The organism is Bradyrhizobium sp. BR 10261 (assembly GCF_019455395.1).
In the GTDB taxonomy this organism is placed as follows: domain Bacteria; phylum Pseudomonadota; class Alphaproteobacteria; order Rhizobiales; family Xanthobacteraceae; genus Bradyrhizobium; species Bradyrhizobium manausense.
In genome coordinates, this window is record NZ_JACOFQ010000006.1 from 56,635 (window position 1) to 112,416 (window position 55,782).

The following is a 55,782-nucleotide window of genomic DNA, read 5'->3' on the forward strand; positions in this document are numbered from 1 at the left end:
TCCGTATGCTCGGCGATCGGCCGCAGCATCATCTTTCCGGCGAAGGCGGCATCGTCGGCGGCCGTGTGCGCGGCGAGGCGCGTTGCGGTGCGCGAGCACAGGCGCTGGATGGCGGCGCGAACCACGAGATCCGGCAGCGGCACGCGTTCGGCAGTCCCGATGATCGTGGACATGACGCTCATGCGGCCATTCCCTCTCGCGGTGGCAACGGAAAGAACATGCTGGTTTGGGATTGATAGGCGCGGTAGTGCTCGCCGCGCGATCGCAGCATCTGCGCTTCCAGAGGCGGGATGCCGGTGACGTGGACCAGGATCCAGTACATGAACACAGGCGCGAGCAGGCTGGCCCAGCCCCAGGGGTAGCCGGCCGCAAGGCCGATCACGGGATAGGCGAGCCAGCCGAACCATTCGAAGAAATAGTTGGGGTGACGCGACCAGCGCCACAGCCCTGTCGCGCAGACCTTGCCCTTGTTGGCAGGGTCGTGCCGGAAGCGGCGCAGCTGCGCATCCGCCAGCGCCTCACCGGCGATGGCGATCAGCAGGATCGCAGCTCCCAGGACGTCCTGACTGCGCAGGGCTGGCGCGGGGACATGCGCGGCAACGAAAATCGAAAATACCAGGGGCACCGAGCCCAGCGCCTGGTTTTGCAGGAAGATGAACATCCGCCGGGGGGCATTGAGGCCCCACTCCGCGGCAAAGGCGGCGTAGCGGGGATCGTCGGTGATGCCGGCGGTGCGGATCGCGATATGGGTGCCGAGCCGGAGCGACCAGATTGCGACGAGGCCGGCGACCAGCCATTGCCTGATATTGGACCCGTCGCCCGCGAGCGGCCACAGCGCGCTGACGGCGCCGACCAACCCGACCGCAAAGGTCCAGATCGTGTCGACCCAGCCGGAATTGCCGCTGCGCTGCTGCACAACCCAGGCGAATGCCATCAGGACCGCGAGCGAGAGCGCGATGGAAGCCAATCCCCCAAGAAAAATCGCCATGCAAAAAATCCGACCTAAGCCTGTGGAATGCCGAAGTTTTGCAAAATACGTGGATATCAAAGCCCGGTTTCAGCGTTGGGTTCCGCGCGCCTTCCCGAAATCCGCACATCCGGCGCTTTTTTTGCACCCCGCCTGTGCCATAGTGCGGAGGCAAGCAAGCTTCGTAATGGATGATCCCGGCCATGCCGTCAGGCGCCTCGCCCCGCTCCACCATCGACATCGAATACACAAAACTGTCCTCGCCCAGCGTCTTCCTGGTGCGGATGCTGGTCTTCCTGGTGCTGTGCACGCTGGTCGGCGTGGTGCTCTACAAGCAGATCATCCTGGCCTTCTTCGCCAATCCCGGGCTGAACGCGCTGATCGGGGCCGTGCTGTTCATCGGCATCGTGCTGGCCTTCCGCCAGGTGATCCGGCTCTATCCTGAGGTGTCCTGGGTCAATAATTTCCGCATCGCCGACCCGGGCCTCGCGCCGGCCCGGCACCCGAAACTGCTGGCGCCGATGGCGGCGATCCTCGGCGGAGAGCGCTCCGGGCGGATGTCGATCACGCAGACCACGATGCGGCATCTGCTCGATTCGATCGCAACGCGCCTCGATGAAGCCCGCGACATCTCCCGCTACATGACGGGCCTGCTGGTCTTCCTCGGCCTGCTCGGCACCTTCTGGGGCCTGATCGAAACGGTCGGCTCGGTCGGCAAGGTGATCGACGGGCTCAAGGTCGGCGGTGATGCCGGCGCCCTGTTCGACACGCTGAAGGAGGGCCTCGCCGCCCCGCTCGGCGGCATGGGCATCTCCTTTTCCTCATCGCTGTTCGGCCTCGCCGGCTCGCTGATCCTCGGCTTCCTCGATCTGCAATCGAGCCAGGCGCAGAACCGCTTCTACACCGACCTCGAGGACTGGCTCGCCACCACCGTGCGGGAATACGGCAACGGAGAGGTCGCCGCCGTCGCGAGCACTGGCGGCGGGGTCGCGAGCGGCGAGCTCCAGGCCGCCGTCGAACGCCTGCGCTCCGTGCTCGAGGAAGGCAGCGCCAGCCGCGGCACCACCGCGGCGATGGCGAGCCTTGCCGAAGCGATCCAGGCGCTGGTCTCGCATATGCGGACCGAGCAGCAGATGATCCGCGAATGGGCCGACGGCCAGGGCGAGCAGAACCGCGAGATCCGCCGCCTGCTGGAGCGCATCGCGCGCCAGCCCGAGAAGAGTTAGGCAATCAGGATTTGAGAGGCGAGCATGGCTCTAGCCCGCGGCCGCCGCAGCGAAGGCGCCTTCAACTACTGGCCCGGATTCGTCGACGCGCTGTCGACGCTGGTGCTGTCGATCGTGTTCCTGCTGTCGGTGTTCCTGGTCGTGCAGTTCTTCCTGTCGCAGGAGGTCACCGGCAAGGATAAGGCGCTGGAGCAGCTCAACGCCAGGATCGCCCAGCTCACCGAGCTGTTGTCACTGGAGAAGCTCGGCAAGCTCTCGCTCGATGATCAGGTCTCGCAGCTCAGGGCCGGCCTCGCCTCGGCCGAGAGCGAGCGCGACCGCATGAAGGGCCTCTATGAAGGCCTCGCCAATGCCGGCAACGATGCTCAAGGCAAGACCACCGAGCTCGGCAAGGCGCTCGAGTCGGAAAAGGCCGTCTCGGCGCGGGCGCTGGCGCAGATCGAGGTGCTGAACCAGCAGATCAGCGCGCTGCGCCGGCAATTGGCCGCCCTCGAAGAGGCGCTCGATGCATCCGAGAAGCGCGACAAGGAATCGCAAAACCGCATCGCCGATCTCGGCTCACGCCTCAACGTCGCGTTGGCGCAGCGCGTGCAGGAATTGTCGCGCTACCGCTCCGAGTTCTTCGGGCGCCTGCGCGCCATTCTCGGCAACCGTCCTGACATCCGCGTGGTCGGCGACCGCTTCGTGTTCCAATCCGAAGTGTTCTTCGACACCGGACAGGCGACCCTGCTGCCCGAGGGCAAGGCCGAGCTCGACACCGTGGCGAACGCGCTGATCGAGCTCGACAAGAAGATCCCGGCCGAGATCGCCTGGGTGCTGCGCGTCGACGGCCACACCGACGTGCGGCCGGTCAACGGTCCGAACTTCAAGTCGAACTGGGATCTGTCCGCGGCGCGTGCGATCTCGGTGGTGCAATATCTGATTTCGCTCGGCGTGCCGGCCCAGCGCCTGGTCGCCGCCGGCTTCGGCGAATTTCAGCCCCTCGACACCGCCAACACCGAAGAGGCCTACAAGCGCAACCGCCGCATCGAGCTGAAGCTGACGGAGCGGTAGTGAGCGCGCTCCACCTTCGTCCCTACGCGGACGCCGACGAAGCGGCGGCGATCGACCTGTGGCACCGCACCTGGCAGCAGGCCTATCCGCAGATCGACTTCGCCGCGCGGCTGGCCTGGTGGCGCGAGCGCTGGCGCAAGGATCTGGTGCCGAAGGCCCAGATCATCGTCTCGGAACAAGATGGCACGCTGACCGGTTTCGTCACCATCGACGGCGATGGTTATCTCGACCAGCTCGTGGTCGACCCCGATCATTGGGGCTCGGACGCGGCGAGGCTGTTGGTGGACGAAGCAAAACGCCTGTCACCATCAGGCGTCACGCTGCTGGTGAACAAGGACAATGCCCGCGCCATCCGCTTCTACGAGCGCAACGGCTTCGCCCATGCCGGCGAGGACGTGAACCCGACATCGGGACGGCCGGTGCTGAAGATGGCGTGGCGGCCGTGACCGATGTCACGCAAAGGCGCAGCGTGGGTTGCTAATGTCGCAATCAGCAAACTGATGGAGAGGATCAATGCGGCTGAGCGATCTGGCCAAAGGGTCTTCGGTCTTTCTCGGCGTCATCGTCGCGGGCTATGTGTCGACTGTGTATGTCGACCAGCGCCTGGCTTCGCCGCCCAAGGCAGCAACCGAGACGACAGGTTCGCCAGCGCCAACGAACAGCCCTGCTCCGACCGACAACCCGACGCCGGCCAACGGCGGATCGGCCTGTATCGGCGAGGGCGGCAGCTGGAAGAACTGGCCGTGGCCGAACGTGCCGATGGGCTCGCCGAAGTGCCCGTGAGAATCGGTCGGGTGCGAAGCTGCTTCAACACGCTCCACTGTCATTCCCCCCGCACAGGCGGGGAATCCAGTAGGCCGCGGCTTGTCGGCTGATCACTGCTGTCACAGAGTACTGGATCACCCGCTTTCGCGGGTGATGACACTGTGGGTGGCAAAAGAGCCGGGTCTCACGCGCCCTCGAACTGCAACCTCGCGAGCCGCGCATAGAGCCCGTTCGCGGCGACGAGCTCGGCATGCGTGCCCTGCTCGACGATCTTGCCCTGGTCCATCACCAGGATGCGGTCGCACGACAGGACGGTGGCGAGGCGGTGCGCGATGACGAGCGTGGTGCGATGGGCCATCAGCTCTTCGAGCGCGGTCTGCACCAGCGTCTCGCTTTCGGCGTCGAGCGCGGAGGTGGCTTCATCGAGCAGCAACAGTGGCGCGTCGCGCAGGATGGCGCGGGCGATGGCGATGCGCTGGCGCTGGCCGCCGGACAGCGTCACGCCGCGTTCGCCGAGCGGGGTATCAAAACCTTCAGGCAGGCGGCGGATGAACTCAGAGGCATGCGCGAGGTCGGCGGCACGCTCGACCTCGGCGTCATCAGCATCGGGCCGGCCGAAGCGGATGTTTTCGCGGGCGCTGGCAGCAAACACATTGGACTCCTGCGGCACCAAAGCGATGCGGGAGCGGAAGTCGCGCGGATCGGCTGATTTCACCGGCACGCCATCGAGCGAGATCGAACCGCCCTTGGGATCGTAGAAGCGCAGCAGCAGATGGAAGATCGTGCTCTTGCCGGCACCGGACGGGCCGACGATCGCAACCTTCTCGCCGGGCCGCACCGCAAACGACACGGCATCGAGCACGTTGACGTCGGGCCGCGCCGGATAGGCGAAGCTGACACGATCGAAGCCGACCTCGCCGCGCCCCGGCACGGGCAGTGCGCGCGGCGATGCGGGCGCGGCGATCTCGGGCTTCACGTGCAGGATCTCGAACAGACGTTCGGCCGCGCCTGAAGCCGCCGACACCTCGCCCCAGACCTCGCTGAGCTGGCCGAGGCCCGCGGCCGCGAAGGCCGCATAGAGCACGAACTGGCCGAGCCGGCCCGGCGTGATCGCGCCCGTCAGCACGTCATGCGAGCCGATCCAGAGGATGCCGACCACGCTTGCGAACACGATGAAGATGACGATGGCGGTGAGAACCGCGCGGGCTTGCGTGGAGGTGCGCGCTGCCTCATAGGCCTGCTCCACCTCGCCGCCAAAACGTTTCGCGGCGAGCCCCTCGCTGGTATAGGCCTGCACGGTGCGGATCGCGCCGACCAGCTCACCGGCATAGGCTGAGGCTTCGGCCAGCGTATCCTGCGCGTTGCGCGACAGCCGCCGCACCCAGCGCCCGAACGCGACCAGCGGCAGCACGATCAAGGGGATCGCCAGCAGCACGAAGCCCGAGAGCCGCGGGCTGGTGATCACCATCATCGCGGCAGCGCCGAGGAACATCATGAGATTGCGCAGTGCGATCGACACGGAGGCGCCGACCGCGGATTTGATCTGCGTCGTGTCGGCGGTGAGCCGCGACACCAATTCGCCGCTGCGCGCGGAATCGAAGAAAGAGGGCGACAGCGAGAGCAGATGCGCAAACACGTCGCGCCGGAGATCGGCGACGATGCGCTCGCCGATCGTCATCACGAGGTAATAGCGCGATGCACTCGCCAGCGCGAGCACGGCGACGACGGCGATCATCACCGAGAAGTAGCTGTTGATCATCGCGATGCCTTCGGGCGTCAGCCCGAAATCGATCATCCGGCGCACCGCGACCGGCACCAGCAGCGTGGTCAGCGCCGCGATCGTCAACGCAACGAAGGCCAGCACCGCCCGGCCGCGATAGCGGGCGACGTAGGGCGCAAGCGCCAGCAGCGGCCGCAGCCTGGCCCGGCCCTTGGCCGGCTGTTCGATCAGCTCGGCTTCGATCGACGGGGCCTCGGTATGCCCGGTTTCAAGCCGTTCAACTGCGCTCATTAGAATCCGACCAAAAGAGAGACGTAGGCTCCACATAGGCCCCGGCACGGGGCGAGGCAAATCCGGGATGTACCGTAAGGGACGGCCCGGTTCTCAAGTCCCCACAATGGCTTGTTTTCAGGGGGCCAGCTTGTCTTTAGGGGGTCTCTGGGGTATAGACCCCGCCAAATCCGTCATTCGATAGTCACTCAAGCCGGGCGCCGGGCGCCCTAGGAATTGCCATGAAAGCCGAAATTCATCCGGATTATCATACGATTAAGGTCGTCATGACCGACGGAACCGAGTACCTGACCCGCTCCACCTGGGGCAAGGAAGGCGACACGCTGAACCTCGACATCGACCCGAAGTCGCATCCGGCCTGGACCGGTGGCTCTACGCAGATCATGGACCGCGGCGGCCGCGTCTCGCGCTTCCAGAAGAAGTTTTCGGGCTTCCTCAAAAAGGATTGATCCCGGCCGGCGAAGGCTGGAGACGAAAGCGCCCCCGGCAGACCGGGGGCGTTTTTGTTTGTGGGGGCAGTCGTCAATCAAGACCGAGATTTCGAAGGGTGGGCAAAGCGAAGCGTGCCCACGAAACGGTTATCGTGATCCTCAATCAGAGATCGTGGGCACGGCGCTTTGCGCCTTTGCCCACCCTACAAGAGTGGGGCTTGCCTCTGAGACCTTACCGCTCGAACGCGGCCTTCAATGCGTTGAGGTGCGGCACCAGCGGGTTGCCGATCGCGATGTGGTCGGCCGGCGGAGTGTGAATAGAGGTGTCGAGCCGGCGCACGCGGGCCTGCAAGCTCATCGAGCGGTGGATCAGATCCTGCAGCTGCGTCGGCAGTTTCTCGATGGTGTCGGCGGGGCCGGGATCGGCGGCAGTGAGCTTGACCTTGGTCTTCTCGCGGTTGGCCTGAACCAGCGTCATCTCGCCTTCCTTCACGGCGCGATGCAGCAGCAGCCATGAGGCGAGTTGCATCAGGCGCGTGGTGAGGCGCATGCTCTCGGTCGCGTAAGTGAGGCTGACGGCACGGTCGAGCGCCTTGGCCTCGGTACGGCCGGCACCGTCGAGATAGGCGGCAGTCTCTTCGACGAGATCCATGCCCTCGCGGAACAGGGCGCCGAACGCCGCAGAATTGGTGAACCGCTCGCTGAGTTGAACGAGAGCGCCGTCGGCCTGCAAACGTTCCATGGTTAACGCCCCTTACGCAACTGTTTACCTGTCCGGCTTTGGCGCCGGCTTATGATGAACAAATCATTGCGCGGGGGGATCGCGGAGTCCAGCGGCAAGCACGGATATGGTTTCCGCGCGTCATTCCGAGGAATTCAACCGGGAATGGAGGCAAAAAAAGAGCCGCCGGAGACCGGCGGCTTTGAAAGTTGATAACAGGGAGGCGTCAAACAGAGTGGACAGGAGCCACTCGGTGTCCAAACGAGGACGGTTCCAGTCATAAACTCGAAAGCTTAATTGGGAGTAAACGAACGAATTTTTTGAGGGTTCGTTAGGCATGTCGGCCAGTGGCCGAGCGAGGAAGGGTCGCGGCTCTCTCCGCCGTCATGGCCGGGCTTGTCCCGGGCATCCACGTTCTTCGTCGCTATTGGAAACGTGGATGGCCGGGACAAGCCCGGCCATGACGCGTCGAAGCAGGTGGCTCTCCTGACTACGTCTTGAAAAAACTGTTCGCCGCATCGCGCGAGGCGCGCTTCTTGGTGGCGGCTTCCTCCAGCCTTGCGATCTCGGTCTTGAGCAGGGCAACGCGCTCGGTCAGTTCCTCCACTGACAAGAGTGAGAGATCCTGTCCGATCTCGTGGGTGACCTTCTTGCGCGGGCGGTCGTCGTCTTCCATCGGCATCGTCGTTCCTCCTCTCGTCCGCGGACCGGACCACACCGCTTGATACCGGCTTGGGCGGTTGCCAGCCAAGACCGCGCTGGCTAATCAAAGGCCTCGTTTCCCTCGCACCTTTGCTCAAGGACACATCATGGACAAGCTGCCAGCGCAAATGACCGTGGTCGCCATCTCCAAGCCTGGTGGACCGGAGGTACTGGTGCCGGAACAACGTCCCGTTCCGCAACCCGGTCCTGACGAGATCCTGGTCAGGGTGATGGCCGCCGGCGTCAACCGGCCCGATGTGGCGCAGCGCTCCGGCGCCTATCCGCCGCCGCCCGGCGCCAGCGACCTGCCCGGCCTCGAAATCGCAGGTGAAGTGGTCGCGGTCGGCAGCAACGCCAAGCGGCACAAGATCGGCGATTTCGTGATGTCGCTCGTCGCCGGTGGTGGCTATGCGCAGTACTGCATCGCACAGGACGCCCAGGCCATGAGCGTGCCGCCGGCGCTTTCGATCCAGGAAGCCGGCGCGCTGCCGGAAACCCTGATGACGGTCTGGCACAACGTGTTCGAGCGCGGCGGCTTGAAGGCCGGCGAGACGCTGCTGATCCATGGCGGCTCCTCCGGCATCGGCACCATGGCGATCCAGCTCGCGAAGGCGTTCGGCGCAAAGGTGTTCGTCACCGTCGGCTCGCAGGACAAGATCGACGCCTGCCTCAAGCTCGGGGCGGATCGTGCGATCAATTACAAGACCGAAGATTTCGTCGCTGTCGTCAAGGAAGAGACCGACAAGGTCGGCGTCAACCTGATCCTCGACATGGTCGCCGGCGACTATGTCGACCGCAACTACGACGCCGCTGCCGTCGACGGCCGCATCGTCCAGATCGCGACCCTCAACGGCCCGAAGGTCAGCGTCAACATCGCCAAGGTGATGGTGAAGCGGCTGACCCATACCGGCTCGACCTTGCGTCCCCGTAGTAATGCGGACAAGGCGGCGATGGTGGCTGCCATTGAGGCGAAAGTGATGCCGCTGCTGCGCGAAGGACGGGTCAAACCACTGATGGACAGCGCCTTCCCGCTGGAAAAGGCCGCCGACGCCCATCGGCGCATGGAGACCTCAGCACATATTGGCAAAATTGTGTTGGAGGTCTAGGCCGCAGGCCCAGCAAACCGGGCGGAAACCCTTTGATTTTCCTCGCTTTCGTGGCATCTATCGCGAATGCCGAACCACTTCCGTCCGGCCTGAAATCGTCCTTACGTACCAGCCTTGCGTGCCGTTCTTGCACTCAGAGTTTGCGTCCAACGCGGAGAACTGACCTTGCGTCTGATCAGGTGCCTCGCGCCCATCGCGCTGGGCCTCATGATTCTTGTCGCCGCGTATCCCGCGCGCGCGCTTGACGCCGTCAGCGTCCGCGGCGACGCGCCCGCGATCGATCTCACCGGTGTGCTCGAGCATCAGCGCAGCGACGCCGATCGCATCCAGGTCTCCACTGCGCCCGGCACCGACGGCATCGTCCGCCGCATCGAGGTGCGCGCGCGCGAGGGCGGCCAGAACTGGGTGGTGTTCGCGCTCGCCAACAACACCGACGACCAGCTCGACCGCCTGATCGTCGCCCCGCATTACCGCATCGTCTCATCGGGACTGCTGTGGCCAGACCTCGGCCTGTCGCGCATCGCAACCATCACGCCGTCGATCGGCGACCGGCCGGAACGGCAGGAAAGTGCGACGGCCGACGTATTCCGCATCACGCTCGATCCCGGCGCCGTCGTCACCTTCGTCGCGGAACTACGCACCGACAAGCTGCCGCAGCTCTATCTTTGGGAGCCGGAAGCCTACAAGGACAAGGTCAACTCCTTCACGCTGTACCAGGGCATCGTGATCGGCATCTCCGGCCTGCTGGCGCTGGTGCTGACCATCCTCTTCGTGGTGAAGGGCAGCATCATGTTCCCGGCCGCGGCGGCGCTGGCCTGGGCGGTGCTGGTCTATATCGGCGTCGATTTCGGCTTCTGGGGCAAGGTGCTCGACATGTCGAACAACGCCGAGCGCATCTGGCGCGCGGCGGGTGAAGCGATCCTGGCGGCGACGCTGCTGGTGTTCCTGTTCGCCTACCTCAATCTCAGTCGATGGCATGTGCGCTACTCGCACATCACGGTGGGCTGGCTCGCCTTCCTCGGCTCGCTGGTGGCGCTGGCGCTGTTCGATCCGGCCGTCGCCTCCGGCATCGCGCGCATCTCGCTGGTGTTGATCGCCTTCGCCGGCTTCGCGCTGATCGTCTATCTCTCCACCCACGGCTTCGATCGCGCGGTGCTGCTGATCCCGACCTGGTTCCTGCTGGTGGTCTGGGTGGTCGCAGCCGGCATGACGGTCGCCGGCTCCGTCACCAATGACATCGTCGGCCCTGCCCTGCTCGGCGGCCTCGTGCTGATCGTGATGCTGATCGGCTTCACCGTCATGCAGCACGCCTTCGCCGGCGGCGGCGCCAGCACCGGCGTCGTCTCCGACATCGAACGGCGAGCGCTGGCGCTGGCCGGCTCCGGCGACCTGATCTGGGACTGGGACGTTTCCGCCGACAAAGTTTTTACCAGCCCCGAGACGGAAGCCCTGCTCGGACTGAAGCGCGGCACGCTGGAAGGCCCAGCGGCCTCCTGGCTCGAGGTGCTGCATCCGCTCGACCAGGACCGCTTCCGCGCCGCGCTCGACAGCGTGCTCGACCAGCGCCGCGGCCGCCTGGTGCAGGATTTCCGCCTGCGTACCCCCGACGGTCACTTCATGTGGTTCGCGCTGAAGGCGCGCCCGGTGGTCGGCTCGGACGGTGAGGTCTCGCGTGTGGTCGGCACGCTCACCGACGTCACCGAGCTGCGCAACGCCGAGGAACGCCTGCTGCACGATTCCGTGCACGACAACCTCACCGGCCTGCCGAACCGCAAGCTGTTCATGGACCGCTTGGGTGCCGTCGCGCATTTCGCCAAGTCGATGCCGACGCTGCGCCCGACGCTGATGGTGATCGACCTCGACCGCTTCAAGCAGGTCAACGATTCCGTCGGCATCGCGGTCGGCGATTCCATCCTGCTGACGCTGGCCCGCCGCCTCACCCGCATCCTGAAGCCGCAGGACACGCTGGCGCGGCTCGCCGGCGACCAGTTCGGCCTGATCCTCTTGTCGGAGCAGGACCCGGCCCGGATCACCAATTTCGCCGAGACCATCCGCAAGACCATCCGCGCGCCGATCGCCTTCAACGACCGCGAGATCTTCCTGACCGCCTCGATCGGCATGGCGCTGTCCGATCCGCAGACCCAGCTGACGGACGAGATCATCAAGGACGCCGAGCTTGCGATGTATCATTCCAAGCGCATCGGCGGCGACCGTATCGACGTCTACAAGCCCGCGATGCGGGCGCGGAAGACGGACCGCCTGACGCTGGAAAGCGAGCTGCGCCGCGCCATCGAACGGCAGGAGCTCACGATCCTGTATCAGCCGATCGTGCGGCTGGAGGACCGTTCGGTCGCGGGTTTCGAGGCCTTGGCGCGCTGGGATCATCCCAAGCTCGGCCGCATGGCGCCGTCGGAATTCATCGCCATCGCGGAAGAGACCGGCCTGATCGTCGATCTCGGCATGTTCGTGCTCGACCAGACCGCCAAGCAGCTCTCGGTCTGGCAGCGCGCGATGCGGTCGCGCGAGCCGATCTTCGCATCCGTCAACGTCTCCTCGCGGCAGCTGCTGCGCCACGATCTGATCCACGATATCCGCACCGTGCTGTCGCGCTCCTCGGTGGCACGCGGCACGCTGAAGCTGGAGCTGACGGAATCGCTGGTGATGGAGAATCCGGAGCACGCCGCGCAAATGCTGACGCGCATCCGCGAGCTCGGCACCGGCCTGTCGCTCGACGATTTCGGCACCGGCCATTCCTCGCTCGCCTATCTGCAGCGTTTCCCGTTCGACACCATCAAGATCGACCAGTCCTTCGTCCGCACCACCAATCGCGGCACGCGGCCGGTGATCCTGAAGTCGATCATCGCGCTCGCGCATGATCTCGGCATGGACGTGGTGGCGGAAGGCGCCGAGACCGATTCCGACGCGGTCGAGCTGTATCAATTGGGCTGCGAATACGCGCAGGGCTTTGCCTTCGGCGAGCCGATGGACGCGGATGCCGCGATGCGCCTGCTGACGGAAGTGCGGCTGGAAGCGGCGAGCTGAACGTTCAACACGCGAGGTGCCGTAGGGTGGGCAAAGGCGCACTTGCGCCGTGCCCACCATCCAGGAGACGTGGGCACGCTTCGCTTTGCCCACGCTACGATACTTAGGATACGCGCGGCCTCTCGTTGTCGGCGCGCGCGAACGCATTCCGAGAACATTGACCTGGATCAATGCCGTCTCCGATCCGGGTGCACCGAATGTTGCGCCAGTCGGAGGAAGGTCCAATGCGCCCATTGGCTTTGACGATTTTGACCACAGGCATGGTCTTAACAGCAGGGCATGCTCGGGCTCAGACATATGATCCGGCTTTTCCCGTTTGTCTGTACGTCGTCGCTTTCGGCGCTACCCCCTACTATCGATGCAGCTACCATACGATGGACGAATGCAGGGCATCGGCCAATGGTCAGATGTGCGTCCTCAACCCATACTATGCTGGTGCGACGGCGACGATCAAAGGAAGATCGGCCGCACACGCCAAGACCAGATCGTACGTGCCACCCAAGTCACCGATCCGCTCCCGGTCCGCACCGTACAATCAATCCAGTGAACCGTATTACGGAGCTTCCCAAGGTTACGCTCCTGGCGAAAAGCAACAATTTCTCGAGAGCGTGAGACGAAGCCTGTAGAGCAGGATGTCTTAGTGCGCGGTGCCGTAGGGTGGGCAAGGGCGCACTTGCGCCGTGCCCACCATCCAGAGGACGTGGGCACGCTTGCGCTTTGCCCACCCTACCAGACCGTTGGATGTGGAGAGACAGTCAGCCCCTCACCTCCGCCCGTCCTTCTTCCGCTTCGTGAACCGCACGCTGGCGCCATCCGGCATCCGTGTCGCGACAAATCCCGCGGCGAGGCAGGCTTCGCGTTGCGGCATCTTGATATCGGGACTGCGCAGGCTGTCCCACCATGACGCACGGTTGGCCGCGCGCGGCAGGGCTGCGCCGATGATCTCCTCGATCTGCTCAAAGCTCAGCACGAATTCCGTCTGCTTCTGCCGCAGCAGATAGTCACGTAGCGCGTCGTAGTCGTTCACATCAGTCCTCTCGTCCGAAGCCCGGATCCAGCCGATCAGGCCTGCCGAAAATCGTCAGCCGGATAAACCAATCCTTAACTCATCGCGGCAGTGCCGTCGCGGCTTAAACACTACGCAAGATTTCAGGCGCATCCACTAGTATCGGGAGCAAAGGATGCTGTCTGGATGGCGCGAAGCCACGGCCCGCCGGCCCTGGCGCATGTCGGCAAAGCTGTTGATCATCACGTCGGTCGTGACGGTGATCGGCTTTTCCGCCATTTGCGTCAACGTCGTGCTGGACATGCGCCGCGGCGAAGAGGCGCTGGCCCGCCAGACGCTGGAAAACCTGGCCACCTCGATCGACGCCGACATCAGCCGCAACATCGATATCTACGACCTGTCCCTGAAGGCGGTCGTCAACAACATGCTGCTGCCGGAAATAGCCACGGTGTCGAGGCCGATCCGGCAGCTCATCCTGTTCGATCATGCGACCACGGCACGGCATTTCGGCGCCATCCAAGTGCTCGATGTCGACGGCGGACTGAGCATCGATGCCTCGACACTGGATCCGCAACCAGAGAACCGCGCCGACGAAGAGTATTTCAGGGTTCATCGCGACAACCCGGGCGTCGGACTGTTCATCAGCCGTCCGATGCTGTTCCGCGGCGCCTTCTCGATCGTGCTGAGCCGGCGCATCAGCGATAGCGACGGCGGCTTCATGGGGGTCGTCGCCGGCTCGATCCGCTACACCTATTTCCACGAACTGTTCGAGCGGCTGAGCCTCGACTCCGACGACACCATCACCGTGCTCAAGCGCGACCGCACCATCATGATGCGGCGACCGTTCGATCTCGACATCATCGGCAAGAATCTGGGAACGCAACGGGACTGGAAGCCCGAAAATCTCAAGGCCGGCGGATCCTACGCCGGAAAAGGGCCGGTGGATGTGACGCCGCGCCTCTACGTGCGCAGCAGCGGCTCCGGTCCGTTGTTTGTCGTGGCAGGCAAGCCGCTGAGCACCGTGTTCTCATTGTGGCAGCGGGAAGCGCTGCGCATCGGCGCCGTCGTGCTGATGCTTTCGCTGTTCGTGCTGGGCTCGGCCATCGTGCTCGCCCGCGAGATCGGCCGGCGCGCGGATGCCGAAAGCAAGCTCGAGGAGATGGCGACGACCGACGCGCTCACGGGCCTGCGCAACCGCCGCAAGTTCGACCAGGTCATCGACATGGAATGGCGGCGCGCCATGCGCCAGAAGACGCAGCTCGCGCTGCTGATGATCGATGCCGACCATTTCAAGGCCTACAACGACACGTTCGGCCACCAGGCCGGCGACCAGGTGCTGGTCGGCATCGCCATCTGCATTTCGGACTCGGTGCGTCGCGCCAGCGACTGCGCCGCGCGCTATGGCGGCGAGGAGTTCGCCGTGCTGCTGCCGAACACGTCGGCCGCCGACGCGTTCAAGATCGCCGAGACCATTCGCGCCAAGGTGCTGGGCTGGTCCGATGGCGGCGCGGGATCGACCGTCTCCTGCGGCGTCGCCAGCCTCGCGCCCACGGCCGGCATGGATTGGGCCGTGCTGGTTGCGGCCGCCGACAAGGCGCTCTATGCCGCGAAAGCCGGCGGGCGGAATCAGTCGGTGGTGGCGAGCTTGCCGCAGCTGTCGCTGGTGGCGTGAGGCCCGGCTCTCTCCTCGTCATTGCGAGCGAAGCGAAGCAATCCAGACTTTCTCCTCGGATGCAGTCTGGATTGCTTCGTCGCCAGCGCAAAATTGCTTCGCAATTTTGTCGCGGGCTCCTCGCAACGACGAGAGGCTGCCTACTGCCCCAGATACTTCTTCATCTCAGCGATCAGCCCCTCGCGCAGCTCGGGGCGCTTGAGCGCATAGGCGATGTTGGCGCGGAGGAAGCCCGGCTTGGAGCCGCAATCATGGCGCTCGCCCTCGAACTCGACGCCGTAGAACTTCTGCGATTTGGAAAGGCCGATCATCGCGTCGGTGAGCTGGATCTCGCCGCCGGCGCCGCGCTCCTGGGTCTCCAGAATCTTGAAGATCTCGGGCTGGAGAATGTAGCGGCCGGTGATGGAAAGGTTTGAGGGCGCGGTGCCCTTGGCCGGCTTCTCGACCATGCCATCGACCTCGAACATCTTGCCGCTGCGTTTTCCGACGCCGCAGATGCCGTATTGATGGGTGAGATGGTCGGGCACCGCCTCGACCGCGATCAGGTTGGACTTCTCGCCGAGCGTCGCAGCCGTCTCGATCATCTGCTTCAGGCAACCCGGCGTGTTGAGCACGAGCTCGTCGGGCAGCACCACCGCGAACGGCTCGTTGCCGACGATGTCGCGCGCGCACCAGACCGCGTGGCCGAGACCGAGCGGCGCCTGCTGGCGGGTGAAGCTGACGGCGCCGGCTTCCGGCTGGTTCTGCGCCAGGATTTCCTGCTCGGTCTTCTTGCCGCGTGCGGCAAGCGTAGAGTCGAGCTCGAACATCCTGTCGAAATGATCCTCGATGACGTTCTTGTTGCGGCCGGTGACGAAGACGAAGTGCTCGATGCCGGCTTCCCGCGCCTCGTCATAGACGTACTGGATCAGGGGCTTGTCGACGATGGTGAGCATTTCTTTCGGCATCGCCTTGGTGGCGGGCAGGACGCGGGTGCCGAGGCCGGCGACGGGAAATACGGCTTTGCGGATTTTCATGTGATCGATCGAATACCTTGGCACGCGCGTGAAAGAAGCAATGGGATCTTGCTAGCCGTTTTGCAGCCGGTAACAAAGGCGGATGTTGGGCTCCGTCTCCGAGAATTTGCGAAAAAGGTGACCAGCAAAAATTCACCTTTGTTAAGATATTGGCAACCGTAACGAGGCCTCCTGATGGCGGATTTTCGGCCGACGAGTGGGATATGAGACGATTGGTGACAACGGTAACATCAACATTGGCCGGCGCAACAATGCTTGCGGCCAGTCTGCTGTTCCCTGCGCAGGCCCAAGCACAACAGGGGCAAAATGGCCTGTCCAACCTGTTTGGCGGTATTTTCTCCGGCTCGAACCCGCAGCCGTCGCAAGCCCCGCCCGGCCCTGGCGGTGTCCAACCGTGGTCTGGCGAGGACGGCGCCTCCGGCCATCCGCTGATGACGGCGGCTGCGATCCGCGAGGCGGCCGGCAATTTCGACAATTGCGTTGCGGGGATGTGGCCGGATGCCGCACGGCGCGGCATCACGCAGGAGAATTTTCAGCGCTTCACAGCCGGGCTTACGCCCGATCTGCGCATCATGGACCTGATGGATTCGCAGCCGGAATTCTCGAAGTCGATCTGGGACTATCTCGACATCCTCGTGAACGACAACCGCCTCGCCAAAGGCAGGGAGATCCTCGTCCAATACAAGGCGCAGTTCGACGCGACCGAAAAGGCCTATGGCGTCGATCGCTATATCATCGCCGCGATCTGGGGCATCGAGTCCAACTATTCGACGCAGATGGGCGACCGCAGCGTGCTGCAATCGACCGCGACGCTCGCCTGCATCGGCCGCCGCCAGGCCTATTTCAAGGACGAGTTCCTCTCGGCACTGGAAATCCTCAACCGCGGCGATCTCAGGCCGGAGCAGATGCGCGGCTCCTGGGCCGGCGCGTTCGGCCCGACCCAGTTCATGCCGACCGCGTTCAAGCGCTTTGCCGTGGACGGCGACGGCGACGGACGGCGCGACGTCGTCGACAACCCGACCGACCTGATCGCCTCGACCGCCAACAATCTGAAGAAGGACGGCTGGCAGAGCGGCCAGAGCTGGGGCTTTGAGGTCGTGGTGCCTCAAGGCTTCAACTACATGCTGGCCGACCGCGCCAAGATGATGACGCTGGCGCAATGGGAGAAGCTCGGGCTGAAGCGGGCGACGGGCCAGCCCTTCCCGCATCCGGCGGAGAAAGCCTATCTGCTCGCGCCCGCAGGCGCGCAAGGGCCGGGCTTCCTGATGCTGCAGAACTTCCGGGTCATCATGAAATACAATCCCGCCGAGGCCTATGCGCTGGCGATCGGCCATTTTGCCGACCGCCTGCGCGGCGGGCAGCCCTTCGTGCAGCCCTGGCCACGGCAGGAACGGGAGCTATCGCGGACCGAGCGGCTGGAACTGCAGCAGTTGCTGGCCCAGCGCGGCTTCTACAAGGGCACCCCGGACGGTCAGTTCGGCGGCCAGACCCGGGATGCGCTGCGCAATTTCCAGGTCTCGATCGGGCTCCCTGCCGACGGATTTGCCACCTCCGACGTGCTGGACCGGCTGCGCGGGCGGTAAAAACGGCCCGAAAGTAACCCTGAGCGGCGATTTCGTCGATCCGCGGTGCATTGCCCCAAGAATCTGCAAGAGAATCTGCAAGAGAATTTGCCCGTTTGGCGCCCGATTCCGTTATTATAACGACCTATCTCCAGACCCCGTTGCGCGCGCCCGAGATCGCATGTCGAAGCCAAAATCCTTTTTCAAGGCGCTGACCGAGACCGGCCCGCTGATCGCGCTGGGGACGGCGCTTGCGATCCTGGTCTCGGTCGCTGGACCGGCCTCGGCACAGTTCTTCAGCTTCCCCGGCTTCGGCGGCCCGCCGCAGCGCCAGGCGCCGCCGCCGCAGCGTGGCGGCGGCTGGTTCGGCGGCGATTTCTTCGCGCCCTTCCAGCAACAGCAGCCGCAGGCTCCGCGCCAGGATTTTTCGCGCGCACCGGCCCCCGCCAAGCGCGACACCATTGCCGACAAGAACGTGCTGGTGATCGGCGATGCCATGGCCGACTGGCTCGCCTACGGGCTGGAAGACGCCTATACCGAGCAGCCCGACATGGGCGTGATCCGCAAGCACAAGACCACGTCAGGGCTGATCAAATACCAGCCGAAGGGCGAGCCCTCGGACTGGGCCGCTGCCGCAAAGGGCATTCTGGAGACCGAGAAGCCTGACGTCATCGTCGTCATGCTCGGCCTCAACGACCGCACTTCGATCCGCGAGCCCGTCACCGACAAGCCGGCGGACAAGGACAAAGACAAGAAGAACGACAAGGGCGCGCGCGCCAAGCCGCAAGGAAAAGGTGACGCCAAACCCGGTGACGCCAAGCCCGGCGATTCCAAGCCCGACTCTGCTGCGAAACCGGACGACAAACCTGTCGATACCGACCTGCCGCAGGACGACGCCGATAACGCTGATGCGCCGGCGAGCGCGCCCGAGAAGACCGCACGCAATCCAAATGGCGTCTATGAATTCCGCGACGACCATTGGGTCGAGCTCTACAGCAAGAAGATCGAGGAGCTCGCGAACGTCCTGAAGGCCAAGGGCGTGCCGGTGCTCTGGGTCGGCCTGCCTGCGATCCGCGGACCCAAGGGCACCGCAGACATGCTGTTCCTGGATTCGCTCTATCGCGAAGGCGCGGCGAAGGCCGGCATCACCTATGTCGACGTCTGGGACGGCTTCGTCGACGAGGCCGGCCGCTTCCTGCAGAAGGGCCCTGACTTCGAAGGTCAGATCCGTCAGCTGCGCAGCGCCGACGGCGTCTATTTCACCAAGCCCGGCGCGCGCAAGCTCGCGCACTATGTCGAGCGCGAGATCACGCGTGTCCTGGCGGGCCGCTCCGGTCCCATCGCCCTGCCGAGCGAACCGGCGACGCCGGACACCAATGCCGAGCCGGGCAAGCCGCCGCCGCGGCCGCTCGCCGGCCCGATCGTGCCGCTGGTTGCGGCCACGATCTCGACCGATCAATTGCTGGGTGGCCCAGGCACGCGTCCAGCCGCTGTCGATGCGCTCGCCGCCAAAACGCTGGTGAAGGGCGAGCCGCTGGCCGCGCCCGCGGGCCGCGCGGATGATTATTCCTGGCCGCGCCGAGAGGTCGGCCGCGAGCAGGCCAAGGGCGATACGCCGGTTGCGGCGACGACGCCAGACGGAGGTGCTGCGGCTCCCGGAGCGCCCGGCACGCCTGGTGCAGCTTCTGCGGTCGCGCCTCCCAAGCCGCCGGCACCGAAGAAGCCGCCGCAGCAACCGGCACAGGCAACCCCGTCACTGCGTGATTTCTTCGGCTTCGGCTCGCCGCAGCCCGCGCCGCGTCAACTGGCGCCGCCGCCGCGCAACCCGAATCCGAATCCTGCGATCCCGCGTCCGCCCGGCAATGTCGGGCGTGCGGCGGAAGTTCGGTAGGCGCAGTCATTCTGGGGCGCGCCTCTTGGCGCGAACCCGGAATCCCTTCAACAGCATTGATGGTGGCACGATGGATTCCGGGCTCGCGCTACGCGCGCCCCGGAATGACGTGCGGCTCAGCCGTAATAGCGCCAGCGCGGCGGCGGGCGACGGGCGGGGCGCGACATCAGAAGCGCGAGCGCAAAGCCGATGCCGCCGGCAACCAGCAGCGCGCCGAGCGGATTGTCCTGCACCTTCTTCGACAGCGCCTGCGATCCATCGCGAAGTGTCTCGCCGCTGTTCTCATAGGCGTCCTTGGCATAGCTCGTGGCGGTGTCCGCAGCGTCGCGCACGGCGTCCTTGGCCTGGCCGTAGAGATTCTGCACGGTGCCGGCGGCTTCGCGCGCCTTGGCCGACGCCTGTGTCTGCGCATCGCCTGCGAGATCGCCGACGGCGCCTTCCGCGCGTCCAGCGAATTCCTTGGCCGATCCGACGATCCTGTCCTTGTCCATGATGCTCCTCCTCGGGGGTCTGCCCAAGTAACCGATCAGGAGCAGCGCAGTTCCACGGCTGTGTGGAGTTTGGACTAGAGAATAAGCCCGCCATCGACCACGAGCGTCTGTCCAATCATGTACGACGACAGCGGCGAGGCCAGGAACAGCGCGGCACCCGCCATGTCGGCCGGCGTGCCCAATCGCCGCAGCGGAATCCGTGCCAATGCGCCTTCGAGCCGCTTCGGATTGTCCGTCGTCACCTTCGTCATTTTGGTGTCGACGAGGCCGGGCGCGATGCCGTTGACGCGGATGCCGTCCTCGGCCCACGCCTCGCCCAAGGTCCGCGTCAAGCCGACCGCGCCGGTCTTCGAGGCGTTGTAGGCGGGATTGCCCATGGTGGAATGATAGGCCGCGGTCGAGGACACCATGATCAGCGCGCCCCTGGAATCCCGCAACATGGAATGAAATCGCATCGCGCACGCCATCAGGCTCGTGAGATTGACCTCGACAACCTTGCGGAAGCCCGCCATCTCGAACTCGCCACGGCGATAGATCACCGCGCCCTGCGCGAGCACGAGAATGTCGAGCCTGTCGAACGATGGCTTGAACGCTTCGATGGCGCCGGCATTGCTGACGTCGAGCTGCGCGTAGGCAAGACCGGTGAGATCGGAGCCCTCCTCCGCCTGATATTCCGTTGCACGCGCGCGTGTGCCGCATACCGCTACGCCAGCCCCCCTCGCGCGAAAGGCTTGCGCGATGCCATTGCCGATGCCGCTGGAACCACCGACCACCAGCACCTGCCTGCCTGAGAAATCGAGTTCGTTCGCCATCGCGGCCTCCCCTTTTGTCTTGCTTGTTTGACCTGTCTGCGGATCGATGCCAGCCTTGTCCATCTCATAACAAGAAACAAGAGACCGCGAGGAAACAGCATGTCCGAATTCAAAGAGCTCAGCCGCTCCGTGAAGGGTCTGACCGTTCTCGTCACCGGCGCGGCCAGCGGCATGGGCCGCGCCACAGCGCGCGTGTTCGCCGGCGAGGGCGCCAACGTCGCGGTCACCGATTATGACGAGCAAGGTGCCCACGCAGTCGCGAAAGATATTACGGCGAGCGGCGGAACGGCGAAGGCGTGGAAGCTCGACGTCGCCGACGGCGGCGAGATCAAGCGCGTGGTTGGCGATGTCGCCGCGCATTTCGGCGGGCTCGACATCGTCATCAACAATGCCGGCATCTCCGTGCGCGTCGCGATCGACGACGAGGCCTACGACGACGCCTGGGCCAAGGGCATCGCGGTGATGCTGACGGCGCATCCGCGCATCATCCGCGCCGCGTTGCCTCACTTGCGCAAATCGAAGTCGGCGCGCATCGTCAACATCGCCTCGACCGAGGCGCTTGGCGCCACCGCATTGCACAGCCCCTATTCGGCGGCGAAGGGCGGCGTCGCGAGCCTGACGCGATCGCTCGCCGTCGAGCTCGGCCGCGAGGGCATCACCGTCAATTGCATCTGCCCGGGCCCGATCCGCACCGCCATCACCGACCGCATCTCCGAGGAGCACAAAACCATCTACGCCAAGCGCCGCACCGCACTCGGCCGCTACGGCGACCCTGAAGAGGTCGCGCATATGACGTTGAGCCTGTGCCTGCCGGCGGCGTCGTTCCTGACCGGTGCCGTGATCCCCGTCGACGGCGGCCTGATGGCGCGGAACGCGTGACGGACGCTGGCTACAGGGGAGCCATGCGTGCCGCGCGTTGACAACTGCGAGTGCCAGAGTAGCTTTTCACCGACAGAGCGGGACCAACCGCTCGCAGACGCGGGAGAAACACCATGACGATCGCCATCCGGCAGCTTCAGAAGCATTTTGTCGGCGAGGTTTCGGGCCTCGACCTGCGAAAAGCTCTCACACCGGATGAGGCCCGCGAGATCGAGTCTGCCATGGACAAGTACGCGGTGCTTGTGTTCCACGACCAGGACATCACCGACGAGCAGCAGATGGCCTTCGCGCTGAATTTCGGCCCGCGCGAGGACGCCCGCGGCGGCACGGTCACCAAGGAGAAGGACTACCGCCTGCAGTCCGGCCTCAACGACGTCTCCAATCTCGGCAAGGACGGCAAGCCGCTGGCCAAGGACAGCCGCGCGCATCTGTTCAATCTCGGCAATTGCCTGTGGCACTCCGACAGCTCGTTCCGCCCGATCCCGGCAAAGTTCTCGCTGCTGTCGGCCCGCGTGGTGAACCCGAAGGGCGGCAACACCGAATTCGCCGACATGCGCGCGGCCTATGATGCGCTGGATGACGAGACCAAGGCGGAGATCGAGGACCTCGTTTGCGAGCACTCGCTGATGTATTCGCGCGGATCGCTCGGCTTCACCGAGTATACCGACGAGGAAAAAGAGATGTTCAGGCCGGTGCTGCAGCGGCTGGTAAGGACCCATCCCGTGCATCGCCGCAAATCGCTGTATCTCTCATCGCATGCCGGCAAGATCGTCGGCATGAGTGTGCCGGAAGGACGGCTGTTGCTGCGCGACCTGAATGAGCACGCCACGCAGGCAGAGTTCGTCTACGTCCACAAATGGAAGCTGCATGACCTCGTGATGTGGGACAACCGCCAGACCATGCACCGCGTCCGCCGCTACGACCAGTCGCAGCCCCGCGACATGCGCCGCGCAACGGTGGCGGGGACCGAGCCGACGGTGCAGCAGCAGGCGGCGGAGTAGGCGCAGCACAGTAACAGGTGTCATCGCCCGGCTTGACCGGGCGATCCAGTACCCCGAGACAGTTAATGCAGCCGACAAGCTGCGGTGTACTGGATGCCCCGGTCAAGCCGGGGCATGACGGCAGAGGGTGGGGCGAGCAGCGAGCTCGACGGCTGCGAGAGTAGGGCCGGTTACGCGTGCCCGGCCTCGTTCGACAGCATGCCGGGATCGATGCCGATCTTGCGCAGGGCGCGGCTGTATTTTTCGTCGACGTCGTCGCCGAAGATCAGGTCCGCATCCGCATCGCAATGCAACCAGCCGTTGCTCTGGATCTCGGTCTCGAGCTGGCCAGGCCCCCAGCCCGCATAGCCGAGCGCGAGGATGGCGTGCTTGGGGCCGGAACCATTGGCGATCGCGCGCAGGATGTCGACCGTCGCGGTGAGGCAGACGCCGTCGTCGATCCGCAGCGTCGCGTTCTCGATATAGAAATCGCTGGAATGCAGCACGAAGCCGCGGCCGGTGTCGACCGGGCCGCCACGCAGCACCTTCATGCTTTCAGCATTTTCGGGCAGCTTGATGTGCTCGCCCTTCTTGACGATGCCGAGCTGCTCGAGCAGCTCCGGAAAGTCGATGCTGCCCGCGGGATGATTGACGATGATGCCCATCGCGCCCTCGGCGGAATGGGCGCAGAGATAGATCACCGAGCGCTCGAAGCGGGAGTCGCCCATCACTGGCATCGCGATCAGGAGCCGGCCGTCGAGGTAAACGGCGGAATTGGGGATCCTGGAGCCTGTGCTGCGGGTGCTTTCGCCCGTCCTCTTGCCTGTGGGAGCCATCAGTGAAGCACTCCGGTTTGAATTCCTATCCTGATGTCGGGCCGCCCTGCTGTCAAATCAAGGCTTACAGAGATATGATTCGGGTGCATCCATCACAAGCAATTCAATGGTTTGACCAGGGGCGACCCTGTAAAGACGTGCCATGCTGACCAGAGTTCCCCTGCAAGCGGCAATTGGCGTCGCAGCAACCTTGCTTGCGTCGTCACTGGCGATGGCTGGCCATGCCGACGATGCGTCGCCGTGGCAGCGAGACGGACATTCCGCGGTGCGCCTGCTCGCGGGATCGCGCAGCGGCACGGTGTTGCTCGGCGGTATCGCCATCCAGCTCGAGCCCGGCTGGAAGACCTACTGGCGCATGCCGGGCGATTCCGGCGTTCCACCGCGGTTCGACTTCTCCAAGTCGGACAATGTCGAAGCCGTGACCGTGATGTGGCCGGCGCCGCAAAAGTTTGACGACGGCGCGGGCGGCCATTCGATCGGCTATCACGATCAGATCGTGCTGCCCTTGCGCATCGTCGCCAAGGCGGCCGACAAGCCGGTGACGCTGCGCGCCGAGATCAACTACGCGGTCTGCGAAAAGCTCTGCATTCCCGTCGAAGCCAATGTCGAGCTCGGCTTCAACAACGTGGCATCGACTGAAGACGGCAATTTGCGCGCAGCGCTCGACGCCGTGCCGAAGCCCGCCAATATCGGCGACCCGAATCCGCTGACCATCCGCGACGTCAAGCGCGACGGGCCCAAGAACGTGGTGGTCGATGTCGTCGCCCCCGAGGGCAGCAAGGTCAATCTGTTCGTGGAAGGGCCGACGCCAGAGTGGTCGCTGCCGATTCCCGATGTGGTCGAGCCCGGACCGCCTGGTGTGAAACGATTTTCCTTCGAGCTCGACGGATTGCCGCCGGGGACCAAGCCCGAAGGCGCGGCGCTGAAATTCACGCTGGTTGGCCCCGACAAATCGTACGAGTTCAATACGAACTTGCAGTGACGGCGAGCAGGCGCGGCAGTCGGCACGTCGGTGAGTGAGTTGCGTGCCCACCCAACCGAATCTTAACGAATGGTTGCTAAATCCGGATCCTGCCGCAGCATGCGGACGTCTGGGGATCTCGACTTGGCCGTGATGGATGCAGAACCCGCAACGACCAGACCGGCCGGCCTGATCACACGGCTGCGCGGAAAACTGACGGGCGGCTCGAGCGAAGCATCGCTGACGCGGCGGCTGGCCGGCGCCATCTTCATCATCCGCGTCATCAGCGCGGGCCTCGCCTTTTTTTCGCAGGTGCTGCTGGCGCGCTGGATGGGGACATCCGACTACGGCATCTACGTCTATGTCTGGACCTGGGTGCTGCTGCTCGGCAGCATGATGGATTTCGGCATCTCCGCCTCCGCGCAAAAGATCATTCCGGAATATCGCGCCAGCGGCGATCATGCATTGCTGCGCGGCTTTCTGTCCGGCAGCCGCTGGCTGACCTTCGCCATCTCCACGCTGGTGTCGCTCGCGCTTGCCGGCATCGTCAAGCTTCTCTCGCCCTGGATCGATCCGGCCGAGAAGCTGCCGCTCTATATCGGCTGCATGACGTTGCCCGCCTTCGTCGTCGCCAATACCCAGGACGGCATCGCGCGCTCGCATGACTGGATGCAACTCGGCCTGATGCCGCAATTCATCATCCGCCAGGCGCTGATCATCGGCATCACCGCCGGCGCCTTCCTGCTCGGCTATCATCTCGGCGCGGTCACGGCGATGGTGGCGAGCCTGGGTGCCGTGTGGATCGCGATGGCCGGACAGATGGTGGTGCTGAACCGCAGGCTCGCCGATCACATCGCGCCGGGCGCCAAGGCCTACGACATCAGCGGCTGGCTCGCGATCTCGCTGCCGATCCTTTTGGTCGAAGGTTTTTATTTGCTGCTCTCCTACACCGACGTGCTGGTGCTGCAGCAGTTCCGTCCCTCCGACGAGGTCGGCGTCTACTTTGCTGTGGTGAAGACGCTGGCACTGGTGTCGTTCATTCACTACGCGATGTCGGCAACGACGGCGCATCGCTTCGCCGAATACAACGCCAGCGGCGACAGAGCGCGCCTGTCAGCCTATGTCGCGCACGCCATCGTCTGGACATTCTGGCCGTCGCTGGCGGCAACCATCGCGCTGCTCGCGCTCGGCCAGCCGCTGCTCTGGCTGTTCGGACCGCAATTCGTTGTCGGCTACGACATCATGTTCGTCGCCGCTGTTGGCCTCGTGGTGCGCGCCGCGATCGGACCGGTGGAGCGGCTGCTCAACATGCTGGGCCAGCAGAAGATCTGCGCGCTCGCCTATGCGCTGGCGTTCGTCATGAACGTCGTGCTCTGCATCGCGCTGGTGCCGCGCTTCGGCGGCCATGGCGCCGCCGCCGCGACCTCGATCTCGCTGACCTTCGAGACCGTGCTGCTGTTCTGGATCGTGCGGCAGCGGCTCGGGCTGCACGTGCTGGCATTTGGTAAATAGGTCCGACGGAACCAGCCCCGGGCGCACCCGCGGGGAAACGACGACCTCTCAATACGTCCGGGAACAGAGAGAAACTTCCGCCTATGCCCAGCACGAAGCATAATTTTTCTTATTCGTCTGAGATAGTTGCGTCCATGGGAAAGTTTATTCTACGTCATATTGCCCGACCGACGAGATAGACCTAGATTCCGCCAGCCATGATTGATCCGCCCTACCTCACCCCGGGATTTAGTCTCGGCACGAGCGGCGTCGGCAGCGGCTCGCTGAGGACGACACGCGGCCCGCTGGGATGAAAGCCAAAGATGCCTCCGATTGACACCGCTTTGATCGTTCTTGCAGGGATCGCCCTGTTTGCGGCCTTCGTGAACGGTGCGCTTGGTTATGGATTTTCGTCCCTAACCGTGCCGGTCGCGCTCGTTTTCTATGCCAACCGCGTGCTCAATCCGGCTTTGGTCCTGATCGAAGTCTTCGTGAACGTGTACGTTCTCTTTATCAATCGAGCCGGCGTTCCAGCTGTCTGGAAGCGCGTGTTTCCCATCCTCGTCGGCATGCTGCCTGGCATCGCGGTCGGAGCCTATGCTCTGTCCATGGTTCAGCCCGTCTGGATCAAACTCGCCACCTACTCGCTTATCCTGCCTCTTATTCTACTGCAGGCAGCCGGCTGGCGGAGGCCCATTCAATTGCGCTGGCTGGTTGGCCTGCCCTTTGGAGCCACATTGGGAGTCCTGTACTCGTTAACGACCATTTCAGGCCCCCCTTTGGCGATGTTGTTCAACAACCAGGGTCTGGTCAAAGATGAGTTTCGAGCCGGCCTGGCGCTGGTTCGGGTAACCGAGTCCTGCCTGACTGCGCTCGCTTACTACTATCTCGGCCTCTTCATCGCAGAAAGCACCGCCATTTTGCCGGTGCTAGCCGTCTGTGCCACCGTTGGTATTCCGCTTGGCGCCTTTTTCATCCACCGATTGGATCCCGAGACATTTCGCCGGATATGCATGAGCTTTGATGCCTGGGTCGTGGGATTCGGTCTCTCGCGCGTGCTGATCGAGCTCAACCTGGCGGCAAGCCCATGGGCATACAGCGTGATGGCGGGTACGATCCTGATAGACGTCTATTTGTTGTACGTCTTTTTCAGCTCCCCCAAGGCGGCCTCGCGCGGCGCAAGAATTCCTGCGGGTTTGGCAGCCCGTTCTTCAACCGCGCTGAGGCACTGAAGCCCTGTCGCTGGATACGACTGGCCCGCGAGGACCAGTTTGCATCGATGTCCAATTCCGGTCCGCAGGGTGGGCAAGGCGAAAGCGTGCCCACCACCTTTTCCGATCGGAGACAGAGGGTGGGCACCGCGCAAGGGCGCCTCTGCCCACCCTACGGGCATCTCGGCCGTTATTCCGCCGTCCAGCCGCCGTCGATCGACAGATTCGTGCCGGTAATCTGCGCGGCATCGTCGCTGCACAGGAACAGCGCGAGCGCTGCGACCTGCTCCGACGTCACGAACTCCTTGGTCGGCTGCGCGTCGAGCAGCACGTCGTTGATGACCTGCTCGCGCGTGAGGTTGCGCGCCTTCATCGTATCCGGGATCTGCTTTTCCACCAGCGGCGTCCAGACATAGCCGGGGCTGATGCAATTGCAGGTGATCTTGTGGGTTGCGACCTCCAGCGCCACGGTCTTGGTCAGGCCGGCGATGCCGTGCTTGGCCGAGACGTAAGCCGACTTGAAGGGCGAGGCGACCAGCGAGTGCGCCGAGGCGGTATTGATGATGCGGCCCCAGCCCTTCTTCTTCATGCCGGGAACGGCGGCGCGGATGGCATGGAAGGCCGAGGACAGGTTGATCGCGATGATCTGGTCCCATTTCTCCGGCGGGAATTCCTCGATCGGCGAGACGAACTGGATGCCCGCATTGTTGACGAGAATGTCGACCGAGCCGAACGACTTTTCGCCGAGCGCGATCATCCCGGCGATCTCGGCCGGCTTGCTCATGTCGGCCGGCGAATAAACCGCCTTCACGCCGAAATCGGATTCGATCTTGGCGCGCTCCTTCTCGATGTCCTCGGGCGAGCCGAAACCGTTGATGACGACATTGGCGCCGGCAGCCGCGAACGCGCGCGCATAAGCAAGGCCAATGCCGCTGGTCGAACCTGTTACGACGGCGTTCTTGCCTGAGAGAGTACCCATATTATTCGCTCCTTTTTGCCGGGGGCGCGGTGACGTCCCCCGTGAGATCGTAAGTCACCATGGTCTCGCCGGACTGCGGCTTCTCCAGCCAGTCCTTGTGGCGCATCGACAGATGCACGTCGCGCACGCCGCTTTCCCAATGCTCGACCATGGCGACATGCGAGAAGTCGTAGTCCTTGGACGAGGATTCGTAGTTCTTGCTGCGATAGATCAGGTGCACCACCGTGACAGTGCTCTCACGAGAGACCTTCGCGAGGAACTCGACGGACGGGTCGTTCTTGAGATAATCGGGCAATTTGGCAATCAGCTCGCGCGCCGCCCTGCGGGCGTTGTGCAACTGCTTGTTCTTGTCGGTGTTCATTCGCGTGCGGCTGGAGAAGCGGATGTCCTTCTCGCGCTCGGTCGCCTCGAGCAGCGAATTCGGCAGATCGCCGCGGGCGCTGAACAGATCGACCTGGAAGATCAGCATGTCGCGGTCAACCTCGGCATCGAGCACGAAGTCGAGCGGCGTGTTGGAGGCGATGCCGCCGTCCCAATAATGCTCGCCGTCGATCACGACCGACGGAAATCCCGGCGGCAGCGCGCCCGAGGCCATGATGTGCTCGGGGCCGATGAGCTTGCCGAGCTTCTTGAACTCGTAATTGTCGAAATATTTGAAGTTGCCGGAGGTGACGCCGACGGCGCCCACCGACAGCCGCGTCTTCAGATCGTTGATGCGATCGAAGTCGACGAGACGCTCCAGCGTCTTCTTCAGCGGCGCGGTGTCGTAATAGCTCTCGGCCTGGGGACTGCCCGGTGGCCAGAGCGGCGCGGGCGGGACGCGCGGCGTGAAGAAGCCGGGCACGCCGAAGGTCGCGATCAGCGCGGCACTGGTGGAATTAAACAGCTCGCGGCTGTGGTCGCTCTTGCCGATCGGCTTCCACGGCACCGGCGCGGAGACCATCTCCCAGAATTCCTTGAGCCGCTTGACGCGGGTGTGGCCCTCATTGCCGGCGATGATGGCGGCATTGACCGCGCCAATCGAGATGCCGGCGACCCATTCGGGCTCGAAGTCGAAATGGCACAGCGCCTGATAGGCGCCGGCTTGATAGGAGCCGAGCGCGCCGCCGCCCTGGAGGACCAGGACGCGCTGCGCCTTCGCGGGGACTGTTGCGACTTCCGGGCTATGATCGGTCATAGGGGGATATTAGCAAATAATCGCAAAACGCGAGCCACCGTGGCGACAGTCTGTCGCGACGTCAATGCACCCGGGATCAAGTCTGGCTTATCGGGGATCGGTCGACGCCAGGATCATGGTCCAGAACACCTTGTACTTGGTGCCCGGAGCATAGCTCGCCGCGATGCCTAATTTTGTGACACCGCTCTTGAGCATGTTGGCGCGATGCGGAGGCGAGTCGCGCCAGCCGGAAAACGCTTCCGCCAACGTATGATAGCCGGCCGAGATGTTCTCGACCGCAACGGTGGCCGGATAGCCGCCGGCGTTGAGCCGCTTACCCAGGGGCGCGCGGACGTCGTGGTCCATCTTGTTGGCGGCGGCCATGGCGGCCGACTGGGATTCGGCGAGCCGCATCAGTTCGGGGTCGATTTCGACGCTGCCGAGGCCGTTGTTCTGGCGATATTGCGAGATCATGATCGCCGCGGCCGGTGCATCGAGCTTGGCGCCCGGGACCGACATGTCGGTATACATCGACGGCTGCTGGATCGGCGCCTCATTGCCGGCGCAGCCGGCGAGAAGCAAAATGAGAAGGATCGCGGCCGCAGCGCGCATGTTCAGGGGCCCCCCAAATGAGGGGGCGTTGTTGCATACCAACAATGGCTGAAAGGTGAATTTTGAGGAAAATTCGACCCTATCGGGCATCCGCAAAGATGCGGTAGCGGCGGGGCTCGAGGCCAACGGTGTCGCCGGCGCGCAGTCCCCGGTCGCGGGGGGCGTCGATCTCGATGGTCTCACCGCCTGAGAGCGTGACCTCGGCCCGCTGCACCGGGCCGAAATTGCGGACGTGCTGGACGGCCCCTTCAAAGGCGCCACTTCCGGGCGGGCCGACCAAGATGTCGTGTCGCCGCACGAACAGTCTTGACGCGCCAGGCGCCAGACCCTCCGCCGCGAGCCGCAGCGGGCTGTCGCCGAGCCTGACCACGCCGCCATCGACTTGAACCGGCAGCTCGATGGACTCGCCGATGAAGCTGTGCACGAAGGCGGTCGCCGGCGTCTCGTAGACATCGTCGGGCGAGCCGACCTGCTCGATCCTGCCCTTGTCCATGACGACGACACGGTTGGCGACTTCGAGTGCCTCCTCCTGGTCGTGGGTGACGAAGATCGAGGTCACATGGATCTCATTATGGAGCGAGCGCAGCCATTTGCGCAGCTCTTTGCGCACCTTCGCATCGAGCGCACCAAAGGGCTCGTCGAGCAAGAGAATGCGCGGCTCGATCGCGAGCGCGCGGGCGAGCGCGATGCGCTGGCGCTGGCCGCCGGAGAGCTGGCTCGGATAGCGGTCGGCGAGCCAGTCGAGCTGCACGAGATCGAGCAACTCTTTCACGCGCCTGCGGATGGTCGCCTCGTCTTTCCGGACCGCCCGCGGCTGGACGCGCAGGCCAAAGGCGACGTTCTCGAACACGCTCATGTGGCGGAACAGCGCGTAGTGCTGGAACACGAAGCCGACATGGCGCTCGCGCGCGCCCTGCGCCAGCGCGTCCTCGCCGTTGAAGGCGACCTCGCCGGCATCAGGCCAGTCCAGGCCGGCGATGATCCGCAGCAATGTGGTCTTGCCGGAGCCGGATGGGCCGAGCAGTGCGAGCAGCTCGCCGTCATTGACCTTGAGGTCGACGCCGTCGAGCGCAGCAAAGCTGCCGAACTTCTTGACGAGATTTTTGACTTCAATTGTCATGGACGTCGTGTCCTTCGTCGAGGTGACGTTCGAGGATGGTCTTTGCGACCAGCGTGACCAGCGCCAGCATCGCCAGCAGCGAGGCGATCGCAAACGCAGCGACGAACTGGTACTCGTTGTAGAGGATCTCGACCAGCAGCGGCATGGTGTTGGTCTCGCCGCGAATATGGCCGGAGACGACCGAGACGGCGCCGAACTCGCCCATCGCGCGGGCATTGCAGAGCAGAACGCCGTAGAGCACGCCCCATTTGATGTTGGGCAGCGTGACGCGGAAGAAGGTCTGAAGGCCCGAGGCACCCAGCGAGATCGCGGCTTCCTCTTCCTGCGTGCCCTGCTCCTGCATCAAGGGGATCAGCGCGCGCGCCACGAAGGGAAAGGTCACGAAGGTGGTGGCGAGCGCGATGCCGGGCACCGCGAACAGGATCTGGATGTCGTGATCCCTGAGCCAGCCGCCGAAATAGCCCTGCGCGCCGAACAGCAGCACGAAGACGAGGCCGGAAATGACGGGGCTCACCGAGAACGGCAGGTCGATCAACGTGATCAGGAACGTCTTGCCGGGAAATTCGAACTTTGCCACCGCCCAGGCGGCGACCAGGCCGAAGATGAGATTGAGGCTGACCGAGATTGCGGCGACCACCAGCGTCAGCTTGATCGCCGCCAGCGCCTCCGGCTCGGCAAGCGCCGCGAGATAGGCGAGAATTCCTTTCGCGAAGGCCTGCGCGAACACCACGACCAGCGGCAGCACGACGAAGACGGACAGGAACGCGATCGCCAGCGTAATGATGACGAGGCGCACCGCCTTGGGCTCGGTGCGGAGATTGTTGCGCGCGGCGGCCGCATGGGCGCGCGACTTCGCGTCGGGCGAGGACAGCGAAACATTATCGGCGATCTGCATCGTCATCGCATTTCGCCCTAGTGCACCGGAATCCGGTCCTGCGCCCAGCGCTGCAACCGGTTCACCGCGAAGATGATGATGAAGGAGACGACGAGCATGACCACCGCGATGGCGGTCGCATCGGCGTAGCGGAATTCGGAGAGACGGATCACGATCAAGAGCGGTGCGATCTCAGAGACGTTCGGCAGGTTGCCCGCGATGAATATGATGGAGCCGTATTCGCCGACGGCGCGGGCAAAGGCGAGCGCAAGCCCCGTGAGCAGCGCTGGCGCCAGCGAGGGCAGGATCACGCGGATGATGGTCTGCCAGCGGCTGGCGCCAAGGCTGCCCGCGGCTTCCTCGATCTCGGGATCGAGATCCTGCAGCACCGGCTGGACCGTGCGCACCACGAAGGGAATGCCGATGAAGATCATGGCGACGAAGATGCCGAGCGGCGTGAATGCCACCTTGATGCCGAGCGCAGCAAGCGGCGCGCCGAGCCAGCCCTTCTCGGCAAACAGCGAGGTCAGCGCAACGCCGGCAACGGCCGTCGGCAGTGCAAACGGCACGTCAACGATGGCATCGAAGAGTCGCCGGCCGGGAAACCGATAACGCACCAGCGCCCAGACGATGATGCTGCCCATGACGAGATTGACGCAGGCCGCCGCAAACGCAAGCCCGAAGGAGACGCGCAGTGCGTTCAACGTGCGGCGGCTGGAGAGGATGACCCAGAACTGATCGAAACTGAGCTCGGTGGACCTCAGGAACAGTCCGGCGAGCGGAATCAGGATGATGATAGACAGCCAGGAAAGCGTCAGTCCCATCGTGAGACCGAAACCCGGCAAAGTCCGGCGTCGTAAAGCGATTGCGCTCACCAGGCCCCCTGTCAAAACCCCTCCGACGGCGCCCGATCAGTTCTTGTAGATCTGATCGAAGACGCCGCCATCGGCAAAATGGTCTTTCTGCGCCTTGGTCCAACCACCAAAAACGTCGCCGATGGTGAATAGTTCGACCTTGGCGAAGGAATTTTCGTATTTCTTGGCGACCTCGGCATCGCGCGGCCGGTAGAAATTGCGCGCCGCAATCTCCTGCCCTTCCTTTGTATACCAGAACTGGAGATAGGCCTCGGCAACGCTGCGGGTGCCCTTCTTGTCGACGACCTTGTCGACCACCGCGACCGGCGGCTCCGCCAGGATGGATTGGCGCGGCGCGACGATCTCGAACTTCTCCGGGCCAAATTCCTTCAAGGCGAGGTAGGCTTCGTTCTCCCATGCGAGCAGTACGTCGCCGACACCACGCTCGACGAAAGTCACGGTCGAACCACGTGCGCCGGTGTCGAGCACCGGCACCTGCTGGTAGAGCTTGGCGATGAAGTCCTTGGCCTTGTCGGCCGAGCCGAACTTCTTCTCGGCATAGCCCCACGCCGCGAGATAATTCCATCGCGCGCCGCCCGACGTCTTCGGGTTCGGCGTGATCACGGCGACGCCCGGCTTGATCAGGTCGTCCCAGTCCTTGATGCCCTTCGGATTGCCCTTGCGCACCAGGAATACGATGGTCGAGGTGTAGGGCGAGGAATTCTGAGGGAGCCGCTTCTGCCAGTCCGCGGCAGTCAATCCCCTGGCCGCGATCGCGTCGATGTCGTAGGCGAGCGCGAGCGTCACCACGTCTGCCGGCAGGCCATCGATGACGCTCCGCGAGGACGCGCCCGAGCCATTATGCGACTGCTTGATCTCGACGCTCTTGCCGGTCTCCTTCTGATAGGCGGTCGCGAACGCCTTGTTGAAGTCGACATAAAGCTCGCGCGTCGGATCATACGACACGTTCAGAAGATTAATGTCAGCGGCGAGAGCCGAGCTTGCCAAGAATCCCGTAACGAGCAGTCCTGCAGCGAGCGGAACGATACGGCGCATCATGTCCATCTCCATTCACATCGACGACAGCGGCGGCGTCGATGGCAGGCATAACTCGGGGCGAAACGCGCTTAAGTCAACGGAACCGGATTTTCTTGTTTGTAGAAAGGCAGCGTGCCTGTGCTACGAAGTCTTCATCGTATGGATGCCGCATTCTGTCTTGGCGCGGCCGCGCCAGCGACCGGCGCGCTCGTCCTCGCCTTCGGCCGTTCTGCTCGTGCAAGGCATACACCCAACCGAGCGAAAACCCGACGCCGCAAGCGGGTGACGCGGCAATTTGGCGCGGACGAAGATCGCTTCCAGTTCCTCGCGCGAGACATTGGCGAACGGGTTGAACTTCAACCGCGCACCATCGTCCTCGACGACAGGAATATCGGCGCGCGCATTGCCCTGAAATCGTTTGCGGCCGTTGAGCCAGGCCGAGAACGGCTTGAGCGCACGCGCGAGCGGCTCGACTTTGCGGATACGACAGCAGGCATCGGGATCGGAGAACCAGAGATCGCGGTCCGGATCTTCGCGCGTCAGCGTCTCCTCGGCAGGCTTGATCGAGCGGACGTCTTTCAGGCCAAGCATTTCGATCAGCGTGTCGCGATAGGCCAGCGTCTCCTCGAACAGCCAGCCGGTATCGAGAAAGATCACGGGGATCGCCGGATCGACGTCCGCCATCACCTTCAGCAGCGTCGCCGATTCCGTGCCGAAGGACGACACCAGTGCGAGCTTGTCGCGCCCGACCGCCTTCAGCGCAGCCGCGATGACCTCCGCGGGCGAGGCATCGCGCAACGCACGATCGAGCTCCTCCGCCGAAGGCAGCGTGGACACGGACGAGACCTGAGGCGCGATGGCGTTCACGTGCCGACACCCTCGGAGTGACGCAGCTGCATGCGCCGGTGCAAGGCCGTGATACGGCCGTCGCCGGTCGGCTGGTAGAACACCGAGTAGCGCTTTGCGGTCTGCATGAAGGCTTCGGCGTCCGCCTGCTTCTTGACCTCGAAGGAATCGAAGCCGGCGCGCAGCATGAACACGAACTGGTCGCGCAGGATCTGGCCGGTGGCGCGCAGCTCGCCGCGATAATTGTAGCGCTCGCGCAGCAGCCTGGCCTGGCTGTAGGCGCGGCCGTCACGGAAGGTCGGGAACACCAGCGCAACGGCGGCGACCTTGCCGAGATACGGCACGAGCTCGTCAATATCGCGGTTGTTCGGCCAGATCACACCGACCTTGCCGGGGCGCTTGAGCAACGCATCCGCCCCCGCAATGAAGCGCTCGGCCGGCACCAGAATGTTGCCGCCCTCGGGCAGCGGCGTGTCGACGGTCAGCTTGACGAAGCTGTCGTCGACGATTTTTCCGCCATTAACGAGTGGCATAGACGCGCTCCTTGAAGGGTTCGACGCCGAGGCGCTTCACGGTGTCCATGAACAGCTCTTCGGGCCGCTCGCGCAGCGCGAGATAGGCCTCCACGACGTCCTCGATGACATCGGCGACTTCGTCGAACTTGACGCCCGGACCGATCAAGGTGCCGAGCGCAGCGTTCTCGTCGGCGCGGCCTCCGATGGTGATCTGATAGACCTCCTCGCCGTTCTTCTCGACGCCGAGAATGCCGATATGGCCGACATGATGGTGGCCGCAGGCATTGATGCAGCCGGAGATGTTGATGTGCAGACGGCCGATCAGGTTGGCGAGCTCGTGGTTGGCGAACCGCCGCGTCAGCTCCTGCGCGATCGGGATCGAGCGCGCATTGGCCAGCGAGCAATAGTCCAGGCCCGGACAGGCGATGATGTCGGTGATCAGATTGACGTTGGGCGTGGCGAGGCCAAGCTTGTCGAGTGCCTTCCACAGTGCCGGCAGATCGCGCTTGGCGACGTGCGGCAGCGCCAAATTCTGCTCGTGGCCGACGCGGATCTCGCCGAACGAATATTTGTCGGCGAGATCGGCCAGCGCATCCATCTGCTCCGCGGTAGCATCGCCCGGGGGCTTGCCGATCGGCTTCAGCGAGATGGTCACGATGGAATAGCCCTGCACCTTGTGCGGGGCCACCGAATTCTTGCGCCATGCCTCGAAGTCGGCGTCGGCCGCGGCCTGACGCAGTTCGTCCGGCATGTGCGGCAGCTTCTCGTAATTCGGGTAGGAGAAGCGGGAGCGGATGTCCTCGATCACCTCGTCGTCGATCTGGAGCGAGGAATTGCGGATGTGCTGCCACTCCTCCTCGACCTCGCGCGAGAATTTCTCGATGCCGAGCTCGTGCACCAGGATCTTGATGCGCGCCTTGTAGATGTTGTCGCGGCGGCCGTACTGGTTGTAGACGCGTAGGATAGCCTCGATATAGCTGAGGATATCGCGGCCACGCACGAAATGCTTGATGGTCTTGCCGATGAACGGCGTGCGGCCGAGACCGCCGCCGACCAAAACCTCGAAGCCGGTCTCGCCCTTCTCGTTCTTGATCAGCTTCAGACCGATGTCGTGGATCTTGATCGCGGCGCGGTCATGATCCGACGCGGTGATCGCGATCTTGAACTTGCGCGGCAGGAACGAGAATTCCGGATGCAGCGTGGTGTGCTGGCGGATCAGCTCCGACCAGATGCGGGGATCCTCGATCTCGCCGGGTGCGACACCGGCCCACTGGTCCGAGGTGACGTTGCGCATGTTGTTGCCGGAGGTCTGCATCGCATGGATGCCGACCTTGGCGAGATCTTCCAGCGCGTCCGGCAGCTCGGCGAGCTTGATCCAGTTGAACTGGATGTTCTGCCGCGTGGTGAAATGGCCGTAGCCGCGGTCATATTTGCGCGCGACATGGGCGAGCGCGCGCAGCTGGTTCGTCGCCAGCGTCCCGTAGGGAATCGCCACGCGGAACATGTAGGCGTGCAGTTGCAGATAGACGCCGTTCTGGAGGCGCAGGATCTTGAATTCGTCCTCGGTGAGCTCGCCCGACAGGCGGCGCTTCACCTGGTCGCGGAACTCCGAGACGCGCTCGTTGACGAGCGTGCGGTCGATTTCGTCGTAAGCGTACATCAGCGAATGCCTTAAGCCTGGGCCGACTGACCGATGGTCACGCCGGTGCGGCGGATCTGTTCGCGCAGATTGCCGGGTTCGATCTTGCCGTCTGCGCCGACCTGCACCGGGGCGATATAGGCTCCCACGGCCCCGACGTCATCAGCCACGGATTCAGCAAGCAGCGTTTTCGCCTCGTCGGAGTTGCGCACGATCGCGGCTTCCGAGAGGTCTGCGGACCAGCTCTTGGCGGCAGTGCGGTAGACCACGATGCCGTCCCAGGTCCGGTTGGCGGTCACAACCGAGGGGCCGGCGATTTTGATCTTCTTCTGTTCAAGCGGGGAGGTCATTCGGCTGCATCCAATAGGTCAGAGATGATTTGCTTTGGGGTTTGACGACGAAGCGAGCCGGCATGCCGGATCACGTCGCCGATGATGAGGATGGCGGGACCGCCATGGGTCTGCCGCACCAGCTCAGGCAGGTCGCGCAGCATGCCGATCGCGCCTTGCGCGTCCGGACGCGTGACACGGGCAAACACGCCCACCGGCGTCTCCGGCGAGCGGCCGGCGGCGAACAGGCCCGCGCGCACGGCAGGTGCCGCGGTCATGCCCATGTAAACAACGACGGTCATTTTGGTGTCGGTCAGCGTCGACCAATCGACGGTCTCTGCATCGCGCGCCTTGTGCGCCGTGAGGAAGGTGATGCGGGTGGCTTCATGACGGTAAGTGAGCGGCACCTCGAAATCGGCAGCGCCGCCGAGCCCGGCGGTAATGCCGGGAATGATCGAATAGGCAACACCCGCCGCGCGCAGCGCCTCCACCTCTTCGCCGCCGCGGCCGAATACCAAGGGATCACCACCCTTCAGTCGCACCACGCGCTGACCGGCTCGCGCAGCTTCGATCATGCGCTTGTTGATGGCTCCCTGGCCGATGCCGGGCTTGCCGACGCGACGACCGACCGCAACGCGCGTGGTATCGCGACGAATGCGATCGAGAATCTCCCCCGGGACCAGCTCGTCATGGAAGACGATGTCGGCATCCTGCAATGCGCGCAGCGCCTTGATGGTGAGAAGGTCAGGATCGCCAGGGCCGGCGCCGACCAGCGCAACAGAGCCTTCCGGCTTGTCGGCGCGCGCAAAATCGGACGGATCGGAAATTGCGCGCAACGTCGCATCCGCCTCGCCCTTGCGGCCAGCCAGCACGGCTGCGCCGATCGGACCGTCGATCACGCGCTCCCAGAAGCGGCGGCGCAACGGAAATTCGGCAATGCGCTCGTTGATGGATTTGCGGAAGCCGCCGACGAACTCGGCGAGCTCGCCGATCCGCGCCGGCAGCAGCACCTCGATCTTCTCGCGCAGGCGCCGCGCCACCACCGGCGAGGTGCCGCCGGTGCCGACTGCGACCACGACATCGCCGCGATCGACGATGGCCGGGAAGATGAAGCTGGAATGTTCGAGATCGTCCATGACGTTGACGGGCAGACCAAGCGATTTTGCCCGCGCCGACATTGCCACGCCAATATCGCCCGCGCCGGCGCAGACGACCGCAATGACACCGGCAAGATCAGATGCGAGCGGATCGCCCGTCGCGATCTCGATACGCGCGGTATCGTCAAAGCTCAGACCCAGGTCCTGATCGCCGTCGAGCGCGTACACACGGATGCGCGCGCCGGCAGCGGCGAGCACGCGCAATTTTGCGCGCAAAAGCTCACCCGCGCCGATGAGGACCACCGGACCGGCCTTGAGATCGAGGAACACCGGCAAGAACCGCATGCGATACTCGCTTCCCCTACATCCGGGGTTGACTGGAATTATTTTCTATATATGTGTCATTTCGAGCGTGCAAAGAGAAATTTTTTTCTTCTCTTCCGCACCGCAACTATAGAAAATTCGCCTCCAAACGCAAAGTGGCAGAGATGCATCTTCTCAAGACCGATTCCGGCACAGATGGGCTGAGCTTCGCAGCTTCCGTTTCCGAGCAAATTCCGGTCGAGCAGACCGCCCCGAGCATGGACCATCTCGACCAGCTCGAAGCCCAGAGCATCTACATTTTCCGCGAGGCGTTTGCGCGTCTGAAAAAGATCGCCCTGCTGTGGTCGCTCGGCAAGGATTCCAACGTGATGATCTGGCTGGCGCGGAAGGCGTTCTTCGGCCGCGTCCCGTTCCCGGCGCTGCATGTCGACACCGGCAAGAAGTTTCCGGAGATGTATCGCTTCCGCGATCACTACGGAAAGGAGTGGGAACTCGATCTGCGCGTCGAGCCTTGCCCGCCCATCGATGCCGTCGACCCAACGCTGCCGCCCGCCGCCCGTTCCGCCGCGCGCAAGACCGAAGGTCTCAAGATGGCGCTGGCCAAATACGGCTTTGACGGCCTGATCGCCGGCATTCGCCGCGACGAGGAAGCCACCCGCGCCAAGGAGCGCGTGTTCTCGCCGCGCGGCCTCGAAGGCAATTGGGACGTCCGCGACCAGCCGCCGGAGTTCTGGGACCATTTCAACGCCTCGCCCCCGCAGGGCGCGCATTTGCGCATCCATCCGATCCTGCATTGGACCGAGGCCGACATCTGGGCCTACACCAAGCGCGAGAACATCCCGATCATCCCGCTCTATCTCGCCAAGGACGGCAAGCGCTATCGCTCGCTGGGCGATCAGGACATCACCAATCCGGTCGCATCGTCGGCGTCGAACATCGACGAGATCCTGGCCGAGCTCGAACAGACCAAGGTGCCGGAGCGCGCAGGCCGCGCGCTCGACCACGAGACCGAGGACGCCTTCGAGCGCCTGCGCGTCGCCGGCTATCTCTGATTCAAGGACGCCTCGCGGTCATGAACATGCTCGTCACCCCCACCTCACCCGCCACGCCGAACGGCACCACGCGTCCTCAGGTGCGTATCGTCATCGTCGGCCATGTCGACCATGGCAAGTCGACGCTGGTCGGCCGCCTCCTGCATGAGACGGGCAGCCTGCCCGACGGCAAGCTCGAAATGCTCAAAGCCGTCAGCGCGCGGCGCGGCATGCCGTTCGAATGGTCGTTCCTGCTTGACGCGCTCCAGACCGAGCGCGACCAGGGCATCACCATCGACACCACGCAAATCCGCTTCCGCACCAATTCGCGCGACATCGTGCTGATCGACGCGCCCGGCCATGCCGAATTCCTGCGCAACATGATCACCGGCGCCTCGCAGGCCGACGGCGCGGTGCTGATCATCGATGCGCTCGAAGGCGTGCGCGACCAGACCCGCCGTCACGGCTATCTCCTGCACCTGCTCGGCGTGAAGCAGGTCGCAGTCGTCGTCAACAAGATGGACCGCGTCGACTTCTCCGCTGATCGCTTCAAGGAGATCAGCGACGAGATTTCCGCGCATCTCAACGGCCTCGGCGTGACGCCGACGGCGGTGATCCCGATCTCCGCGCGCGACGGCGACGGCGTTGCAGAGCGCACCGGCCGCATCGGCTGGTACAAGGGTCCGACCGTGGTCGAGGCGCTGGATCGGCTGGAGCCGGCGCGGCCGCTGGAAGCGTTGGCGCTGCGGCTGCCGGTGCAGGCGATCTACAAGTTCGATGATCGCCGCATCGTGGCAGGCCGCATCGAATCCGGCAGCCTCATCGCAGGCGACGAAATCGTGATCATGCCGGCCGGCAAGATCGCCAGGATCAAGTCGGTCGAGAGCTGGCCGGTGACGCCGGTCGGCAGCCGCCAGGGGGCGGGCCGCTCGGTCGGCATCACGCTCGACCGCGAATTGTTCGTCGAGCGCGGCGATATCATCGCGCATGCGAGCGCCGCCCCGCGCGAGACGCGGCGGCTTCGCGCTCGCATCTTCTGGCTGCACGACAAGCCCCTTGCCAAGGGCGATCAGCTCCTGGTGCGCTGCGGGCCGAAGGAAAGCCGCGCCACGGTCGTTGCCATCGAGAAGGCGGTCGATCCGGGCGAGCTCTCGAGCAGCGAGAACAAGGCGATCGGCCGCAACCATGTCGGCGAGATCGACATTTCTCTGTCCAATCCGATCGCAACCGATCCCTACACCGAGAATTCGCGCACCGGCCGTCTCGTGATCGAAGTCGCGGGGCGCATCGCCGGCGGTGGCCTGGTGCTGTCGGTCGATGCCGGCCAGCGCGCCGTGCCCGTCGATATCGTGCCGGTGGAATCGGCGCTGCGTCCCGACGAGCGCTCGGCGCGCTATCGTCACAACGGCGCAGTGGTCTGGCTTACGGGTCTGCCGGCCTCCGGCAAGTCGACGCTGGCAAAAGCACTGGAGCGGCGTTTGTTCACCAATGGCGGCTCGCCCATCCTGCTCGACGGCGACACGCTGCGCGCCGGGCTCAACGGCGATCTCGGTTTTTCCGCCGCTGATCGCAGTGAGAACATCCGCCGGCTTGCCGAGGTCGCGACGCATCTTGCGCGCAATGGCCATATCGCGATCGTCGCCGCCGTCTCCCCGTCGCGCGAGGACCGTGCCACCGCCCGCCGCATCGCCGACATCGCGTTCCGCGAAATCCATGTCGCGACACCGGCGCAAGTGTGCGAAGAGCGTGACCCCAAGGGCCACTACAAGAAGGCCCGCGCAGGTGCGCTGGCCTCCTTTACAGGCATCGGCAACGACTACGAGGCGCCGCAAGCCGCTGAGCTCGTGATCGACACGTCGAAGCGGACGGTTGCGGATGCCACGGATGAGATCGAGCAGATGCTGAAATCATCAGGCGTGCTGTTCGACGAAGTCGTGGACCTCGCTGCGAATATTTGAGGGGCGACTTCGCACTACGTCACCGTGTCGTCTTGGCCAAGACAAAGCCAATAGTCCCGTCATCCTGAGGCACGAGCCGTGCGGCGCAGAGCGGCGCATGGGGAGCCTCGAACGATTTACGGCCCGATGTAGCCACCAGTCGGGCCGTCGCCCTTCGAGGGCCGCTCAAGAGCGGCCACCTCAGGGTGACGGTGATCAATTGGTGATCGCGGCAACATATGTTCAATTTTCGGGGGATAGACCTGTGCTCCCCCACCTCTCCTTGACATTTTGACAAGCCGCTTGGGGTCTTCTCACCGCCCCGATTTTGAGGCTAATAGGTCTCGAAAGCTGCCCCCTGTGGGCGCATTTTGCTGCTGCCGGGTCAAAAGCAGCCAAAAACAGCCATTTCCAACAAGAAAGCCCATCATGAAACGCGTCGACGCCCACGGATTGAAGATCGCCCCCGTCCTTTTCGATTTCATCGCCAAGGAAGCCGCCCCGAAAACGGGGATCGCGCCGGATGCGTTCTGGGCCGGGGTGGCCGCGCTCATCAAGGAATTGGGGCCGAAGAACCGCTCGCTGCTGGCCTTTCGTGATCAGCTCCAGGCCAAGATCGACGACTGGCACCGCGCCAACAAGGGCAAGGCGTTCGACCTCGACGCCTACACCGCTTTCCTCAAGGAGATCGGCTATCTCGTTCCCGAGCCGGCGACGCAGAAGGTCGAGACCGTCAATGTGGACGAGGAGATCGGCAAGATCTGCGGCCCGCAGCTGGTGGTGCCGCTCACCAATGCGCGCTACGCGCTGAACGCGGCGAATGCGCGCTGGGGCTCGCTCTATGACGCCTTCTACGGCACCGACGCGATCCCGCACGATCCGTCCGAAACCGGCAAGGGTTACAACAAGGCGCGCGGCGACAAGGTGATCGCCAAGGCCAAGGCGTTCCTCGATACCGCCGTCCCGCTCGCAACCGGCAGCCACACCGACGTCACCGCCTATAGCGTCGTCGCCGGCCAGCTCGCGGTGAAGCTCAAGAGCGGCAACGCCACCGCGTTGAAGAACGCCGCGCAATTCGCCGGCTTCCAGGGCGATGCAGCGGCGCCTTCCGCCGTCCTGCTCGTCAACAACGGCCTGCATGTCGAGGTGACGATCAACCGTGGCAGCGCGATCGGCAAGGACGATCCGGCCGGTGTTGCCGACATGATCATGGAGGCCGCAGTCTCCACCATTCTCGACATGGAAGACTCGGTCGCGGCGGTCGATGCCGAAGACAAGGTGCTGGTCTACCGCAACACGCTCGGCCTGATGAATGGCACACTGTCCGCCGATTTCGAGAAGGGTGGCAAGACGCTGACGCGTTCGCTCAACGCCGATCGCAGCTACAAGACACCTGACGGCAAGGGCGAGGTGAAGCTGCATGGCCGCAGCCTGCTCCTGATGCGCAATTGCGGTCACCACATGTTCACCGACGCGGTGCTGGACGAGAACGGCGAAGAAGTGCCGGAAGGCCTGCTCGATGCCGCCGTCTCCGGGCTTCTTGCCATTCATGATCTGAAAGGCAACTCCAAGGTCAAGAACAGCCGCACGGGCTCGGCCTATATCGTCAAGCCGAAGATGCACGGCCCGGACGAGGTTTCGTTCACTTGCGAGATATTCGACCGCGTCGAGAAGATGTTGTCGCTGCCCGAGAACACGCTCAAGGTCGGCATCATGGATGAGGAGCGGCGCACCACCGTCAACCTCAAGGCCTGCATCCAGCGCGCCTCCAAGCGCATCATGTTCATCAACACCGGCTTCCTCGACCGCACCGGCGACGAGATTCACACCTCGATGGAAGCGGGTCCGATGATCCGCAAGAACGAGATGAAGGCGCAGGCCTGGATCAAGGCCTATGAGGATTGGAACGTCGACATGGGCCTGACCTGTGGCCTGCCCGGCCATGCCCAGATCGGCAAGGGCATGTGGGCCGCGCCCGACAAGATGGCAGACATGCTGGCGCAGAAGCTTGGCCATCCGCAGGCCGGCGCCACCACGGCGTGGGTGCCCTCGCCGACCGCCGCGACCCTGCACGCGCTGCACTACCACCAGGTCAACGTCATCGCGCGGCAGCAGGAGCTGACCAAGGGCGGCCCGCGCGCAAAGCTCTCGGACATTCTCACCATTCCGGTCTCCAAGTCGAACTGGGCGCCCGATGACGTCAAGCAGGAGATCGACAACAACTGCCAGGGCATTCTGGGCTACGTCGTGCGCTGGATCGACCAGGGCGTCGGCTGCTCCAAGGTGCCCGACATTCACGATGTCGGCCTGATGGAAGACCGCGCGACCTTGCGCATCTCCAGCCAGCATCTCGCCAACTGGTTGCACCAGGGCGTCATCACCGAGGCGCAGGTGATGGAATCGCTGAAGCGCATGGCCGTCGTCGTCGACAAGCAGAACGCGGGCGATCCGATCTACAAGCCGATGGCGCCCGCCTTCGATGGCGTCGCCTTCAAGGCCGCCTGCGACCTCATCTTCAAGGGGCGCGAGCAGCCGAACGGCTATACGGAGTACATCCTCACCGCCCGCCGCCGCGAGGCCAAGGCGGCCGGTTAAATCGCCGCACCGCGCGGCCGGGAACGGCCGCGCGCCGATCGAGTTGTACGGCCATCAACCCATGGGAGATGGTCATGGACTGGAATCGCATCGAAGGAAACTGGAAGCAGTTCAAGGGTTCCGCCAAGGAGAAATGGGGCAAGCTCACTGACGACGACCTCAACGTGATAGAGGGACGTCGCGAACAGCTCGAGGGCCGACTCCAGCAGCGCTATGGCATCGCCAAGGACCAGGTCCGGCAAGATGTCGACGACTGGCTCAAGTCATTGCACTAAGCGGCGGTCACACGCGAAGGAAGCCCCGGCTGCTGCCGGGGCTTTTCTTTTTAAAGGGTCGCAGCCGGCTAGAACACCGCGAGATATTTCAGCAGCGACACGATGCCGATGATGATGACGATGACACGCGCGATCTGTTTGGCGCGCCCGTCCATCGGCAGCATGTTGATGAGATAAAGCACGAGGATGACGACGAGGAATGTAACGAGGACGCCGACCAGCATTGCAAGCCCCCTTCAGGCCAGTTGTTAACGAGATCTAACGTCGAGGCTTCGCATCGGGTTCCATGCCGGAAACCCATGCGTTCGACCGTGCTTTTCGGCTGAAAGGTGCGCGCCATACAGCAAAAGTGACCTGCGAGCGGCTGTAATCCTGCGGTCGCGACCAAGTCTTTACGCTTTTGTGGCCAAATGCCCGGAGACTGCCGCCGAGCGCCGCGCAAATGCCCGCTCTGCGCGCCCCCGATTGAAGCCAGGGGCGCGGTGGAGTTCTTCACTGCTGGGGCGCCATGCTGAACCGCTTGACGGTATCTGCACTGCTGAGAAGCGTGATCCTGACCACCTCATGCTGCGTGGTCGTCGGGGCCTCGCTGATCGCCTGGGATTCCTGGCAGCGCCTCCAGATTGCCAACCGCATCGCCGTCATCGCTGACGCATCCGCCGACATGTTCAAGGCGATGGACCGGATGCGGGCCGATCGCTCCACGTCGAACCGGGTGCTCCACAACGATCAATCGCTGGATCCGGCGATCGAAAAATATCTGCGTGACCTGCACGATGTGGAGATGCCGGCAATGGCCCGTGCACGCGGTCTGCTCGGCAGCATCGACTTTACCGAGAAGCCGGCGCTGCTCTCGGAGTTCGACCGGCTGTTCGGCGCGCTCGGAGCTATGCAAAAGGAATTTTGGCAGGAGATCGCGAAGCCCAAGGCGTCGCGCCGCGTCGCTCTCGGCAAGGAATACATGGATACGGAAACCGCACTGGTCGCATTGCTCGACAAGGTATCCGGAATTCTCGCCGCCTCCATCAACCACCAGGACGCGGCCGTCGATCAGTTTCTGATCATCAAGCAGGCGGCCTGGCTGCTGCGAAACACGGCGGGTGACGCTTCGATTCTCGTTTCCAACGGTCTCGGCGCCGGAAGGGTCACTCCGGAGGCACGACTGTCCTACGTCAAGCTCGTCGGGGGTGTCGAGGCCGCCTGGAAGGGGCTCGAGGTCTCAATCGGCGGCATGCAATTGCCGCCGGCGCTCTCGGACGCGATTGCCAAGAACAAGAGCGCTTATTTCGATCCGCAATATGTGGACCTGCGCGATCGCCTGATGAATGCGCTGGCAGCGGGCGAAAAGCCCGAGATGGTGGCCAATGAATGGAGCCCGCTCAGCGTCGCGCGGCTGGGTGCCGCAGTCGGCGTGGCCGAGGCTGCGCTAGACGGGGCCCGCGAGCACATTTCCGCTCAGCGCGCTTCCGCGCTGCAGGCACTGATCCTGCAGCTGGTGCTGGTGCTCCTTGCGATCTGCCTCGCCGTCGGTCCGATGCTGGCTGTGAGCCGCCGTGTCATCAAGCCGTTGCATGACATGCGCGACGCCATGTTGAAGGTCGCGGGCGGCGATCTTTCGGTCGAGACGGGATACGAAGACAGGATGGATGAGATCGGCGCGCTGGCCGGTGCACTGGAGACATTCAAGCAGCAGGCCACCGACAAGCTGGAGATCGAAGCCAAGGAACGCGAGCGCAACGCCGCGGCAGCGACCCGTCAGCGTGCCATGGAGAGCCACATCGGCGAATTCGAAGGGCTCGTGCGCAAGGCACTCGATGAGCTCAGTGAAGCCTCCGACCAGATGCGAAAAACCTCATCCGATCTCTCCGCAGTGTCGCGGCAGACCAATGATCGCGTTCGTTTCGCCGACAAGGCTTCGGGAGATGCCTCGCTGAGCGTCGACAGTGTCGCGGCTGCTTCGGAGGAGCTGAGTTGCTCCATCAACGACATCAGCCAACAGGCAGCGCATGCCGCAGGCATCGCCAGCCGGGCCGTGTCTCAGGCGCAGCAGACCGACGGCACGGTGCAGGGACTTGCCCGATCGGCAAGCCGCATCGGCGAGGTCGTCGGCCTGATCAACACCATCGCGGCGCAGACCAACCTGCTGGCGCTCAACGCCACCATCGAGGCCGCGCGCGCCGGCGAGGCCGGCCGCGGCTTTGCGGTCGTCGCCTCCGAGGTGAAATCGCTGGCGAGCCAGACCGCGAAGGCGACGGACGAGATCTCCGAGCAGATCGCCGACATCCAGAAGGTTGCGGGGGATGCCGTCAACGCGATCCAGGCGATCGGCGGCATCATCGGCGAGGTCAACGAGGTCGCCACCGCGATCGCGGCCGCCGTGCAGGAGCAGGGCGCGGCGACGCAGGAGATCACGCGCAGCACCCAATATGCCGCGCAGGGCACCAAGAACGTCTCCGACAACATCTCCGGCGTGAAGGCCGACGCCGACACCGCGGCCGGTGCGGCTGACAACGTCAAGCAGGCCTCCGAATTGCTGGAGACCCAGAGCCGACGGCTCGGCGATCAGGTCAGCGATTTCCTGGGCAAGATCCGGGCGGCGTAGGGTTGTTCTACTCCTTCGCCACCACCGGAAGCTGGCGGAATTTTGCGCGCACGGACTCCGGCAGAGGCGAGAAATTCATCGCGACGCCGCGGCGGTCGTCGGCGTTGCGGTTGGCGATGACAAGGCCGTGATTGCCCGCAACGATGTCGCCCTTGCGCAGGGTTGGGTCGTCCTCGATCTTGACCTGGGCAAGCCCGACAGGGTCCTTACCGTTGCAGGTACAGCCCGCGACAACCTCGTTGCGGTAGCGGAAAGCATTGGGCAGATCGGAATAGGATTTGCCCCTGTCCGTGGTGGCCTCGTCGATGCTGCTGCCATAGACCAGCGAGGTCTCCGACGCCGGGCAAAAGCTCTTGCATGATTGCGTCTTGCTCTCCGCATCATTGCCTTGCGCCGGGAAATAGCGGCCATCGCAGCCGCGCACGCAATAGGCCGTGCCGCCACCATAGGACGCGCGCTGGCGCGGCGCGTCATAGCGCGGCATATCGTCGTTCGGGAACGGCACGCGAATCTCCGGCGGCGGCCGCATGCGGAAGCCCCCGAACAGCGCCGAGAAGAAGTCCTCCGCATGCGCCGCTGGCGCGAGCGCAAGGCCAAGCGAAGCAACCGTGACGAACGCGGCGGCGCCCCCAGCGAGCTTGCTGATCGAACGTCTCATCATGTAACCTCACTCAACTCGTCAATCCACCGACGGCGCCGAGACGTTCAGCGCCTGGCGCCCGGAGGGTAGCGTCGTCACTGCCGGCCGCTTGCGGACGGGATCACCGCCGCGCGCCATCAACGGCGCATTCTTCGGCAGCACCACGACTTTTGTGCCGACGTTGACGCGGTTGAACAGGTCGGTGACATCCGCGTTGGTGAGGCGGATGCAGCCGGACGAGACGAACTTGCCGATCGTGGTTGGATCGTTGGTGCCGTGGATGCGATATTCGCTGGAGCCGAGATACATCGCGCGCGCACCGAGCGGATTGCCCGGACCGCCGGCAACGAAGCGCGGCAGATAGGGCTGGCGCGCGATCATCTCCGCCGGCGGATGCCAATCCGGCCATTCGGCCTTGCGGCTGATGCTCTGCACGCCCGACCAGGTGAATCCCTCGCGGCCGACGCCGACGCCGTAGCGGATCGCGCGCCCGTTGCCGAGCACGTAATAGAGATAAGTGTCGGCGGTATCGATGACGATGGTGCCGGCGGGCTCATTGCGGTCGAAGCTCACGATTTGCCGGCGCAGCCGGTCGGGCAGCACTGCATCCTCGTCGGTGGCCTCGGGCGCCTCGCTGGCATAGCCCTGCGAACGAATCTGGCCCTGGGGATAGACCTGCGCCTGCATTGGCGCATAGCCTGACGTCTGCGCCCGAGCCGCGGACGGCACGGTCAGCAAGGCTGTCGCGAAGGCACAAGCGGCAACGACGCGCGGCGAGAAGCTGCGGCGGACGACGGAAAACTTTGTCATGTGCTGCCCCGTTGGATGTGTGCATCTGGGTGATGCTTCTGGCCGATAAACGCGGGAGCGCCGACTCAAGTTCCGCCGCCCTTTGCGGCAGATGCGTCACAGTCAAGCGAGCTCAACTTCACGAAGCCGCGACGGAACCTCGGCACCTGGCGCGCGTTTTCCTGTGAGCAATGGGCGCGCGGAGGCTTCCGTGCGGGGAGAGAGATTGTGCGCGTCCTTCCCAGTGAACGTCTGATCTCCGGCAACGACGAGGGTTCTCCGCTTCCTGACAGCCATATCGAGCTGCCGCCGGTGATCCGCCGGACCGAGTTCGTCGCCTTTGCGCTCGCCGGCCTGCTTTTGATCGCCGTCGTCGCCGTGCTCTATATCGCCAAGGCGTTCTTCCTGCCTGTCGTGATGGCCATGGTCGCCGGCACCATGCTGTCGCCGGCCGCCACCTTCCTGGAAAGGCGGCGCGTGCCGCGCGCCATCGGCGCCGTCCTCATCGTGATTGCGGTCACCGCGATGGTCGCCTTCCTGGTCGCACTGATCGCCGCACCCGCCATGGAATGGAGCTCGCGCTTGCCGGAGCTGGGAGCGCAGCTGAAAGGCAAGCTGCATGTCTTCGACCGGCCGCTGGCGCTCTGGAGTGAGCTGCAAGCCATGGTCGGCGGCTCGGAGGGACTGCCAAGCTTCCAGCTTCCCAAATTCGAATGGGTGCAGCCGACGCTGGAATTCCTGTCGCCGACTTTCGCCGAATTCCTGCTGTTCTTCGCCACCCTGATCCTGTTCATCGCGAGCTGGGGAGATTTGCGGCGCGCCTTGATCATGACATTTGGTGAGCGCGACGCGCGGCTGCGCACCTTGCGAATCCTCAACGAGATCGAGGTCCATCTCGGCAACTACCTGCTGACCGTGACCGTGATCAATATCGGCGTCGGCGTCGCGACAGGCATCGTGTGCGCGGTCACCAGGATGCCAAATCCGGCCGGGCTTGGTGCGCTTGCGGCTGCGCTCAACTTCATTCCCATCATCGGTCCGGTTGCAATGTTCGCCATATTGGCCATCGTCGGTGTCCTGGCGTTCCCGACCATCGGCGGCGGCCTGGCTGCGGCGATCGCCTTCGGCGGTATCACCTTCCTGGAAGGGCACTTCGTCACGCCGACCATCATCGGCCGCAGGCTGGCACTGAATGCGCTGGCGGTCTTCATCGCCCTCGCCTTCTGGACCTGGCTGTGGGGACCGATGGGCGCCTTCCTGTCATCTCCGCTGCTGATCGTCGGGTTGATCCTGAAGGAGCATCTGTTGCCGGAGGACGCACCCCAGCTCCCGCCGGAGTGAAGGCCGCCGCAAACGGAACTTCCCCGAAGACGACGCGTTTTCCGGCTATCTCCGCCGACAGCTTTGGAGCCCTTTGATGTCAATGACCAATGGCGAAGCCGGGACGAGAGACTGGATCGACAAAGCCACCGCAGAACGCCTCGAGAAGGATGTAGCAGCCGTGAAAAGCGATATCGCCGCCCTCACCGATCAGATCACCGACGCCCTCAACACCTTTGCCAACGCCACGGGCAAGCAGGCCCGGCGCGGCTACAAGCAGGCGCGCGACAACATGGATTCGACGCTCGACGATGTCTCGGAGCGCGGCAGCGCGATGATGGACGCGGCGCAGGATGCCTATGGCTCGATCGAGGAGACGCTGGAAGAGGCGATTACGCAGCGGCCGCTCGCGACCGTCGGCGTCGCGCTCGGCATCGGCTTCCTGATCGGCTTTGCCTGGCGCCGCTGAGGCGCGATGAATAGTGAGGTCACGACGGCCGTCGCTGCCGTGACCGGCAGGTCGTGAATTGGCTGGTGGGGATCCGAGGAGCAAGGCTGTGTTTCAGCGTATCATCGACGGCATCAGCGCATCGACGGGCACGACCGTACGATTGACCTCGCTGGCGGCAGGTGCGGCGCTCGCGCTGTTCATCACCACATGCTTCCTCTGCGCCGCGGCCTTCATCTCGGTCCTCGACAAATACGGCCCGGTTCAGGCCTGCCTTGCCGGCGCCGGCATCTTCTTCCTGCTGACGCTCGCTGCCGCGGGAAGCTATTGGGGCTACAAACGGGAAATCCGGACACGCGCCCGTATCGCGGCCGAGCGCGCCGCGAAGGCCGCTCCGAGCATGCTCGCCGATCCCATGCTGATCGCCACAGGCCTGCAGATCGTCCGCGCCATCGGGGTCAAACGGCTGCTACCGATCCTGGCGATCGGGGGCGTTGCGCTTGGCATCATGGCAAGCCGCATCGGCGTCCCCGACGAGGCACCGGCCGAGCCCGCCGAATAGGACCGAGTCGCGCTAAGAAAGTTGCGCCGACAACCGAGCAGGAAGGGTCGCGGCGACTCGACGCGCCGCCTCTGCGCAATATTTCGCCAGTCGCGGAAAATCCTTGTGGCTTCACGTAATCGCTACTCGGATAGGCAGACGGTTGCCGTTAAAAGCATCGCCCTGATTCCAAATGAAATAATTAGCAATGAAGCCGTCCGTCAAGGCGAACCTCGCCGCATTCCAACACGACGCCAGGCTCTATTTGACGCTCGGCATTGCCAACTGGTCGGTGTTCGTCGACCACATTCCGAACAATGTCGTCAATCTGCTGACGCTGCGCAACTTCGGCTTCAGCGGCGCCGCCGACCTGTTCGTGTTCGTGGTCGGCTATGGCGTTGCCATCATCCACGGCAGGATGGCGCTGGAGCGCGGCTATGTCGTCGCCGCAACACGCATCTTTCGCCGCGTCTGGCGGCTCTATGCCGCCTATGTGGTGCTGTTCGTGATCTACATCGACGCCATCGCTTACGTCGCCTCGCAATCGATGGCGCCGGAGATCATCAGCGAGTACAACATCTCGGGGATTCTCGAGCACCCGTTGCGCATCCTGGTCCAGGGATTGGTGCTCCAGGAAGAGCCGCTCAATCTCGACCTTCTGCAGCTGATGATTCCGCTGATGGCATTCTTTCCGCTTGCCTTGTGGGGCCTGCTGCGGCGTCCGAACGTGACTCTGGCGGCTTCTGTCGCACTCTATCTGGCTGCACGCCGGTTTGGCTGGGCGTTTCACGCCTATCCTGACCTGGAATGGACATTCAACCCGCTGTGCTGGCAGATGCTGATGGTGCTCGGCGGCTGGTTCGCCGTCACTGGCGCGTCAGGACACAAGCTTCACAGGCTCTCGTGGCTACGCGTGCTCGCCGGCGCCTATCTCGTGTTCGCGATGGCCATCACCTTGATGCGCCATTCGCCGACGCTCTCTACTTATTTGCCTGACATCGTGCTCAACGCCATCTCGCCGACCGACAAGGAAAATCTGGCGCCCTATCGCGTGCTCCATTTCCTCGCGCTCGCGTTCCTTGCGACCTATCTCATCCCGTCTGACCATCCGGGGCTGCAATGGAAGTCGCTCCAGATGGTCATCAAATGCGGCGAGGAATGGCTTGCCATATTCTGCATCGGCGTCTTCCTGTCTTTCGCCGGCCATCTCATCCTGATCACCGGCGCCAATCTGGTCGTGATGCAGATCGGGGTGAGCCTGGCCGGTTTCGCCGTGATGACGGCGGTCGCCTATTATATTTCCTGGTCGAAGCGCCAGGACGAGCCGGCGGCCTTGCGGCAACGGGCCTGATTATCGTGCGATTTTGCTAGGCCGGGAACCTCCGCTGCGCTATGCGGAATGAGGTGGCCCTGTGGCAATGGCGGCCTCTGCGCAAGGAGAGACCGGCTTGGTCATGGCGAAACACACGAGCGATGCGGCCGAGGGTGCACCCCGGCGCGGCCGGCCGCGATCCATCGAGACCACCAACGCCATCCTCGAAAGCGCCTATGCGCTGATGGCTGCGACCGGCCTTGCCGCGACCACGATCGACGCGGTGGCACGCCACTCCAACGTCTCCAAGATGACCATCTACAAATGGTGGCCGTCGCGGGAGGCGCTGCTGATCGACGCCTTTCTCCATCACGCCGCCCAAATGCTGCCGCTGCCGCCGGCGAGCGCGGGCACGCCCGCCGTGCGCGCCCGCCGCCATGCCGTGGCCTATGCCGAAGCCCTGCAGGGCGAGTTCGGCAAGGTGCAGCTTGCCGTGATCTCCGAATGCATCTCCAAGACTGGCTCGGCCGAGCTGTTCTATGCCCGCTATCTGCAATTCCGCCGCGACGCGCTGGTGGAGATGATCGCGGCCGGCCAGCGCGACGGCAGCATTCTGGCGCAAGCGCCGGCCGAAGATCTCTACGACGCCATCTATGGCAGCCTGTTCTACCGCTACGTCTTCGGCATCGCGCCAATCACGCCGGCCTATGCGCGGTCGCTGGTTGACCTGGTCTTGCGGCCGAAGGGCTAAAGCTGGCGCACAGGATACGGCTCAATCTCACATCCCCCACAGGAGCATCGTTCCCATCATGGTCAAGCGCATCCTGCCCTACGAAGGACTGCTCCACGAAGTGGTCGAGCATGCAGGCGTTCTCTACATCGGCGGAATCGTCCCCGAGGACACGAGCCAGGACATGTCGGGTCAGGCCAATGATGTGCTCGGGCAGCTGTCGCGTCTGCTCGAGACTCTCGGATCCGACATGGCGAACGTCCTGCAGGTGACCATCTTCATGACTGATCTCAGCGAGAAGGCTGCATTCAACGCGGCCTGGAAAGCGCATTTTGCGGGAGCTCATTTGCCGGCGCGTGCCGCCGTCGGCGTGGCCGATCTCGGCCCCGGCGTCAAGCTCGAGATGACCGCCATCGCGGCTCGCGTGAGCGCGGCCTGAAGCGCGGGCGACAAGCCTGCGTCGCGCCTACTTCGCCGGGCGCACCGGCGCGGAAATCTTGTCCGTACGGTCGCGCTCGGTCATGTCGACGACCGTCTCCATCGGAGCCGTCAGCTCGTAGACATAAGAGACGTCGGTGAAGTAGCGCTTGGCGTTGCCGCCGAGCGCTTCGGGGGCGACGCGGTCGAGCAGGATCAGGCCGAAATCCGAATCCGGGCGACGCGTCGCCTCGCTGGTGTTGAACTCCTCCCAGCGGAAATGAAACACAGTCTCGGGCTCATCACCCGTCACCGTCCAGTTCGCGGTGATGTGTGGATGCTTGCCGACCAGCGACAGGCCTTCATCCGAATGCGAGGCGAGCTCGAAGAACAGCAGCGACAGGCTTTGCGCGGCGCGCGCGCTGACGGCGATATCAGGACCGCTGACGGCGATGCGGTCAGCGTGCGGAATCGCGCGCGCCTCGAACAGGCCCTTCAGCTTGACGCCCTGCCATTGGCTCTCGCTGAGCAGCGAGACCACGTTGGACATGGCGTGGATGCGGCCGATCAAGAGCTCGCGCGCAACGTCGATGTCGGAGCCATGGCGCAGCGTGCGCGTCACGATCGACTGGATCACCGCGAGAATGTTCTTCACGCGATGATTCAGCTCGTCGATGACGGCCGTCAGCCGCCGCTCGAAGCCGATCCGCACCTGGATCTCGCGGCTTAGCCTTAAGTTGTTGTAGGCGACGTAACCGAACAGGCCGCACACCATCGCGGTGATGGCAAAGCCGATCGCCGCCACGATGATCGCGGTCTGCTCGGCGCGCCGCGCCGAATTGGTCTTGGCGTAATAGCCGAGCTGCCAGTCGCGGCCGCCGAAGCTGATGGTGCGCGTCGCCGACGGTGCCGGCCCGTCCGGCGACGTCATGCGGGTCGAGACGACGCCCTGGTCGCTGGCAACGAGCTCGCTGCCCTCCTTGCGCGGATCCTTCAGCGCGACCGAGAACAACGACAGGTCGTCATTGGTCAGCATCAGCGAGGCCAGCTCGTAGGAAAACGTGACGAAGCCGGCCGGATCGGTCGCGCCTTCGGGAATGACGGGGGCCGCCACGATGACGCCGATCGGTCCGTTCTCACGCAACAACGGTATCGGATCGGAGGCAACCGATCGTTTCTCGACCCTGGCCCGGGTCAGCATCGCACTGCGAACCGGGTCGTCATCATAGCTTCGGCCTGGCAGCGTCTTGGTCTCGTCGCTGCGCGGCTCGAGGTCCATCAGCACATCTATCGGCTGCGTTACGCTTGCCGGATCGATTGGCTTGTCGTTGAAACCACGGATCTGCGGCTTCGGGAAGCCGGCGGCGGCAATGGCGGCCTGCGCCGCGGCGAGCTCGCTCGGGCGAAGCCGGGCAACCCAGCCGGCCACCACGAAGTCGGTCTTGAAGGCGTAGATCGCCGAGCGCAGCGGCTCCAGCATGTTGGGCTTCAGCACCGATGGCGCCCGGAACAGGCCTGAGGCGACACGCGCCAGCAGCTCACGCTCGGTCGAACGGTCCTGGACCAGGCTCGCATGAACGTCGATCGCGCGCGCCAGCGCGATCCGGTCCAGCGCCAGCTCCTGATCGTGGACACGATAGGCCGCAAGCCCCGAGAGCAAGGCTCCGAGCAGAGCGATGAAGCCGATGATGAAACCCAGCCGGACCACGCGACTACTCAGGCGAAGGAAGAAGGTCGGCAATAAACACGGAGCATATGAACGCCGCTCGAACGGCCATGTGCCGAAACAGGGTGGACCCCAGTGGCAAGGATAATGACGGAGGAGGCATCTGTACGCAACTTGGGTCGCCCAAAAAGCTTAATCCGCCCGGCCGATCGTCTGACCATTTGCGGCTTTGCCCCGGGCACCGGAGGTAGATAATCGCCGTGCCCGAAATTTGTTCCGTTGGCTGCGTTTTGCCTTAGGCGTTAACGGCGGGAAAGGCCTGCGCCGCGGCGCCGCGGCCCGTTAGCCCGTCCGCTTCAATCCGCTCGTTTAAGACCACCTTTGGTCTCGATGAAGCTGACGATGCGGTCGAGCCCGTCGCTCTTTTTGAGATTGGTCATGACAAAGGGGCGCTCGCCGCGCATGCGTTTGGCATCCGTGTTCATCTTCTCCAGGGACGCACCGACATGAGGAGCGAGGTCGATCTTGTTGATGACCAGCAGGTCGGAACGGGTGATGCCCGGGCCACCCTTGGAGGGGATCTTGTCGCCGGCGGCAACGTCGATCACGTAGATGGTGAGGTCGGCAAGCTCCGGGGAAAAGGTGGCAGCGAGATTGTCGCCGCCGGATTCGATCAGCACGAGATCGAGCCCGGGAAATTTCGCGCGCATGTCGGCGACCGCCGCAAGGTTCATCGAGGCGTCCTCACGGATCGCAGTGTGCGGACAGCCACCCGTCTCGACGCCGGCGATGCGATCCGGCGTCAGCGAACCCGAGCGCACAAGGAATTCCGCATCCCATTTGGTGTAGATGTCATTTGTGATCGCTGCGATGTCGTAACGCTCGCGCATGGTCTTGCAGAGCAGGTCCATCAGCGCGGTCTTGCCCGATCCGACGGGACCGCCGACGCCGACGCGCAAAGGGCCGTGAGATTTCGACATAGATATATCCTATCGTCGTCCTGGCCTAGTGCGCAATTGCGCACGGGAGCCAGGACCCATTACCACCGTATTCCATTGTTGCGGCAAGCTGGAGCCGCATCCCTGCATCACCACACACATTTGGGGTAATGGGTCGTCTTTCGCCAGGACGACGGCGGAGGATGCCGCTCGCTCATGACCGAAACAGCCGCGTATATTGCGTCTCGTGGCGCAGGCTGGCGAGATCGGCGCGAAAGGTCGCGCTGCCGAGATCGTCCAGTGTCGCGCTCAGCGCGCGGCTCGCG

55 protein-coding genes (2 of these 55 cut by a window edge) are annotated in these 55,782 nt (G+C 64.1%); 27 read left to right on the top strand and 28 right to left on the bottom strand.

Features of this window, described 5'->3' with window-relative positions; all coding sequences use genetic code 11:
- Both HYH07_RS08485 and HYH07_RS08490 read right to left on the bottom strand, forming a co-directional pair.
- Positions 1 to 182 carry the beginning of a cyclopropane-fatty-acyl-phospholipid synthase family protein gene (locus HYH07_RS08485; protein ID WP_220002081.1) on the bottom strand. 850 nt of this gene lie to the left of the window's left edge, so the window shows 182 of its 1,032 coding nt (coding positions 1-182); the start codon lies at positions 180 to 182; the stop codon falls past the left edge of the window.
- Positions 179 to 988, bottom strand: a complete 810-nt coding sequence (locus tag HYH07_RS08490) for a DUF1295 domain-containing protein (RefSeq protein ID WP_220002082.1) — start codon at positions 986 to 988, stop codon at positions 179 to 181. The genes HYH07_RS08485 and HYH07_RS08490 overlap by 4 nt, the downstream gene beginning before the upstream one ends.
- Before the next feature lie 182 nt (positions 989 to 1,170).
- Between HYH07_RS08490 and HYH07_RS08495 the strand changes: the two genes are divergently transcribed.
- From HYH07_RS08495 to HYH07_RS08510, 4 genes are all read left to right on the top strand, one after another.
- Positions 1,171 to 2,193 carry a hypothetical protein gene (locus HYH07_RS08495; RefSeq protein WP_057759893.1) on the top strand — a complete coding sequence of 341 codons (1,023 nt, stop codon included), beginning with the start codon at positions 1,171 to 1,173 and terminating at the stop codon, positions 2,191 to 2,193.
- A 24-nt stretch (positions 2,194 to 2,217) separates the two neighbouring features.
- The gene (locus HYH07_RS08500; protein WP_057759328.1) at positions 2,218 to 3,246 is read left to right on the top strand and encodes a peptidoglycan -binding protein; all 1,029 of its coding nucleotides are present in this window, start codon (positions 2,218 to 2,220) and stop codon (positions 3,244 to 3,246) included.
- The gene (locus tag HYH07_RS08505) at positions 3,246 to 3,692 is read left to right on the top strand and encodes a GNAT family N-acetyltransferase (RefSeq protein WP_220002083.1); all 447 of its coding nucleotides are present in this window, start codon (positions 3,246 to 3,248) and stop codon (positions 3,690 to 3,692) included. The genes HYH07_RS08500 and HYH07_RS08505 overlap by 1 nt, the downstream gene beginning before the upstream one ends.
- A 67-nt stretch (positions 3,693 to 3,759) precedes the next feature.
- Positions 3,760 to 4,029 carry a hypothetical protein gene (locus HYH07_RS08510; protein ID WP_220002084.1) on the top strand — a complete coding sequence of 90 codons (270 nt, stop codon included), beginning with the start codon at positions 3,760 to 3,762 and terminating at the stop codon, positions 4,027 to 4,029.
- Between the two features lie 166 nt (positions 4,030 to 4,195).
- On the opposite strand, the gene HYH07_RS08515 is transcribed toward HYH07_RS08510, so the two are convergent.
- Complete coding sequence (locus HYH07_RS08515) at positions 4,196 to 6,022, bottom strand: ABC transporter ATP-binding protein/permease (protein WP_220002085.1); 1,827 nt, start codon at positions 6,020 to 6,022, stop codon at positions 4,196 to 4,198.
- A gap of 221 nt (positions 6,023 to 6,243) precedes the next feature.
- Between HYH07_RS08515 and rpmE the strand changes: the two genes are divergently transcribed.
- Positions 6,244 to 6,471 carry a 50S ribosomal protein L31 gene (gene rpmE, locus HYH07_RS08520; RefSeq protein ID WP_028182497.1) on the top strand — a complete coding sequence of 76 codons (228 nt, stop codon included), beginning with the start codon at positions 6,244 to 6,246 and terminating at the stop codon, positions 6,469 to 6,471.
- 214 nt (positions 6,472 to 6,685) lie between these two features.
- Here the strand turns inward: rpmE and HYH07_RS08525 are convergent, their stop codons facing one another.
- Positions 6,686 to 7,195: a DUF1465 family protein gene (locus HYH07_RS08525; protein ID WP_220002086.1), complete on the bottom strand. Its 510-nt coding sequence runs from the start codon at positions 7,193 to 7,195 to the stop codon at positions 6,686 to 6,688.
- A 469-nt stretch (positions 7,196 to 7,664) separates the two neighbouring features.
- Positions 7,665 to 7,856 carry a DUF1192 domain-containing protein gene (locus tag HYH07_RS08530; RefSeq protein ID WP_220002087.1) on the bottom strand — a complete coding sequence of 64 codons (192 nt, stop codon included), beginning with the start codon at positions 7,854 to 7,856 and terminating at the stop codon, positions 7,665 to 7,667.
- 127 nt (positions 7,857 to 7,983) lie between these two features.
- Here HYH07_RS08530 and HYH07_RS08535 point away from each other — a divergent pair, with 127 nt between their 5' ends.
- The 3 genes from HYH07_RS08535 to HYH07_RS08545 all read left to right on the top strand — a co-directional run bounded on the left by HYH07_RS08535 (position 7,984) and on the right by HYH07_RS08545 (position 12,650).
- Positions 7,984 to 8,982, top strand: coding sequence for an NAD(P)H-quinone oxidoreductase (locus HYH07_RS08535; RefSeq protein WP_220002088.1), 999 nt, complete (start codon positions 7,984 to 7,986; stop codon positions 8,980 to 8,982).
- 165 nt (positions 8,983 to 9,147) lie between these two features.
- Complete coding sequence (locus HYH07_RS08540; RefSeq protein ID WP_220002089.1) at positions 9,148 to 12,024, top strand: EAL domain-containing protein; 2,877 nt, start codon at positions 9,148 to 9,150, stop codon at positions 12,022 to 12,024.
- Between the two features lie 224 nt (positions 12,025 to 12,248).
- Positions 12,249 to 12,650 carry a DUF3551 domain-containing protein gene (locus HYH07_RS08545; protein ID WP_220002090.1) on the top strand — a complete coding sequence of 134 codons (402 nt, stop codon included), beginning with the start codon at positions 12,249 to 12,251 and terminating at the stop codon, positions 12,648 to 12,650.
- A gap of 137 nt (positions 12,651 to 12,787) precedes the next feature.
- Here the strand turns inward: HYH07_RS08545 and HYH07_RS08550 are convergent, their stop codons facing one another.
- Positions 12,788 to 13,051, bottom strand: a complete 264-nt coding sequence (locus tag HYH07_RS08550) for a hypothetical protein (protein ID WP_057759341.1) — start codon at positions 13,049 to 13,051, stop codon at positions 12,788 to 12,790.
- A gap of 154 nt (positions 13,052 to 13,205) precedes the next feature.
- Here HYH07_RS08550 and HYH07_RS08555 point away from each other — a divergent pair, with 154 nt between their 5' ends.
- Positions 13,206 to 14,702 carry a diguanylate cyclase gene (locus HYH07_RS08555; RefSeq protein WP_220002091.1) on the top strand — a complete coding sequence of 499 codons (1,497 nt, stop codon included), beginning with the start codon at positions 13,206 to 13,208 and terminating at the stop codon, positions 14,700 to 14,702.
- 140 nt (positions 14,703 to 14,842) lie between these two features.
- Here HYH07_RS08555 and HYH07_RS08560 read toward each other — a convergent pair whose 3' ends face one another.
- Entirely contained in the window at positions 14,843 to 15,718 is an 876-nt protein-coding gene (locus HYH07_RS08560) for a UTP--glucose-1-phosphate uridylyltransferase (protein WP_220002092.1), read from the bottom strand.
- 251 nt (positions 15,719 to 15,969) lie between these two features.
- Here HYH07_RS08560 and HYH07_RS08565 point away from each other — a divergent pair, with 251 nt between their 5' ends.
- Together HYH07_RS08565 and HYH07_RS08570 are read left to right on the top strand one after the other, a co-directional pair.
- Positions 15,970 to 17,301 carry a lytic murein transglycosylase gene (locus tag HYH07_RS08565; RefSeq protein ID WP_228749322.1) on the top strand — a complete coding sequence of 444 codons (1,332 nt, stop codon included), beginning with the start codon at positions 15,970 to 15,972 and terminating at the stop codon, positions 17,299 to 17,301.
- A gap of 160 nt (positions 17,302 to 17,461) precedes the next feature.
- Entirely contained in the window at positions 17,462 to 19,171 is a 1,710-nt protein-coding gene (locus tag HYH07_RS08570) for an SGNH family hydrolase (RefSeq protein WP_220002094.1), read from the top strand.
- 116 nt (positions 19,172 to 19,287) lie between these two features.
- On the opposite strand, the gene HYH07_RS08575 is transcribed toward HYH07_RS08570, so the two are convergent.
- Both HYH07_RS08575 and HYH07_RS08580 read right to left on the bottom strand, forming a co-directional pair.
- Entirely contained in the window at positions 19,288 to 19,662 is a 375-nt protein-coding gene (locus tag HYH07_RS08575) for a CsbD family protein (protein ID WP_220002095.1), read from the bottom strand.
- A gap of 74 nt (positions 19,663 to 19,736) precedes the next feature.
- Positions 19,737 to 20,474 (bottom strand): SDR family NAD(P)-dependent oxidoreductase, encoded by a 738-nt coding sequence (locus HYH07_RS08580; protein ID WP_220002096.1) that lies wholly within the window; start codon positions 20,472 to 20,474, stop codon positions 19,737 to 19,739.
- A 99-nt stretch (positions 20,475 to 20,573) separates the two neighbouring features.
- Between HYH07_RS08580 and HYH07_RS08585 the strand changes: the two genes are divergently transcribed.
- Both HYH07_RS08585 and HYH07_RS08590 read left to right on the top strand, forming a co-directional pair.
- Positions 20,574 to 21,353, top strand: coding sequence for an SDR family NAD(P)-dependent oxidoreductase (locus HYH07_RS08585; protein WP_220002097.1), 780 nt, complete (start codon positions 20,574 to 20,576; stop codon positions 21,351 to 21,353).
- Between the two features lie 113 nt (positions 21,354 to 21,466).
- Positions 21,467 to 22,354, top strand: coding sequence for a TauD/TfdA family dioxygenase (locus tag HYH07_RS08590; protein WP_220002098.1), 888 nt, complete (start codon positions 21,467 to 21,469; stop codon positions 22,352 to 22,354).
- 170 nt (positions 22,355 to 22,524) lie between these two features.
- On the opposite strand, the gene HYH07_RS08595 is transcribed toward HYH07_RS08590, so the two are convergent.
- Positions 22,525 to 23,169, bottom strand: a complete 645-nt coding sequence (locus HYH07_RS08595) for a YqgE/AlgH family protein (RefSeq protein ID WP_220002099.1) — start codon at positions 23,167 to 23,169, stop codon at positions 22,525 to 22,527.
- Between the two features lie 142 nt (positions 23,170 to 23,311).
- On the opposite strand from HYH07_RS08595, the gene HYH07_RS08600 reads away from it, so the two are divergent.
- The 3 genes from HYH07_RS08600 to HYH07_RS08610 all read left to right on the top strand — a co-directional run bounded on the left by HYH07_RS08600 (position 23,312) and on the right by HYH07_RS08610 (position 26,853).
- Positions 23,312 to 24,151 (top strand): protein-disulfide reductase DsbD domain-containing protein, encoded by an 840-nt coding sequence (locus tag HYH07_RS08600; protein WP_220002100.1) that lies wholly within the window; start codon positions 23,312 to 23,314, stop codon positions 24,149 to 24,151.
- Between the two features lie 123 nt (positions 24,152 to 24,274).
- Positions 24,275 to 25,642, top strand: a complete 1,368-nt coding sequence (locus tag HYH07_RS08605) for an oligosaccharide flippase family protein (protein WP_220002262.1) — start codon at positions 24,275 to 24,277, stop codon at positions 25,640 to 25,642.
- 302 nt (positions 25,643 to 25,944) lie between these two features.
- Positions 25,945 to 26,853, top strand: a complete 909-nt coding sequence (locus tag HYH07_RS08610; protein ID WP_220002101.1) for a sulfite exporter TauE/SafE family protein — start codon at positions 25,945 to 25,947, stop codon at positions 26,851 to 26,853.
- A gap of 169 nt (positions 26,854 to 27,022) precedes the next feature.
- On the opposite strand, the gene HYH07_RS08615 is transcribed toward HYH07_RS08610, so the two are convergent.
- The 12 genes from HYH07_RS08615 to cysG form a co-directional block, all read right to left on the bottom strand.
- Complete coding sequence (locus HYH07_RS08615; protein WP_057759367.1) at positions 27,023 to 27,811, bottom strand: 3-hydroxybutyrate dehydrogenase; 789 nt, start codon at positions 27,809 to 27,811, stop codon at positions 27,023 to 27,025.
- 1 nt (position 27,812) lies between these two features.
- Complete coding sequence (locus tag HYH07_RS08620) at positions 27,813 to 28,988, bottom strand: patatin-like phospholipase family protein (protein WP_220002102.1); 1,176 nt, start codon at positions 28,986 to 28,988, stop codon at positions 27,813 to 27,815.
- A gap of 87 nt (positions 28,989 to 29,075) precedes the next feature.
- Complete coding sequence (locus HYH07_RS08625; RefSeq protein WP_057759371.1) at positions 29,076 to 29,579, bottom strand: CAP domain-containing protein; 504 nt, start codon at positions 29,577 to 29,579, stop codon at positions 29,076 to 29,078.
- A gap of 79 nt (positions 29,580 to 29,658) precedes the next feature.
- Complete coding sequence (locus HYH07_RS08630) at positions 29,659 to 30,699, bottom strand: sulfate/molybdate ABC transporter ATP-binding protein (protein ID WP_220002103.1); 1,041 nt, start codon at positions 30,697 to 30,699, stop codon at positions 29,659 to 29,661.
- A complete protein-coding gene (gene cysW, locus HYH07_RS08635) occupies positions 30,689 to 31,600 on the bottom strand; it encodes a sulfate ABC transporter permease subunit CysW (RefSeq protein ID WP_220002104.1) in 912 nt (303 codons plus the stop codon). The genes HYH07_RS08630 and cysW overlap by 11 nt, the downstream gene beginning before the upstream one ends.
- 11 nt (positions 31,601 to 31,611) lie before the next feature.
- Positions 31,612 to 32,448: a sulfate ABC transporter permease subunit CysT gene (cysT, locus tag HYH07_RS08640; RefSeq protein WP_220002105.1), complete on the bottom strand. Its 837-nt coding sequence runs from the start codon at positions 32,446 to 32,448 to the stop codon at positions 31,612 to 31,614.
- A gap of 36 nt (positions 32,449 to 32,484) precedes the next feature.
- The gene (locus HYH07_RS08645; protein WP_228749324.1) at positions 32,485 to 33,486 is read right to left on the bottom strand and encodes a sulfate ABC transporter substrate-binding protein; all 1,002 of its coding nucleotides are present in this window, start codon (positions 33,484 to 33,486) and stop codon (positions 32,485 to 32,487) included.
- A gap of 120 nt (positions 33,487 to 33,606) precedes the next feature.
- Positions 33,607 to 34,332 carry a phosphoadenylyl-sulfate reductase gene (locus tag HYH07_RS08650; protein ID WP_220002107.1) on the bottom strand — a complete coding sequence of 242 codons (726 nt, stop codon included), beginning with the start codon at positions 34,330 to 34,332 and terminating at the stop codon, positions 33,607 to 33,609.
- On the bottom strand, positions 34,329 to 34,844 hold the full coding sequence (locus HYH07_RS08655) for a DUF934 domain-containing protein (RefSeq protein WP_220002108.1): 516 nt from the start codon (positions 34,842 to 34,844) through the stop codon (positions 34,329 to 34,331). Before HYH07_RS08655 ends, HYH07_RS08650 begins: the two co-directional genes overlap by 4 nt.
- Entirely contained in the window at positions 34,831 to 36,486 is a 1,656-nt protein-coding gene (locus tag HYH07_RS08660; protein WP_220002109.1) for a nitrite/sulfite reductase, read from the bottom strand. Before HYH07_RS08660 ends, HYH07_RS08655 begins: the two co-directional genes overlap by 14 nt.
- Positions 36,487 to 36,497: 11 nt before the next feature.
- Entirely contained in the window at positions 36,498 to 36,815 is a 318-nt protein-coding gene (locus HYH07_RS08665) for a DUF2849 domain-containing protein (RefSeq protein ID WP_057759385.1), read from the bottom strand.
- Entirely contained in the window at positions 36,812 to 38,236 is a 1,425-nt protein-coding gene (gene cysG / locus HYH07_RS08670; protein ID WP_220002110.1) for a siroheme synthase CysG, read from the bottom strand. Before cysG ends, HYH07_RS08665 begins: the two co-directional genes overlap by 4 nt.
- Before the next feature lie 236 nt (positions 38,237 to 38,472).
- Between cysG and cysD the strand changes: the two genes are divergently transcribed.
- The 4 genes from cysD (at position 38,473) to HYH07_RS08690 (ending at position 44,053) form a co-directional block, all read left to right on the top strand.
- Positions 38,473 to 39,267 (top strand): sulfate adenylyltransferase subunit CysD, encoded by a 795-nt coding sequence (gene cysD / locus HYH07_RS08675; protein ID WP_057759901.1) that lies wholly within the window; start codon positions 38,473 to 38,475, stop codon positions 39,265 to 39,267.
- A gap of 20 nt (positions 39,268 to 39,287) precedes the next feature.
- Positions 39,288 to 41,204, top strand: coding sequence for an adenylyl-sulfate kinase (gene cysC, locus HYH07_RS08680; protein WP_220002111.1), 1,917 nt, complete (start codon positions 39,288 to 39,290; stop codon positions 41,202 to 41,204).
- A gap of 408 nt (positions 41,205 to 41,612) precedes the next feature.
- Positions 41,613 to 43,778 carry a malate synthase G gene (locus HYH07_RS08685; RefSeq protein ID WP_220002112.1) on the top strand — a complete coding sequence of 722 codons (2,166 nt, stop codon included), beginning with the start codon at positions 41,613 to 41,615 and terminating at the stop codon, positions 43,776 to 43,778.
- A 74-nt stretch (positions 43,779 to 43,852) separates the two neighbouring features.
- Complete coding sequence (locus HYH07_RS08690) at positions 43,853 to 44,053, top strand: CsbD family protein (protein ID WP_220002113.1); 201 nt, start codon at positions 43,853 to 43,855, stop codon at positions 44,051 to 44,053.
- Between the two features lie 68 nt (positions 44,054 to 44,121).
- On the opposite strand, the gene HYH07_RS08695 is transcribed toward HYH07_RS08690, so the two are convergent.
- A complete protein-coding gene (locus HYH07_RS08695) occupies positions 44,122 to 44,277 on the bottom strand; it encodes a Thivi_2564 family membrane protein (protein WP_008546817.1) in 156 nt (51 codons plus the stop codon).
- Between the two features lie 284 nt (positions 44,278 to 44,561).
- Between HYH07_RS08695 and HYH07_RS08700 the strand changes: the two genes are divergently transcribed.
- Complete coding sequence (locus HYH07_RS08700; protein ID WP_220002114.1) at positions 44,562 to 46,655, top strand: methyl-accepting chemotaxis protein; 2,094 nt, start codon at positions 44,562 to 44,564, stop codon at positions 46,653 to 46,655.
- Positions 46,656 to 46,662: 7 nt separating this feature from the next.
- Here the strand turns inward: HYH07_RS08700 and HYH07_RS08705 are convergent, their stop codons facing one another.
- Together HYH07_RS08705 and HYH07_RS08710 are read right to left on the bottom strand one after the other, a co-directional pair.
- Positions 46,663 to 47,316: a DUF2865 domain-containing protein gene (locus HYH07_RS08705; protein WP_220002115.1), complete on the bottom strand. Its 654-nt coding sequence runs from the start codon at positions 47,314 to 47,316 to the stop codon at positions 46,663 to 46,665.
- An 18-nt stretch (positions 47,317 to 47,334) separates the two neighbouring features.
- Positions 47,335 to 48,105 carry a L,D-transpeptidase gene (locus HYH07_RS08710; RefSeq protein ID WP_220002116.1) on the bottom strand — a complete coding sequence of 257 codons (771 nt, stop codon included), beginning with the start codon at positions 48,103 to 48,105 and terminating at the stop codon, positions 47,335 to 47,337.
- Positions 48,106 to 48,312: 207 nt separating this feature from the next.
- Between HYH07_RS08710 and HYH07_RS08715 the strand changes: the two genes are divergently transcribed.
- From HYH07_RS08715 to HYH07_RS08740, 6 genes are all read left to right on the top strand, one after another.
- Positions 48,313 to 49,425 (top strand): AI-2E family transporter, encoded by a 1,113-nt coding sequence (locus HYH07_RS08715; RefSeq protein WP_220002117.1) that lies wholly within the window; start codon positions 48,313 to 48,315, stop codon positions 49,423 to 49,425.
- Between the two features lie 76 nt (positions 49,426 to 49,501).
- A complete protein-coding gene (locus HYH07_RS08720) occupies positions 49,502 to 49,873 on the top strand; it encodes a YqjD family protein (RefSeq protein WP_057759400.1) in 372 nt (123 codons plus the stop codon).
- 88 nt (positions 49,874 to 49,961) lie between these two features.
- Positions 49,962 to 50,414, top strand: coding sequence for a hypothetical protein (locus tag HYH07_RS08725; RefSeq protein ID WP_220002118.1), 453 nt, complete (start codon positions 49,962 to 49,964; stop codon positions 50,412 to 50,414).
- Between the two features lie 187 nt (positions 50,415 to 50,601).
- The gene (locus HYH07_RS08730; protein WP_220002119.1) at positions 50,602 to 51,744 is read left to right on the top strand and encodes an OpgC domain-containing protein; all 1,143 of its coding nucleotides are present in this window, start codon (positions 50,602 to 50,604) and stop codon (positions 51,742 to 51,744) included.
- Positions 51,745 to 51,847: 103 nt separating this feature from the next.
- Positions 51,848 to 52,456, top strand: a complete 609-nt coding sequence (locus tag HYH07_RS08735; protein ID WP_220002120.1) for a TetR/AcrR family transcriptional regulator — start codon at positions 51,848 to 51,850, stop codon at positions 52,454 to 52,456.
- A 58-nt stretch (positions 52,457 to 52,514) separates the two neighbouring features.
- Complete coding sequence (locus tag HYH07_RS08740) at positions 52,515 to 52,874, top strand: RidA family protein (RefSeq protein WP_220002121.1); 360 nt, start codon at positions 52,515 to 52,517, stop codon at positions 52,872 to 52,874.
- A gap of 27 nt (positions 52,875 to 52,901) precedes the next feature.
- Here the strand turns inward: HYH07_RS08740 and HYH07_RS08745 are convergent, their stop codons facing one another.
- From HYH07_RS08745 to HYH07_RS08755, 3 genes are all read right to left on the bottom strand, one after another.
- Positions 52,902 to 54,560 carry an HWE histidine kinase domain-containing protein gene (locus HYH07_RS08745; protein ID WP_220002122.1) on the bottom strand — a complete coding sequence of 553 codons (1,659 nt, stop codon included), beginning with the start codon at positions 54,558 to 54,560 and terminating at the stop codon, positions 52,902 to 52,904.
- A gap of 314 nt (positions 54,561 to 54,874) precedes the next feature.
- Positions 54,875 to 55,498, bottom strand: coding sequence for an urease accessory protein UreG (gene ureG, locus HYH07_RS08750; RefSeq protein ID WP_128949754.1), 624 nt, complete (start codon positions 55,496 to 55,498; stop codon positions 54,875 to 54,877).
- A 172-nt stretch (positions 55,499 to 55,670) separates the two neighbouring features.
- On the bottom strand, positions 55,671 to 55,782 hold the end of the coding sequence (locus HYH07_RS08755) for an urease accessory protein UreF (RefSeq protein ID WP_220002263.1). Its footprint extends 617 nt past the window's final position; the window shows 112 of its 729 coding nt (coding positions 618-729); the start codon falls outside the window, past its right edge; the stop codon is at positions 55,671 to 55,673.

Excerpts from the sequence above, each read along its gene's own strand:
- HYH07_RS08490 (WP_220002082.1), bottom strand. The coding sequence starts at position 988 with ATGGCGATTTTTCTTGGGGGATTGGCTTCCATCGCGCTCTCGCTCGCG.
- HYH07_RS08495 (WP_057759893.1), top strand. The coding sequence starts at position 1,171 with ATGCCGTCAGGCGCCTCGCCCCGCTCCACCATCGACATCGAATACACA.
- HYH07_RS08500 (WP_057759328.1), top strand. The coding sequence starts at position 2,218 with ATGGCTCTAGCCCGCGGCCGCCGCAGCGAAGGCGCCTTCAACTACTGG.
- HYH07_RS08510 (WP_220002084.1), top strand. The coding sequence starts at position 3,760 with ATGCGGCTGAGCGATCTGGCCAAAGGGTCTTCGGTCTTTCTCGGCGTC.
- HYH07_RS08515 (WP_220002085.1), bottom strand. The coding sequence starts at position 6,022 with ATGAGCGCAGTTGAACGGCTTGAAACCGGGCATACCGAGGCCCCGTCG.
- rpmE (WP_028182497.1), top strand. The coding sequence starts at position 6,244 with ATGAAAGCCGAAATTCATCCGGATTATCATACGATTAAGGTCGTCATG.
- HYH07_RS08525 (WP_220002086.1), bottom strand. The coding sequence starts at position 7,195 with ATGGAACGTTTGCAGGCCGACGGCGCTCTCGTTCAACTCAGCGAGCGG.
- HYH07_RS08530 (WP_220002087.1), bottom strand. The coding sequence starts at position 7,856 with ATGCCGATGGAAGACGACGACCGCCCGCGCAAGAAGGTCACCCACGAG.
- HYH07_RS08535 (WP_220002088.1), top strand. The coding sequence starts at position 7,984 with ATGGACAAGCTGCCAGCGCAAATGACCGTGGTCGCCATCTCCAAGCCT.
- HYH07_RS08545 (WP_220002090.1), top strand. The coding sequence starts at position 12,249 with ATGCGCCCATTGGCTTTGACGATTTTGACCACAGGCATGGTCTTAACA.
- HYH07_RS08555 (WP_220002091.1), top strand. The coding sequence starts at position 13,206 with ATGCTGTCTGGATGGCGCGAAGCCACGGCCCGCCGGCCCTGGCGCATG.
- HYH07_RS08560 (WP_220002092.1), bottom strand. The coding sequence starts at position 15,718 with ATGAAAATCCGCAAAGCCGTATTTCCCGTCGCCGGCCTCGGCACCCGC.
- HYH07_RS08565 (WP_228749322.1), top strand. The coding sequence starts at position 15,970 with ATGCTTGCGGCCAGTCTGCTGTTCCCTGCGCAGGCCCAAGCACAACAG.
- HYH07_RS08570 (WP_220002094.1), top strand. The coding sequence starts at position 17,462 with ATGTCGAAGCCAAAATCCTTTTTCAAGGCGCTGACCGAGACCGGCCCG.
- HYH07_RS08575 (WP_220002095.1), bottom strand. The coding sequence starts at position 19,662 with ATGGACAAGGACAGGATCGTCGGATCGGCCAAGGAATTCGCTGGACGC.
- HYH07_RS08580 (WP_220002096.1), bottom strand. The coding sequence starts at position 20,474 with ATGGCGAACGAACTCGATTTCTCAGGCAGGCAGGTGCTGGTGGTCGGT.
- HYH07_RS08585 (WP_220002097.1), top strand. The coding sequence starts at position 20,574 with ATGTCCGAATTCAAAGAGCTCAGCCGCTCCGTGAAGGGTCTGACCGTT.
- HYH07_RS08590 (WP_220002098.1), top strand. The coding sequence starts at position 21,467 with ATGACGATCGCCATCCGGCAGCTTCAGAAGCATTTTGTCGGCGAGGTT.
- HYH07_RS08595 (WP_220002099.1), bottom strand. The coding sequence starts at position 23,169 with ATGGCTCCCACAGGCAAGAGGACGGGCGAAAGCACCCGCAGCACAGGC.
- HYH07_RS08600 (WP_220002100.1), top strand. The coding sequence starts at position 23,312 with ATGCTGACCAGAGTTCCCCTGCAAGCGGCAATTGGCGTCGCAGCAACC.
- HYH07_RS08610 (WP_220002101.1), top strand. The coding sequence starts at position 25,945 with ATGCCTCCGATTGACACCGCTTTGATCGTTCTTGCAGGGATCGCCCTG.
- HYH07_RS08615 (WP_057759367.1), bottom strand. The coding sequence starts at position 27,811 with ATGGGTACTCTCTCAGGCAAGAACGCCGTCGTAACAGGTTCGACCAGC.
- HYH07_RS08620 (WP_220002102.1), bottom strand. The coding sequence starts at position 28,988 with ATGACCGATCATAGCCCGGAAGTCGCAACAGTCCCCGCGAAGGCGCAG.
- HYH07_RS08625 (WP_057759371.1), bottom strand. The coding sequence starts at position 29,579 with ATGCGCGCTGCGGCCGCGATCCTTCTCATTTTGCTTCTCGCCGGCTGC.
- HYH07_RS08630 (WP_220002103.1), bottom strand. The coding sequence starts at position 30,699 with ATGACAATTGAAGTCAAAAATCTCGTCAAGAAGTTCGGCAGCTTTGCT.
- cysW (WP_220002104.1), bottom strand. The coding sequence starts at position 31,600 with ATGACGATGCAGATCGCCGATAATGTTTCGCTGTCCTCGCCCGACGCG.
- HYH07_RS08645 (WP_228749324.1), bottom strand. The coding sequence starts at position 33,486 with ATGATGCGCCGTATCGTTCCGCTCGCTGCAGGACTGCTCGTTACGGGA.
- HYH07_RS08655 (WP_220002108.1), bottom strand. The coding sequence starts at position 34,844 with ATGCCACTCGTTAATGGCGGAAAAATCGTCGACGACAGCTTCGTCAAG.
- HYH07_RS08660 (WP_220002109.1), bottom strand. The coding sequence starts at position 36,486 with ATGTACGCTTACGACGAAATCGACCGCACGCTCGTCAACGAGCGCGTC.
- HYH07_RS08665 (WP_057759385.1), bottom strand. The coding sequence starts at position 36,815 with ATGACCTCCCCGCTTGAACAGAAGAAGATCAAAATCGCCGGCCCCTCG.
- cysG (WP_220002110.1), bottom strand. The coding sequence starts at position 38,236 with ATGCGGTTCTTGCCGGTGTTCCTCGATCTCAAGGCCGGTCCGGTGGTC.
- cysD (WP_057759901.1), top strand. The coding sequence starts at position 38,473 with ATGGACCATCTCGACCAGCTCGAAGCCCAGAGCATCTACATTTTCCGC.
- cysC (WP_220002111.1), top strand. The coding sequence starts at position 39,288 with ATGAACATGCTCGTCACCCCCACCTCACCCGCCACGCCGAACGGCACC.
- HYH07_RS08685 (WP_220002112.1), top strand. The coding sequence starts at position 41,613 with ATGAAACGCGTCGACGCCCACGGATTGAAGATCGCCCCCGTCCTTTTC.
- HYH07_RS08690 (WP_220002113.1), top strand. The coding sequence starts at position 43,853 with ATGGACTGGAATCGCATCGAAGGAAACTGGAAGCAGTTCAAGGGTTCC.
- HYH07_RS08695 (WP_008546817.1), bottom strand. The coding sequence starts at position 44,277 with ATGCTGGTCGGCGTCCTCGTTACATTCCTCGTCGTCATCCTCGTGCTT.
- HYH07_RS08700 (WP_220002114.1), top strand. The coding sequence starts at position 44,562 with ATGCTGAACCGCTTGACGGTATCTGCACTGCTGAGAAGCGTGATCCTG.
- HYH07_RS08705 (WP_220002115.1), bottom strand. The coding sequence starts at position 47,316 with ATGATGAGACGTTCGATCAGCAAGCTCGCTGGGGGCGCCGCCGCGTTC.
- HYH07_RS08710 (WP_220002116.1), bottom strand. The coding sequence starts at position 48,105 with ATGACAAAGTTTTCCGTCGTCCGCCGCAGCTTCTCGCCGCGCGTCGTT.
- HYH07_RS08720 (WP_057759400.1), top strand. The coding sequence starts at position 49,502 with ATGTCAATGACCAATGGCGAAGCCGGGACGAGAGACTGGATCGACAAA.
- HYH07_RS08730 (WP_220002119.1), top strand. The coding sequence starts at position 50,602 with ATGAAGCCGTCCGTCAAGGCGAACCTCGCCGCATTCCAACACGACGCC.
- HYH07_RS08735 (WP_220002120.1), top strand. The coding sequence starts at position 51,848 with ATGGCGAAACACACGAGCGATGCGGCCGAGGGTGCACCCCGGCGCGGC.
- HYH07_RS08740 (WP_220002121.1), top strand. The coding sequence starts at position 52,515 with ATGGTCAAGCGCATCCTGCCCTACGAAGGACTGCTCCACGAAGTGGTC.
- ureG (WP_128949754.1), bottom strand. The coding sequence starts at position 55,498 with ATGTCGAAATCTCACGGCCCTTTGCGCGTCGGCGTCGGCGGTCCCGTC.